Below are 55565 nucleotides of genomic sequence, written 5' to 3'. Positions count from 1 at the left end.
GATCGAGCCCTCGACGCCGGCATTGTCGGCGATCTGCCGGATCGGAGCTTCAAGCGCCCGCAACACGATCGAGATGCCGGCCGTCATGTCGGCATTTTCGCCCGTCAGACCTGTCAGAGCCGACTTTGCGCGCAGCAGTGCCACGCCGCCGCCGGGCACGATGCCTTCCTCGACCGCCGCACGGGTGGCGTTCAGAGCGTCATCGATGCGGTCCTTCTTCTCCTTGACTTCGATCTCGGTCACGCCGCCGACACGGATCACCGCGACGCCGCCGGCAAGTTTCGCCAGGCGTTCCTGCAGCTTTTCTTTGTCGTAGTCGCTGGTCGTATCCTCGATCTGCGCCTTGATCTGCTGGACGCGCGCCTGGATAGCTACCTTCTCGCCGGAACCATCGATGATGGTGGTCGTGTCCTTCTCGATCAGCACGCGCTTGGCGCGTCCCAGCATGTCGATGGTGATATTCTCGAGCTTGATGCCGAGATCCTCGGAGATCACCTGACCGGCGGTGAGGATGGCGATATCCTCTAACATCGCCTTGCGGCGGTCGCCGAAGCCTGGCGCCTTGACGGCCGCGACCTTCAGGCCGCCACGCAGCTTGTTGACGACCAGGGTCGCCAGCGCTTCGCCTTCCACATCTTCCGAGATGATCAACAGCGGCTGGCCGCTCTGCACCACGGCTTCAAGGATCGGCAACATCGCCTGCAGATTACCGAGCTTCTTCTCATGGAGGAGAATGTAGGGATCCTCAAGCTCGACGCGCATCTTCTCGGCATTGGTGACGAAATAGGGCGAGAGGTAGCCGCGATCGAACTGCATGCCCTCGACGACATCGAGTTCTGTTTCGGCGGTTCTCGCCTCCTCGACCGTGATGACGCCCTCGTTGCCGACCTTGTCCATTGCCTTGGCGATCATCTCGCCGACGCTTGCGTCACCATTGGCGGCGATGGTGCCGACCTGGGCGATCTCGCCGGAGGACTGGACCTTCTTGGCGCGCGCCTGGATTTCCTTGACGACGGCAGCAACGGCAATGTCGATGCCGCGCTTGAGGTCCATCGGGTTCATGCCGACGGCGACGAGCTTGATGCCTTCACGCAGAATGGAGGCGGCGAGCACCGTCGCAGTCGTCGTCCCGTCGCCTGCAAGGTCATTGGTCTTCGAGGCTACCTCGCGCACCATCTGCGCGCCCATGTTTTCGAACTTGTCTTCCAGCTCGATTTCCTTGGCGACGGTGACGCCGTCCTTGGTGATGCGCGGAGTGCCATAGGTGCTGGCGATCACGACATTGCGGCCCTTGGGGCCTAGCGTCACCTTGACGGCATTGTTGAGCAGCTCGACGCCGCGGAGCATGCGATCGCGTGCATCGGCGGAGAATCTGATTTGTTTGGCGGTCATGACGTTTATCCAGTTCAGTCTTCAAATTGTGGGGTCGGAGATCGTCCGTCAGGCGACTTTTTGGGCGGCCGCATCGGTCTTTCCGACGATGCCCATGATGTCGGCCTCCTTCATGATGAGGAGCTCTTCGCCATCGATCTTGATCTCGGTTCCGGACCATTTACCGAACAGGATCGTGTCGCCGGTCTTGACGTCGAGTGGGATCAACGCGCCGTCTTCATTGCGGATGCCCGGACCAACGGCGATCACTTCGCCTTCCTGCGGCTTTTCCTTGGCGGTGTCTGGAATGATGATCCCGCCCTTGGATTTGAGATCGCCTTCCGCGCGCCGAATGACGACGCGATCGTGGAGTGGACGGAATTTCATAGAGGATCTTTCTGCAGCCGGTGCATATGGCGGCTGATGTTTTTAAATAGCACTTGTGGCACTCGATAGATAGGAGTGCTAAGAAATATTACGCGTATATGCAGATTATTATAAAATATAGATCGGCTATTATTCTTCCGATTCTAACCTAAATTAGGTGTCTGACGCGAATTATATCGATATTAAATTAGTATTTTATTTTGAGATTTTTGAATTTTATTGACGAATATTCACAATGAAATCTGAATTATCCTTGATTGAATCCCAATGAAGTCGTATATATGAGGTTCAATTATTTGAGTTTTTCCGGCTTTCGCGGTGTCTCAGACCTACGACCCACCTGCGTCACCGAGTTCTCGATAGCGAACGCATAGCGCCGTTCCAGCGCGCGTCGCACTGTCCGAACCTTTGATGATCCCTCGCACGGACCTTGGATGTACCGGCAGAGTCCGGATCGTTCCGGCCTCGATGGGAAGAATGCAGGGAGACGCATCGGCGTCTTCCAGCGGAAAGACACGCCATGACCAGCCGTACCACGCAAACTGTCGTCCGCTTTTCGTTCCCGTTCCTGCTGCCAGGGTTCGACGCGCCGCAACCGGCCGGCGAATACTGTGTCGATCACGATGAGGAAGTCATCGAGGGGATCTCCCGGCTTGCCTGGCGGCGTGTCGGCGCCTTCATCCATTTGCCGGGGATCGCCATGCAGGGCGCAAGGCACCAAATGGTATCGATCAATCCAGCGGATCTCGAAATCGCACTCGAAAAGGACCATAAACAATCATGACCGATACAAGAAGCGGTACCCATCCGATCCGACGCGATCCCGCCATGCATCTTTTTGCCGTGGGACAGGCCGTCTGGATAAGAAAAGCCCCCGGCATGGCCGCGCCCAAATTCAGGAGCACCTACCGTGTCACGGGTACGCTGCCGCCGAGAGGTAATGTGCTGCAATACCGCATCCGCAACGAGGACGAGCCTCATGAACGGGTGATGATGGAGGACCAGCTGGAATCGGTGCGCGCCTCATCCGGTGGCGGAGAGACCCTCATGGAGAAGACCTTCGGTCATGCTCAGGGAGCGAAACCATGGCTCTCTTGAAACGAGAAAGCCAAACACGAAAAGTGCCGCCGAAATCTGAACGTCCATCTGGTTGTTAGCCTTGCTGCACAGGAGCCCTCTTTATGCTGATCCGCTACGGTTACGAAATGACCCTGACCTGCCAGCAGCCGACTGCCCTGGTCTGCCTCCTGTCGGTCCACGAGGATCGCGCGGCGGATATTCGATCTCCTGAAACAGTATTTACCATTCCCGACGTCCCGACCTCGACCTACCGCGATCTGTTTGGCAACCGATGCCGGCGGCTTGTCGCTCCGGCGGGCGACCTGACGATGTGGGGCGATGCCACGATCGAGGATGATGGCAAAACGGACAGGATAGTACCGGACGCAAGGGAGATCCCGGTTTCGGATTTGCCGGACGATTGCCTCGTCTATCTCATGGGCAGCCGCTATTGCGAAACCGACCGGCTGAGCCAGTTCGCTTGGGACATGTTCGGCACGACAATGCCTGGCTGGGCACGCGTGCAGGCGGTCTGCGATTTCGTTCACGGCCACATCCGCTTCGATTATATGCAGGCGCGTTCGACGCGGACGGCATTCGAGGCGTTCCACGAACGCGTCGGCGTCTGCCGCGATTATGCGCATCTCGCCGTCACGCTCTGCCGTTGCCTCAACATCCCCACCCGTTATGTCAACGGCCATCTCGGCGACATCGGCGTTCCCGTAGTCGATCCGATGGATTTCAGCGCCTGGATGGAAGTCTTCCTTGGTGGAACATGGCATACGTTTGATCCGCGCAACAACAAGCCGCGGATCGGCCGCATCGTCGTGGCGCGCGGTCGCGATGCCGCCGATATCCCGCTCGTCAACTCCTTCGGTCCGCATGTGCTGAAAGCGTTTCGAGTCTGGACCTACGAAGTGGAGAGCCTTAGCCAGGTATGAGCACGCGACTGCTAAAACGACAGGTCGAGCGCCCGTCCTTCGAAGAGGCGGTCTCTTGAGCCTTCGAGGTGGGCCTGCATCAGGTTGCGGGCATCTTCCGTCACCGACCGGTGGAAATTGAAATCCGCGTCCGTGCGGTGAAGCTGGTGGCTGGTCGCCTCGCGAAGATCAGCCAACGCGGCGGCAATTTTCCGGATAGCGGCATCATCGCGTCTTTTCGCCGCGAAATAGGCGGCGGCCGGCTCGATAGTCAGACGGAATTCGTAGCAGCGCTGGATATCGGCGATGGTCTTGACCGGTGCATAGGCGAGCTGGGCGATCGGCGAGCCATGGGCGCTGACGAAGGTGCCGGCGCCCTGGCGGGCATAGACCATGCCTTGATCGCGCAGCCGCGCCAAAGCATCGCGGATGACGGGGCGGGAAACGCCAAGCATCGCGGTAAGCTCATGCTCGCCCGGCAGGCGCGAATCCGGCGGATAGTTTCCGGAGCGGATGCGCTCCAGAAGCTGGTCGAAAACGCGATCGACAAGCTTCACCGCCTTGCCGCTCTCTGGCTTGGCTGCCCGAACCGCCTGCGCATTTGCCGATGCACCATTTGCTTCGTCGACGTTCATTCTCCGGCCGGCATTGTCTCAGGCCGCCTGATTCTTAGGGATCAGTCTTAGCAAACTATCAGAATTCCCGAAGCCTCCGGATTTCACCGCGCAGCGGAGCCGGGCGCCGTTAGCCATTGTCACGTCGAACCATGGAATGCCCGCCTCGATTTCGCCTTTTGGTGCCAGAAGGCGAATTCCGAGCGCGCGGAAAACAGCGACGGCCGTGTCGCCGCCGCCCATCATCAGCATATCCGGATGGGTATCCTCCATCACCGACGTCACACCTTTGGCAAAACGATCGGCGACAGCCGTCGCCTCCTCAGTGATGTCGCCGGTGCAACGGAGCAGAAGCGGAAGCGTCTGCCCCTTGCCGAACTGCACCAGGCCCATCGGTGCGTCGATTGTCGCGCGCAGGCGGCCCGATGCTTCGAGCGTGGCCATTTGCGCCGCAGTGATCGGATCGCGGGAGCCGAAGGCAAAAAGCGTCCTGCCGGTCGGCACGAATGCCCGGCCGGCCGTACCTCCTCGGCGGATATGGCGGGCAAGTGCGCTGCCGATGCCGCGCGCGCCAACGGCAAGGCTCGTCTTCCAGTCATGTCTCGCCATAAGCTGGTCCAGATCGTCGTCGCTCTCGGCATCGATGATGAGGACCGTCTCCGGCCGTGTGTCGAAGAGTTCAGCAATCGGTAGCGGATAGTCCACGCCCCGGCCGACGACCTTACCGTTGCGGGTGAAGCGTTCCTGATCGGGAATGGCCGGCGCAACGACGATTTCGCGGTGACCGAAGGCGGCGGCAAGAGCCGCACTTTCCGCCGCCACATGGCCCTTCAGGCGGGAGTCGATCTTCTTCAGGAGGATTTCCGGCGCAGCGACAAGAAGAGCGCCGGCTGCGAGCCCGACCCTTTCTACCGCTTCCACCTCCGGCAGTGCTCGTGAGTCCGTGTTGACCACGACGACTTCGGAGCCGCTTGCGAGCGCTTCTGATATGGCGTCGATATCGATCGCGACGGTTACGGAGAGGCCGGCCTCGACGAAGGGCGTACCGGTGTCGAGCGCGCCGGTCAGGTCGTCGGCTATGATCGCAACCTTCAGCGTCATGCATCCGCTCCTGTGTTGACCGCATGACAGGCGACGAGATGACCGGGCTTGGCTTCCTTCCATTGCGGAACGACTTTGCTGTACACATCCATCGCGATCGGGCAGCGCGTATGGAAACGGCAGCCGCTCGGTGGGTTGAGCGGGCTCGGCACGTCACCTTGCAGGATCTGGCGGGAGCGGGTCCGCTCCAGTGCCGGATCGGTTTCCGGAACCGCCGAGAGCAGCGCCTTGGTATAGGGATGCAGCGGATTGCCGAAGAGCGCGTCACGGGGCGCGAGCTCTGCCAGACGGCCCAGATACATGACGCCGACGCGGGTGCTGATGTGGCGGACGACGGCCAGATCATGGGCTATGAAGAGATAGGTCAGGCCGTATTTGTCTTGCAGATCGAGTAGGAGATTGATGATCTGCGCCTGGATCGACACATCGAGCGCCGAGATCGCTTCGTCGCAGACGATGAATTTCGGCTGGCAGGCAAGCGCTCGAGCGATGACGACGCGCTGGCGCTGGCCTCCGGAGAGTTCATGCGGATAACGTTGTGCAAAGCGCGTCGGCAGGCCGACGTCGGTGAGAAGCGTCGCTACCTTGTCCTTCAGCTCGACCTTGGTGCAGAGCTTGTGGAAGAGCATCGGCTCACCGGTTGCCTTGTAGAGGTTGAGGATGGTGAAACCAGTCGTCGACTTGCCGCAGCCGGATTCGCCGACGAGGCTCAGCGTCTCGCCTTCCATGATCTCCAGGTCGACAGTGTCGAGCGCATAGATGGTCGCTGCCCGTTCGCCGAAGGCGCCGAGCCGGACACGGAAATGCTTGACCAGGTTTTCGATCTTGAGCAGCGATTGGGCGCTCATCATGCAGCCTCCCGCATTTTCTGGACGACGAAACAGGCCGTACGATGGTTTCCGCTTCCGTTCAATGGTTCGAGCTTCGGCACACCCTCGTGACAGATGGATTCCACCAGTGGACAGCGCGGTACAAATGGGCATCCCTTGGGTCGGCGGCCGGGTTCCGGCGGCGTTCCGCCGATCGAACTCAGCCGGCTTGCCGGCGCATCCGAAAGCTTCGGGATCGAGGCCAGCAGACCGTGCGTATAGGGGTGGCTCGGATGGGCGTAGAGTTCGTCGACCGGCGCATCCTCGACGACGGTGCCGGCATAGAGTACGGCAACGCGATCGACGAGGCCGGCGATCAGCGCTAGGTCGTGGGTGATCCAGACCACGGACATGCGCTTGCCTATCCGCTCGGCACGCGTTGGCATATCGCCCATGGTGCGGCGAATGCACTGATCTTTCCGCATGTACTCGCCTTCAACACGCCGTCCGTTCCAGAGAAGACAAAGGCCGTCATGGATGCGCTCGGGCGCGGGGCATCGGATAGTATCCAGTCGGTCTTCGATGCTGCCTACGCCTTCTGTGCCGAGTTTGGCATCGAAATGACGCTCTCCGGCCTCGGCGTCCCGAAAGATGATCTCGACGCCATGGCGGACGATGCGTTTGCCATCCGTCGGCTGCTTGATAATAATCCGCGTGAGCTGTCGCGCGCCGATATTCGCTCGATCTACGAAGCCGCCTTCTGAGCGCGTGCCGCCGAAAGGGAATGGGACTGATGGACAGGAATGCGAAAGTCGCGGTGACGCTGGGCGATCCCGCAGGCGTCGGCCCGGAAGTGATTGTCAAGGCGCTGGCGGCGATGCCGGAGGAAGAACGCCGCGATTTCGTGATCGTCGGCAATATCGAAGCGCTTGAGCGCGCCGATCGGGTCGCCGCGACCGGGCTGGTGTTCGCGCTGGCGGATATTGCCGGCCCCGGCAGAATTGCGGTCGACGAAGTGGCGCTCGGCGCGCCTTTGCCTGAGATCGGCAAGGTTAGTCCGGTCGCGGGTGACGCCTCGGTGCGCTATATCAGCCGCGCCGTGGATCTTGCCATGTCGGGCGCGGCCGACGTCATCGTCACGGCCCCGATCAACAAGGAGGCGATGAACCTCGCCGGCCATCATTTCGACGGTCATACCGGCTTGCTGGCGCATCTGACGGGTTCGAAGAGCTCGTTCATGCTGCTCGCTTCGGAGCGGCTGAACACCATTCACGTCTCGACCCATGTCTCGTTAAGAGGCGCAATCGAACGGGCGAGGACGGAGCGGGTGCTGGCGACCATCGAGGCCGGACACAATCACTTCCTACGACTCGGCAAGACGGCGCGCATCGCCGTTGCCGGTCTCAATCCGCATTGCGGCGAAAACGGCCTGTTCGGCACCGAGGACATGGAGTTCTTGGTGCCGGCCGTCGAGCAGGCGCAAGCGAAGGGGATCGATGTCGTCGGTCCGATTTCGGCCGATACAGTATTCGCGCGCGCCTATAATGGCGCTTTCGACCTCGTTATCGCGCAGTATCACGATCAGGGTCATATCCCCATCAAGCTCGTCGCCTTCGAGACCGCCGTCAACGTGTCGCTGGGACTGCCGATCGATCGCGTATCCGTCGACCACGGCACGGCTTTTGACATTGCCGGAACCGGCAAGGCCAATCATGTGAATATGCTTTCGGCAATCGCCTATGCCCGGCTGATGGCCCGTTCACCGCGCGGCAAGGCTGTCTGATCGGGAGTTCTGTTCAACCAGTAAGCACTTCTGTAGCAGTGTTGGCCTGACTGATCAGCCAATCCTTGAAGGTATTCGCCACCCCGTTGCTCTGGCGTCCTTCGGGCAGCACGACATAATAGCTGAATTCGGTGGCCATCGGCAGATCGAAGACCGGGACTAGCGCGTCCGCGCGAATCTCCTCCTCGATCAGGTGTGAAGGCAGTAACGCGACCCCCATGTCGGCGAGGGCCGCGCCGATGATCATCGAAAACTGATCGAAGCGGTTGCCGCGAAAACCGTTATCCGTCGTCACCCCATTGGTTTCGAACCATTGCGACCAGAGGCGCGGGCGGGTGGTAAGATGGAGCAGCGGCGCGTCGGCAAGATCGGCTGGGGCTTGCGCCAGCAATTTCTCGACGACTTTTCGGCTTGCGACGGGCTGCACAAGTTCGCTGTAGAGAAAAGTCGATGTCGCCTTCGCCCAGCTAGGCTGGCCATAATGGATGGCGAGGTCGAAATCTTCCTGATCGAAATCGAAGGGTTCTGAACGCGAGCCCACCGTCAACGCCAGCGAGGGATGGCTGGCCAGAAAATCCGGCAGGCGCGGCATCAGCCAGCGCGCACCGAAGGTCGGAAGCGTCGCGATGGTGAGCGACTCATCCTTGTCGGCCGAAGCGACCGCCCGCATCATCAGCTGTTCTGACTGAGCAAGCAGGCGCTGCACCTCGGATAGCAGGCGTTTTCCCGGCTCGGAGAGGATGACCCGCCGGCGCACGCGCTCGAACAGCAGTAGCCCGGTTTGTTCTTCGAGCGCATGGATCTGCCGGCTCACGGCACTTTGGGTGAGGTTCAGCTCCTCAGCCGCCCGGGTGAAATTGCCATGCCGTGCGGCACACTCGAAAGCCTGAAGATTGGCGATATCAGGAACCAGGCTGCGGCGCATATTCATTCTCAAAACGCATCAACTCAGCCAAGAATGTCATGAGACAATGATTGCAACAAGCAATATTGTGCGGAAAAGGAATGAACTCGCTCGCAAGAAAGAATGCCCGTGACCAGGTTGCATGTTTCCCCCGATGAAATTCGCCACGCATTCTCCGCCGCCATGTCGGACATGTATCGCAAGGAAGTGCCGGCCTATGGCACGCTGATGGAGCTGGTGTCGGAGGTCAATGCGGAAACGCTGGCCGCGAACCCCGAGTTTCAGGAGCGCCTTGACGAGACAGATTCGCTTGCGCGGATCTCCGAGGAGCGGCATGGCGCCATCCGCCTCGGCACTGCCGCCGAACTTGCCATGATGCGGCGGATCTTTGCGGTGATGGGCATGTATCCGGTCGGCTACTACGATCTTTCGACGGCGGGTGTGCCGGTGCATTCGACCGCCTTTCGCCCCGTCGGCGAGGCCGCCCTCAAGCGCAATCCCTTCCGCGTCTTCACGTCGCTTCTCCGGCTCGATCTGATTGCGAACGAGATGTTGCGCGCCGAGGCGGAGGCCGTCCTTGCCGGCCGGCGGATCTTCACCGAAGGCGCGATCGCGCTCGCCGAAAAAGCCGAGAAGGACGGGGGACTCGGGCAGGGCGATGCCGACCGTTTCGTTTCCGAAGTCCTCGAAACTTTCCGTTGGCATGATCGCGCCAATGTCAGTGCCGAGCTCTATCATCGCCTGCACGATGCTCACCGTCTGATCGCCGACGTCGTCTCCTTCAAGGGGCCGCATATCAATCACCTGACGCCGCGCACGCTCGACATCGATCTCGTCCAGGCCCGCATGCCAGGGCATGGTATCGTGCCGAAAGCCGTGGTCGAGGGGCCGCCGACCCACCAATGCCCGATCCTGTTGCGCCAGACCTCCTTCAAGGCGCTCGAAGAGCCGGTGTCCTTTTGTGCGGAGGATGGTTCCTGGCAGGCCGGTTCGCACACCGCCCGCTTCGGCGAGATCGAACAGCGCGGCATCGCGCTGACCCCCAAGGGCCGCGCGCTCTATGACGCGCTCCTCACGGATTCCCGTGGGATCGTTCGGCCGGCTGGCGATGGTTCGAATGCCAGGGAATACGAGGCGGCACTCGCCAAGGCCTTCGAAAGATTCCCGGACAATTGGGAAGAGATCCGCGCCCAAGAGCTAGGCTATTTCAGCTACTCGCTGACGGAGAAGGGTCGCAAGGCAGGCAACCGGACCGACGACAATCTCGAACAATGGATCGCCGATGGTTTGGTGCAGTTCGATCCCATCGTTTACGAGGACTTCCTGCCGGTGAGTGCAGCGGGTATCTTCCAGTCGAATCTCGGCGACGATGCGCAGCATGAATTTGCTGCCAGCCCTAATCAGCTGCATTTCGAGGCGGAGCTCGGGACGAGCGTGCTCAACGAATTCGATCATTATGCCGGTATCGAACAGGCCTCGATCGAAGCGTGCCGCCGGGCGCTGAATTGGACGGAGGCCGCGGAATAGGGGAAAGCGGCGCTGCGAAGCTGTTAGAGCCGCGCGAAACCATTGATTTAACGGACTGCCCATAGGATCGTGCCGGAAATCTCAGTGTCTGACTCGGGAGAGGGCCGCGACGATGTTGACGCTCCGCCAGATCGAAGTGATCCGTGCGATCATGATTACCGGCACCATTGCCGGTGCGGCCAACCTGCTTGGTGTTTCTGCCCCTGGTATCAGCCGGTTGATGAAATACACAGAGGATTCGCTGAATGTGCGGCTCTTCAACCGCAGCCATGGACGCTATGTGCCGACGCCGGAGGCGCGGCATATTTTCGGCCTTCTCGATACTGTCTACCGCCAGGTCGAGGATCTCCAGTTCGCGGTCGATCGGCTCGGTAAAGGCGACAACCGGCTTCTCAGCGTCGGTTCGGTTCCGAGCATCGCCAACGTCATGGTGCCGAAATCGATTGCCGGGATCAGGGGCCGCTATCCGGAGCTCGATGTCGACATCAACATCCTGAAGATCGAGGAAGCTATCGACTACCTCCTTGTCGGGCGCGGCGAGGTGGTGGCGATCAGCTCGTTCATCGAGCATGCGATCGTCCATTTTGCGCCGCTGGCGACCGGACGGCTGCTCTGTGTCGTGCCGGAAAATAGCGAGCTGGCCAAGAAGGAGAGCATTTCTCCCGAGGAGATCGTCAAGCATACGTTGATCGGGATCGATCCGAACGATCCATACGGGCGCGTGATGACTGAAATCTTCCGGCGCCGTGACTTGAACTACAAGATGAAGATTAAGGCCCGGTTCGGAACGACTGTTTGCGCGCTCGTGGCGGAGGAACTGGGCATTGCCATCATCGATCAGTTCACGGTCGCTGGTGGTGGCGTGCGCGGAGTCAAATGCCTTGAGATCGAGGCGGATACCACCTTTCGCACCTATGCGGCATACCGCAACGATGTCGTGCTTTCCGTCTTCGCCGAAGAGTTTATCGAACTGCTGCGCACGGAGATGAAGGCGGCGGCGCAAAATTAACATCAAGTTATGTATGTCGTATATTTTGGTATTTGCAGTTATCATTGATATCGACCAATGATTGTCGACGACCGGCACGAGGCGTGCGGTATCCGCATCCAGCTCGACACGGAGGTTTGACCACAATGAAGACGTCGATTGCGACTGTATCGATCAGTGGGGAATTACCGGAGAAGCTTGAAGCGATCGCGCGGGCGGGTTTCGACGGAGTGGAAATCTTCGAAAATGATTTCCTGGCTTTCGACGGCAGTCCGGCCGATGTCGGGCGGATGGTGCGTGACCACGGGCTGGAGATCACGCTCTTCCAGCCCTTCCGCGATTTTGAGGGTATGCCGGAGCCGCTTCGGTCTCGGACCTTCGACCGGGCTGAACGCAAGTTCGATGTCATGCAGGAACTTGGCACCGATCTCGTGCTGGTCTGCTCGAATGTCTCGCCGGCCTCGCTCGGCGGTATCGACCGTGCGGCGGCCGATTTCCATGAGCTCGGCGAGCGCGCCGCGAAACGCGGCCTGAAGGTTGGCTATGAGGCGCTTGCCTGGGGCCGGCACATCAACGACCACCGCGACGCCTGGGAGATCGTGCGCCGCGCCGATCATCCGAACATTGGCCTGATCCTCGACAGCTTTCACACGCTGTCGCGCAAGATCGACATCAATTCGATCCGCTCTATTCCGAAGGACAAGATCTTCATCGTTCAGCTGGCGGATGCGCCGCTCATCGACATGGACCTGCTCTACTGGAGTCGGCATTTCCGCAACATGCCGGGCGAGGGTGACCTACCCGTAACGGCCTTTGCGACGGCTGTCGCCGAAACCGGCTATGACGGCTATTTCTCGCTGGAAATCTTCAACGACCAGTTTCGTGGCGGCTCGTCGCGGGCGATTTCCGCCGATGGTCATCGATCGCTGATCTATCTCGGCGACCAGGTGCGCCGCAACCCCAATGCCGGCGGTCTCACCGTTGCCTCCATGCCTGATCGGGTTTCCGTCAAAGGTGTTGGTTTCGTGGAATTTTCCGCCGACGAAGAGGACGCAGACGATCTCATCGGCATTCTGCGCACGCTCGGCTTCCGCAAAGTCGCCATGCACCGGACGAAGACGGTGAGCCTCTTTCAACAGGGTGATATCCGCATTCTCGTCAACACCGACGATGGGGGATTTGCCAATTCCTCCTTCGCCGTGCACGGCACTTTGGCCTATGCGGTGGCACTTGTTGTTGACGACGCGGAAGCAGCTTTGGCGCGCGCCAGGGCGCTCGATGCGGAACCGTTCAGCCAGCCAGTCGCAGAGGGCGAACTCGACGTACCGGCGATCCGTGGGGTTGGCGGTGGTCTCATCTATTTCCTCGACGACAAGACCGATCTCGGGCATTTTTCCGAGATCGACTTCATTCCTTTTGATGACAAAGCCGCAGTCCAGCCCGCTGGGCTACGCACCGTCGACCATATTGCCCAGACAGTCGCCTATGAGGAAATGCTGACCTGGTTGCTGTTCTATACGTCGATCTTTGAGACACGGAAGACGCCGATGGTCGATATCATCGATCCGGCCGGCGTGGTGCGCAGCCAGGTGGTGGAAAATGACGCGGGCACGCTGCGGATCACGCTGAACGGTGCGGAGAACCGCCGTACGCTGGCCGGTCACTTCATCGCGGAAAAGTTCGGCTCTGGTGTGCAGCACCTAGCCTTCCAGACCGACGACATCTTCAAGACGGCCGAAGTGCTGCGGAAGAACGGTTTTCAGCCCTTGCCCATCTCGCCTAATTACTACGATGACGTCGAAGCGCGCTTCGGTCTCGATCCGGAACTGACCGAGCGGCTGAAGGCGGAGAACATTCTCTATGACCGCGACGAACACGGTGAATTCTTTCAGCTCTATAGCGGCACCTTCGGTGAAGGCTTCTTCTTCGAGATCGTTCAGCGCAATGACTACCGGGGATATGGCGCTCCGAACGCCATCTTCCGCATCGCCGCACTCAAGAGGCATCTCCGGCCGGAGGGCCTTCCAAGGGAGTGAACTTAGTATCACTGCGCCGCAATCCCGGTTTCGCATGAAATCAAGCCCGAGATATCCGTAGCCGGATCATCATGTCTGCGCTGAACCGGCAGGCAGCGTCACCTATCGCGCTGCTTGGTCATGCAGGTCTCGGCTACTATTTCACAGCATTTCATAAAACGGATCGTGCAAACTGGACAGCTGTCAGAAAGTTTGATAGCGAACGTAATGTTATTACGTAACTATTAAAGTTTATCATGATATCCAGATCGATGACGGCGGGAGGCTTGGCCGCGAGGGCTATTTTCAAGTTGGCGTCCTCGCGGCTTGACGCAAGCGTCGTGCTTGGCATAACTGGACTTGACGGTTCCCCAACGATGACTCCGAGGGGATTAATAGGGAACACGGTGAGGACGACCCAAAAGGGACCAAGACCGTGGCTGCCCCCGCAACTGTAAGCGGATTGCCGTCCATCCTCGTGGTGCCGAAAGGCGCCATGCCACTGCGCCGATCAGGCGCGGGAAGGCAGATGGACGACTGATATCCGTAAGCCAGGAGACCTGCCGTCGAAGATTTATCCATTGTCACGGGCGGGGATGCCCGAAACAGGAGCAGGACATGACCATCCTTTACGCTTCGCAGCGCCTTGATACGCTGCCTTCCCCGAATTTTGACGATCATTCGACCGCTCGGAATGCCTGTTGGGCATTCTGACTTTCACCACCGCCCTTTTCGGGCGGCGTTCACATCACTTCGGGGAATTATGATGAAGACCATTTTCAAGCGGCCATTGCGCGCCGGCCTATTCGCGATGTCGTTGATCGTCGCCGGCTTGCCGGGGCAGGCGGGAGCTGCGGAAACCAGCTACCCTCTTAAGCTCCAGAACTGCGGCCGGCAGATCACCATCCAGAAGGCGCCGTCGCGCACGGTCTCTATCGGCCAGAGCACAACGGAAATCCTCTATAGCCTCGGTGTTGCCGACAAGGTGGTCGGCACCGCAGTCTGGGTCGGACCGGTTCTTAAGGGCTATGAGGGCGTCAACGCCAAGATCGAGCGCCTTGCCGACAACGATCCAAGCTTCGAAAGCGTCGTCGGAAAGAAGCCGGATATCGTGACTGTTCAGTTCCAGTGGCAGGTGGGACCGGAAGGCGTGGTCGCCAAGCCGGAACAGTTCGAGGAGCTGGGTATCCCGGTCTATACCTCGCCGTCCGATTGCGTCGGTAAGGAGAACTCCGGCTCCAGCGATGGCGTCCGCCATCAGGTCTTCACTATGGATCTCGTCTATCAGGAGATCCGCGATCTCGCGAAGATCTACAATGTGCAGGACAAAGGCGAGGAAGTGGTCGCTGATCTGAAGCGGCGCGAAGCGGCAGCCCGCGCCAAGGTTTCTTCCGCACAGGGCAAGCTTTCCGCCGTCTTCTGGTTCTCCAGCGCCAAGGATGCCGATCCCTATGTTGCCGGCCGCAATGGCGCGCCGGGCTACATCATGTCGGCGCTCGGCATCAAGAATATCATCGAGACCGATGATGAATGGCCGACGGTCGGCTGGGAGACGATTGCCAAGGCCAATCCAACCATGATCGTGGCGGCTGCGATGGAGCGTCGCCGCTATCCGCTGGACAGCGCGGAGGCCAAGCGCAAATTCCTGGAAAAGGACCCTGTCGCGAGCCTGATGCCCGCCGTCAAAAGTGGCCATGTCTTCGAGATGGATGCGCAGGCGATGAACCCGACAATCCGTACGATCGAAGGCATAGAGGCGCTTGCTGATGCCATCGCAGCGGCCGGCCTGACACAGTGAGCCGCGCTCTTTCATCGATCGGGCGAACGGGTACAATCGCCTTGGCGCTCGCCATTCTTGTTGCCGCGCTCTGGCTGGGTGCGGCGATCGGCGAGACCTCGATCCCGTTTGAGACCGTCGCCAAGACCGTGGCCAATCGGCTTTGGGGCGCCGGTTACCCGCTCGAGCCGATCGACGAGGGCATCGTCTGGAGCTATCGGCTGAGCCGCGCAGTCGTTGGAGCCTCTTGCGGGGCGGCACTTGCCCTGTCCGGTGTTGTGCTGCAGTCGCTGCTGCGCAACCCGCTGGCCGACCCCTACATTCTCGGCATTTCCGCCGGCGCCTCCACCGGCGCCGTCGGTGTCGCGATCCTCGGTCTGGGTGCGGGCGCCCTGACGATGCCGATGGGAGCTTTCCTCGGTGCGCTCGTCGCCTTCGCTCTCGTCGCGTTGCTGGCCGTCAGGGCGGGGCGTGGGACGGCCGCGATCATTCTGGCCGGGGTCGTGGGCTCGCAGCTCTTCAACGCGCTCACCTCCTTCATCGTCACCAAGGCGGCGACAGCCGAGCAAGCGCGCGGCATCATGTTCTGGCTGCTCGGCAATCTCTCCGGTGTGCGCTGGCCGGATGCCTGGCTGGCAATTCCCGCTGCGCTGTTGGGGCTCGTCATCTGCCTCTGGCATGCCCGGTCGCTGGATGCGTTTACCTTCGGCTTGGAATCGGCCGCCTCGCTCGGCATTTCGGTGCGACGCACCTATCTCGTGCTCGTCGGCACATCCGCGATGATGACCGCCGTCATGGTGTCGATCGTCGGCTCCATCGGCTTCGTCGGGCTGGTCATCCCGCACGCGGCGCGAATGCTGGTGGGTGTCCGCCATGGTGTGCTTCTGCCGGCAGCAGCCCTGATCGGCGCCATCTTCATGATCGCGGCCGACATCCTGTCGCGCACGCTGATCCACGGCCAGGTTCTGCCGATCGGCGTGATCACCGCGCTTGTCGGCGCGCCCGCCTTCGCCTTGATCTTGAGCCAGAAGAGGGCGCGCGCATGACCCTGTCCGCAAGGAATGTTTCGTGGAATGCCGGTGGGCAAGCTATCGTTCGGGACATATCGCTGGACGTCCGCACCGGCGAATTTCTTGGGATCATCGGGCCGAATGGCTCCGGCAAGACGAGCCTGATGATGATGCTCTCCGGCATCCGCAAGCCGAAGACCGGGGAGATTTTTGTGGACGGCACGCCGATCCGTGCTCTCGGACGGCGCGAACTCTCCCGGCGTCTGGCCCTGGTGGAGCAACAGGCAGACACTGGCGAGCGGATTACGGCCAGACAGGCCGTTGAACTCGGCCGTACGCCCTATCTTGGGGCGTTATCGCCCTGGTCGGCGACGGATGATGCGATCGTCGAGGCCGCCCTCGCCAATGTCGATATGCTCCATCTTTCTGGCCGGCTGTGGAGCACGCTTTCGGGTGGAGAACGCCAACGGCTGCACATTGGCCGCGCACTTGCGCAGCAGCCAAAGATCCTGCTCCTCGACGAGCCGACAAACCATCTCGACATCGGTCACCAGATCGGCCTTCTGGATCTCGTGCGCCGGCAGGATCTGACCGTGGTCGCGGCCCTGCATGATCTGAACCATGCCGCCATGTTCTGTGACCGCCTTGCCGTCATGAATAGCGGGCGACTGGTGGCGCTCGGTACGCCGCGTGAGGTGCTGACGGCCGAATGCATCCGCGATGTGTTTGGTGTGGATGTCGAGGTAGAGCACGATAGCGACGGCGGCTGCTTCATCCGCTACCGGGCGACGGCTGCCCCGCGCCGGCCATTGCGGGTCATCGATGACGCTCAGCCCGAAGGCGCCAAGGTCAAGGCGTCGTAAACATGCAGAGCCGCAATCATCATCTGAAGGAAGATATTCGCGAATACTGGTCGGAACGGTCGAAAACCTTCGACCTCGCTTTCGGCCATCGTATTCCCCCTGGGCCGGAACTGAATGCCTGGGCAGCTGCGGTTCAGCGCGGTCTCGACAGCGAGCCGCTGAAGGTGCTCGAGCTTGCCTGCGGCACCGGCGAGGTGACCAACGTATTGCTCTCCCTTGGACATCAGGTGACGGCGCTCGATTTTTCCGAGGCGATGCTTGCGGTTGCCCGCCGCAAACATGCCAAGCGGGAAAGCGTGCGTTTCATCCTCGCTGATGCGGAACGGACGATGGAACCGGATGCGCGTTATGATGCCGTCGTCTGCCGTCATCTTGTCTGGACGCTGACGGAGCCGGAGCAGGCATTTGCAGACTGGTATCGGGTTCTGAAGCCGGGCGGGAAACTGCTGATCTTTGACGGCGATTGGGCAAAACCGACATTTATCGGAAGGCTCGCCTCTTTCGCCATCGGCCTGATCGACCGCATCGCCGGGATCGATCCCCACTACGACGGCGCGATGAGCGACCGGCATCGGAGCATCATGGGACGGTTGCCGTTTGGTGCCGGCCTCACCGTGGAAAGACTTGCGCCACTGATCGAAGCCGCAGGTTTCGAGGGTATAGAAATCGGCTCTCATCAGCCGATTGCCGCTGCCCAGCGACAGACGGCTGATCTGAGAAACCGGTTGCGCACCCTGCTTTATCGGCGTTTCGTCCTTTGTTGCAGACGGCCTCAGTCATAAACAGCGGACAGCGCAATCGAGCTTGCAACCTCCTCGCAGCGGTCTGTGAGGGTGGCAGTTGCAACGCGCAGGTGGTTGCTCGGCAGGTTGGAGAATTTAGCGCCGGGATGAACGGCGATGCCGCGCGCAGCCAAGGTCACCATCGCGAAGGGTTCGGACGAAACGGGAATCCAGGCACAAAGGCCGTGGCCTTGTGCCGCGTCGACGCCTCTGTCTCGCAAGGCGCCGATAAGGTTGCCGCGTCGGGTCTGATAGATGGCGCGCGCGCGATGCAGCGTATCCTGCGTTGCCTCGTCACGCAGCAGCCAGGCGGTCGCGGCTTGCAGAATGCGGCTCGTCCAGCCGGCGCTGAAGCTCCGGTAGGACTGGATTTGTTCGACAATTGCCCGCGAGCTCGAGAGTACGGCGAGACGCAGATCCGGCCCATGCGTCTTCGAAAACGAGAAGATGTGGATCACCCGATCGGGAAACCGGTGCCCGAGCGAGTGGCGCGGTGCGGCGGAGATATCGCCCATGCCATCATCCTCGACGATTAAAGTATCGGTGTCTCTGAGGATGCGCTCCAGAGCGTCCATGCGTTGCCGGCTGACGGTCTGACCGGTGACTGAATGCAGGCGCGGCTGGAAGATGAAGGCCACGGGCCGCTGTTCCATCGCCGCCTGCAAGGATGAGGGCAGTGGCCCTTCTGAATCGCACTGTACGGGAATGATTCGCGCACCGCGATCTTCGAAAATATCCAGAAGACGCATGCCCGTCGGGTCTTCGATGGCGACGGTTTCTCCGGGCGCGATCAAGGCATGCGCCAGCGTATAGACGCCGTTATAGCCGCCATTTGTCGCGAGAAACGCTTCCGGCTCGTAAGGCCAGGTCTTGCGCATCGCCGCCTCCAGCTCCGGCAGGATGCGGTTGCGTTCATAGCTGTTGAGGTTTTCGGCCGATGCGCCGTAGGCCATTGCTTCCGCCAGTTTCGGGAGCAGGCTGACGTCCGGTACGGCAGCGGTGAGGTCGAGGACGTCCTCGCCATAATGTCCGTTGCTTGCAAGTCGCGCCGGCTTGGCGACGAAGCGATCGCCGCTGACCCAGGTGCCGTTGCGGCCACGCCCGCTGATGATCTTCTGGCGCCTGAGTTCGCTCCAGGCTTCCGAGATGGTGGCGGGGCTGATGCCGAGCTCGAAGGCGAGATCGCGGATAGGAGGCAGCTTCGTGCCGACCGGCAGGGCGCCGGCGCGGATCAACGCACTGGTTCCAATGGCGATTCCCCGAATGGTCCTGTCGCTCAATTTTTCGGCAAACCATCCCGCACTTTTGTCTTCGCTCATTTTCGCGCCATTTTTAATGTTCAATAACGTAATAACATTTGATCGGCTTTATTTGAACATTTATTCACTTCGAAAACAAGATTTCAGCGAGTGAATGTCCATGCCTCTGACTCTCCGCCTTGCCCTTCGTGACTGGGACTACATGACGCCGCTCGTCCTCGGCGACGTCTCTTCTCCAAAGCTCGACATCAAGGTGGACAGGATCGGTACCCTCGTTTCTCATGTCGGAAAGAGTGACGCCTATGATGCGGCGGAAATGTCGTTCAGCCGCTATACGCAGCTTCGCATCGATGGCGACGAAAGCGTCGTGGGTATTCCGAATTTCATCATGCGCGGCTTTCGCCACCGCTGCGTCATCACGACCAAGGATAGCCCGATTACCGAGCTAGGCCATCTGGCGGGCAGGCGCGTCGGCGTCACCGGCTGGCGCGATTCCGGCAATACCTGGACCCGGGCAGCGCTCCGCCGCGAGGGCGTGGGTGTCGAGGATGCCATGTGGTATGCGGGGCGGCTGACCGAGGCACATCCGATCGTCGATCGTCTCGACGGCTTCGGCCGTCCCGGCCGCATCGAGGCTGCGCCCGGCGAGCGGCCGATGGTCGACCTTCTGAGGGATGGCGGCCTGGATGCGATCTTCACGCCGTTCATGCCGGACGGCTATTTCGCGGAGGGTTCGCCCTTCCGGCAGGTTCTTTCCGATTTTCGTGGTGCCGAGCGCCGATATTTCGATGAGGTCGGCTATGTCCCCGGCATGCATCTCATCGGCCTGAAGGCCGATGTCGTTGCCGAACATCCCTGGGTGATTGCCGAACTCAGTGCGCTGATCGATGAATCCCAGCGCATGTGGCTGAGCAAACGGCGTAAATATGCCGAGACCACGCCCTGGATGTTCGATGAACTTCTAAAGTCATCGGTCGAGCTGCCGCAGGGCTGGGATGCGAGTGGCTTTGCGATCAATCGCACCATGATCCATGATTTCGCCAATGAGCTGCACGTGCAGGGTATCCTGCCCCGGCTGTTGACGCCGGAGGAGCTCTTTCAGTTCGACACCGATGGCAGCCGCATCGACGCCAAGGTTGCCGGCTGACGCTTAAGGAATACAAACCAAAAAGGGGAACGAGCATGTCGTTGAAGAAAGTAACCTACCTTGCCCTGGCAAGCCTGATGATCTCGGGTTCCGCGTTCGCGCAGGATGCCGGCCTTCCAAAGCTGTCGGTGAACGAGGAGCTGCGGGCCAAGCTGCCCGAGAGCATCCGCACGGCCGGCAAGATGATTTCCGTCAACAATGGTTCGTTTCCTCCCTATGAGATCGTCACCGGCACGGAACTGACCGGCGCAAGCGCCGATCTGACCGATGCCATCGGCGAGGTGCTCGGCGTGAAGATCACGCATGAGACGGTCGGCGGTCTTCCCGCGCTGCTCGCGGGTGTCAATTCCGGCCGCTATCAGTTTGCCTTCGGCCCGGTGGGCGATTTCAAGAGCCGCGAAGAGGCGAATGATTTCGTCGACTGGGTTCAGGAGTTTGTCGTTTTCTCCGTCCAGAAGGGCAATCCGAAAGGTATCACCTCGCTTGACACGGCCTGCGGCAAGCGCATCGCCGTCATGGCCGGCGGTTCCGCCGAGAAGGTGATTCAGGTCCAGGCCGAGAAGTGCAAGGCCGACGGCAAGGGCGCAATCGAGGTTCAGTCCTTTACCGATCAGCCGAGCTCCATCCTTGCCGTGCGTTCGAAGCGATCGGATGCCTTCTTCTCCTCTCAGGCGCCGCTCACCTATTTCGTTACGCAGGCAAACGGACAGCTTGAACTAACGGGCGTCGGCCAGAAGAACGGCTTCGAGGATCTCTACCAGGGTGCGGTGGTACCGAAGGGTTCGCCGCTCGGTCCGGTGCTGCGGGATGCCGTGAAGCTTTTGATGGACAATGGCACCTATGCCGCGATCATGAAGAAGTGGGGCCTTGAGAACAACATGATCAAGGAGCCGGGCATCAACCTCGGCGGGACGTTGCCGAAATGAGTACCGCGACCGACAAGATCGCATCGCCGGTCGGCGATGCGAATACCCGGGATGTGGCCAACGCCCACAGCCCTTTCCCGATGGGCCGCCTGGCGGCCTGGGTCGTCACGCTGGCGGTTGCGGCCTACTTCGCCTGGTCGGTCGCCGGCAACGAGAATTTCGGCTGGTCGGTCGTGGCGCATTATTTCTTCGATCCAACCGTCATCAGCGGCCTCTACGTATCGCTTGGGCTGACGGTCGTCGCCATGGCGTTCGGCATCGTGCTCGGCCTGCTGCTGGCAGTCGCCAGACTGTCGAAGGATCGGCTGGCGAATTCGCTGGCCTCCCTGTTCATCTGGTTCTTCCGCGGCACGCCGCTGCTGGTCCAGCTGATCTTCTGGTATAATCTTTCGACCCTGTTCCCAACGCTGTCGATCGGCATTCCCTTCGGCCCGACCTTCGTGAGCTGGGATACGAATTCGGTCATCAGCCCGATGACGGCGGCGATCGCCGGGCTGGCGCTAAACGAGGCGGCCTATATGGCGGAGATCATCCGTGGAGGCCTGCTGTCCGTTGACAAAGGGCAATTCGAGACCGCCGAGGCCTTCGGCATGACACGTGCCCGCGCGCTCAGCCGCATTATCATTCCGCAGGCCATGCGCTCGATCGTGCCACCCACCGGCAACCAGTTGATCAGCATGATCAAGGCGACCTCTCTCGTCAGCGTCATCGCCATGGCGGATCTGCTCTATTCGGTCCAGTCGATCTATAATCGCACCTTCGAAGTCGTGCCGATGCTGCTGGTCGCCGTCATCTGGTATCTGCTGATCACCTCGGTGCTGAATGTCGGCCAGAGTTATATCGAGCGCTATTACGGCCGTGGTGAGCGCCGTTCCGGCGGCGCCAAGCCTATGAAGGAAATTGCACTGGCTGCACCGACCCCGTCCCAGCTGGTAGCACAGGAGGAAGGCCAATGAGCGCGATCGCGACCGTGGCGCCGCTTGTCCGCGCCCGTAACGTCCACAAGTCTTTCGATCACCTCGAAGTTCTGAAAGGCATCGATCTCGATGTCGCGCCGGGCGAAGTGGTGGTTATTCTCGGACCGTCCGGATCCGGAAAATCGACCTTCCTGCGTTGCATCAACCACCTGGAAGCCATCGACCGCGGATCGATCGAGGTGGATGGGGAGCAGATCGGCTATCGCTTTCGCAAGGGCCGGCTGGAGCGCCTCTCCAGCCATGCGATTACCCTGCAGCGGCGCAAGATCGGCATGGTGTTTCAGCAGTTCAATCTCTATCCGCACATGACGGTGCTGCAGAACATCATCGAGGCACCGGTCGGCATCCATGGCGAAAGCCGAGCCAAGGCGATCGAGAATGCGCGCGTCCTCCTGGAGCGGGTCGGGCTTTCGGCCAAGGCCGATAACTATCCGCGCCAGCTCTCCGGCGGCCAGCAGCAGCGGGTGGCGATTGCCCGGGCACTGGCAATCAAGCCGACGCTGATGCTCTTCGATGAGCCGACATCCGCGCTCGATCCGGAACTCGTCGGCGAAGTGCTCGCCACCATGAAGGATCTGGCCAAGCAGGGCCTGACGATGATCGTCGTCACCCATGAGATCGGCTTTGCCCGCGAAGCGGCCGATCGCGTCGTCTTCATGGATGGCGGCAAGGTGGTCGAGCAGGGCAAGCCTGAAGATGTGCTCGGCAATCCCCAGCATCCACGAACCAGAAGCTTCCTGTCGCGCTTTATCTAGCGCGACGGCCCCCTATCAGATGCGAGATCGCCGGCCTCATACAGGCCGGATATGCCGCTCATGCAAACCACTGGAACAGCCATGACCCTCGACAACGACTTCGCCCGCCTCTCGGATTTCGAGCCGATGAAAGACGAACTCACCGGTATCCGGCAGCATCTTCACGCCAATCCCGAACTGTCCTTCGAGGAGGCCGAGACCGCCCGTTTCGTGGCTGAGAAGCTGGAGGCCTGGGGCTACGAAGTTCACCGAAATGTCGGTGGCCATGGTGTTGTCGCCCGCCTGAAGGCAGGTGCCGGGACAAAGAGCATCGCCATCCGTGCCGATATGGATGCGCTGCCGATCAACGAGCAGACCGGCAAGCCTTATGCCAGCCGGGTTCCGGGAAAGATGCATGCCTGCGGTCATGATGGCCACACCACGATGTTGCTTGGTGCGGCCGAATATCTGGCCCGCACCCGTCGCTTCAACGGCACCGTGAACCTGATCTTCCAGCCCGCCGAAGAGGCTGGTGCCAAGAGCGGCGCACAGGCGATGATCGATGATGGTCTTTTCGAGCGCTTTCCATGTGACGCGATCTTCGGCCTGCACAATCATCCCGGTGCACCCGAGGGCACATGGCTGATGCGCTCCGGTCCGCTGATGGCTGCAGCCGACACGGCCGAGATCACCATCACCGGCAAGGGAGGCCATGCCTCGCGTCCGCACCTGACCATCGATCCGGTCGTCGTCGCCTGTAATCTCGTGGTTGCCTTGCAGTCGGTCGTTTCCCGCAGCATCGACCCGACACAGACGGCGGTGATTACCGTGGGTTCGATCCATGCGGGCGAAGCGGCAAACGTTATTCCGGAAAGCGCGAAGATGCTGCTCAGCATCCGCTCCTTCGATCCGAAGGTGCGCCAGCTCCTCGAAGCGCGGATCAGGAAGTTGTCGGAAGCGGTGGCGGACGGATATGGAGCGCAGGTTGTCATCGATTACGCGCATGGCCATCCCGTCGTCGTGAACTCCGAAAAAGAAACGGAATTTGCCCGCGTTGTTGCTGAGGAGCTGGTCGGCATCGACAAGGTTGGCACCTGCGCGCTCATTCCCGGCAGTGAGGATTTCTCCCACTATCTCGAACACAGACCGGGCAGCTTTCTCCGCCTCGGCAATGGCGTCAATTCGGCAATCCTGCACAGCGCAAAATATGATTTCGCTGATGAAAGCCTGACGGTTGGGGCCGCCATGTGGGCTCGCCTGACAGAGCGCTATCTCGACCAATGAGACCCGCCGGCAGGCGAGCCTCAGTTCATGGCTGGCGTTAGCGCCAGCCGAGGGCCGGGGCGACGTGGGTCAGGATCGCCTCGATCACATGGGCGTTGTATTCCACGCCGAGCTGGTTCGGGACGGTGAGAAGCAGCGTATCGGCTTCCGCGATTGCTTTGTCCTGGGCCAGCTCCTTGATCAGAGCGTCGGGCTCGGCAGCATAACTACGGCCGAAGATCGCCCGGGTCTTATCGTCGATGAAGCCGATCTTGTCTTCACCCTGATTGCCGTTTCCGAAGTAGGCACGGTCTCGATCAGTCACCAGCGCAAAGATGCTGCGGCTGACCGACACGCGCGGCTCGCGTTTGTGGCCGGCCGCCTTCCATGCCTCACGATATACCCTGATCTGGTCGGCCTGCTGGACGTGGAAGGGAAGTCCGCTCTCATCGTCCTTGAGGGTGGAGCTTTGCAGGTTCATCCCGAGCTTGGCCGCCCAGAGCGCCGTGGCATTGGAGCTTGCGCCCCACCAGATCCGCTCGCGCAGGCCTTCGGAGTGTGGCTCGAGCCGCAGCAGGCCGGGAGGGTTGGGGAACATCGGTCGTGGGTTCGGCTGTGCAAAGCCTTCGCCTTGCAGCACATCGAGCAGGACTTCCGCATGGCGCCGGGCCATGTCGGCTTCGCTCTCGCCTTCGGGCGGTGCATAGCCGAAGTGACGCCATCCATCGATGACCTGTTCGGGTGAACCACGGCTGATGCCGAGCTGCAGACGCCCGCCGGCGATGAGATCGGCCGAGCCTGCATCTTCTGCCATGTAGAGCGGGTTTTCATAGCGCATGTCGATGACCGCCGTGCCGATCTCGATACGACTGGTCTTGGCGCCGACAGCCGCCAGCAGCGGGAAGGGCGAAGCGAGCTGTCGCGCGAAATGATGGACGCGAAAATAGGCCCCGTCCGCACCCAGCTCCTCAGCCGCGACGGCAAGGTCGATGGACTGCAGAAGCGCGTCGGAGGCCGAGCGTGTCTGCGATTGCGGCGAGGGCGTCCAGTGCCCGAACGATAGGAAACCGATTTTCTTCATGATCGCACCGCTCAAAAATGTTGTGTGTATAGTCCATGCTTCATGGCATAGTTCCTGCTTTGGATACAGCCGGCACCGTGTCGCTGCCAAAGAAGTGATGCGTTGGCCCTGAGAGACTATCGGCGCGACAAAGTCGATACGAGATCGCTGAAGCGCTCCCCTTGTATGCTGACATGCTGGCGCAGAAGCGTGCGCGCGCGTTCCGCGTCGCCGGCAAAAAGCGCCTCCACAACAGCGTCATGCTCGGAAAACGATGTCGCGACACGATTGCGGACGCGCAATTGAAGACGCCGATAGGGTTGCAGGCGGCGGTGCAGCGCCACGCATTGCTCCGAGAGGAAATCGTTGTGACTGGCGGCATAGATCGCCCTGTGAAAACGCTCATTGTCGTAATAGTAGGCGTCGCTGTCGCCGGCGGAGGACGAGCGCTTGCAGTCGGCGTGGGCGGCCAGGATGGCCGTGCGATCGGCGTCCGTCAGCCGTCGCGCCGCCAATGAGCCAGCCATGCCCTCGATCTCGGCCATCACCTCGAACATCTCGAAAATGCGATGTGGCCCCGGATCAATGACGATTGCGCCGCGGCGTGGACGGATTTCCACCAGTCCGATTGCATTCAGCTGCATCAGCGCCTCGCGTATCGGCGTTCGCGACACGCCAAAGCGCGTGGCCAACTGCACCTCGTCCAACCGCTCGCCGGGAGCGAAATCGTTTGAAATGATGCCGTTTTCGATCTCGTCACGCAGGCGTTGAACGACATTCTCGGACATGGTTGCCACGCTCTCCAATGCAAAAATTAAATTCTTGTATGCAAGATTGTTTACTTTGCGCACAAGATAACTTAAGAACGATACCACAACAGATATGTCGCACACAAATGAGCGCGGCCTATCGGCGCCATCATGACGGACTGGAAACGCTTGGGAGGGCTGTTTCCACCCCAATCCCGCTTCGCCAGGAGGATACTGACATGGCAGGCATCTCCTTCTTCAGCGACATGATGCAAAGCATCACGGATCGCGGCCGTAGGCTGCTCGCGGTGGGCACCCGCGCCGAGCCGGTTCAAGCAGAGACGACGCTCGAAACCCTGTGCAACATGCTTCTGTCGAGCCGGGGTGAAGCCTCGGGCATGGCCTTGGCCGCCGAAGTCCTTCAGCGCTGGGCTCAGCTTGACGCGGCCGGCCAGCGAGATTTCATGCTGATGCTGCATGAGCAGTTCGGTCCCGATGTCGCCAAACTGGACAAGGCGATCGACCGCTATCGCAGCGACAAGAATTCGAACACGCTCATCGAACTACACGAGGCCGCCGAGCCGCGCCGGCAGGAGCTGGTGCGCAGGCTCAACCTTGCGCCCAAGGGCACAGCCAAACTGGTGGAGATGCGAGAGCGCCTGCTGGGCATGAAGGACGCAACGGAGCAGTTTCGAGCTGTTGACGCCGATTTCGCCCATCTCTTCGGCTCCTGGTTCAATCGCGGCTTCCTGACACTGCGGCCGATCGACTGGTCCTCGCCGGCTGATATTCTGGAGAGGATCATCAGATACGAGGCCGTGCACGAGATTGCCGGCTGGGATGAATTGCGGCGAAGGCTGGTTCCGCCAGACCGCCGCTGCTTCGCCTTCTTCCACCCACGTCTCGCCGACGATCCGCTGATCTTCGTCGAGGTGGCGCTAACCACGGCGATCCCAGCCGCCATCACGGATGTTCTGGATGAAAGCCGGTCTCCGATCGCCGCCCAGAACGCGACGACGGCGGTCTTTTATTCCATTTCCAATTGCCAAGAGGGGCTGCGCGGCATCTCGTTCGGCAATTTCCTGATCAAGCAGGTCGTGGAAGATCTACGTCGAGATCTGCCGGGGCTGAAGACCTTTGTGACATTGTCGCCCGTTCCGGGCTTCGCCGGCTGGCTGGCACGGTTGCGCAAGGCTGAGAATGCTGGGCTCAGTGAGCAGGCGCTGGAAACCTTGGCCCTGCTCGATGAGCCGGACTGGGCGGATGACCCCGAGCAATCGCAAGCCGTCAAGGCTGTGCTCTTGCCACTGGCGGCACGCTATTTCGTCAAGGAACAAGGCAATGGCAAACGGCCGATCGATCCAGTTGCCCGTTTTCATCTCGGCAACGGAGCCCGCCTGGAGCGGCTGAATTTTCTCGCCGACCGGTCCCAGAAGGCGATGCGCCAGTCTCATGGACTGATGGTCAACTATCTTTACAAGCTGGATGATATCGAGAAAAACCACGAAGCCCTGGCGCAACACGGCGAGGTCGCGGCCTCTCCGGAGGTGAAGAAACTGGCCGAGACAGGTGCCTTTGAGGCTGGTCTCGGTAACCCGATCCGCCGACGCCATGGCGAAATGCAAAAGACCTGAGCAGCAGATTTAGGAGGGGAGTTATGGGCAATCATCTGTTCGACGCCATCAGGGCGTCCGCAACGTCCGACGATGCCATTTTCATCGAGACCGCCAGCGGCGAGCGCTGGACCTACGGGGATGCGCTGCGCATTTCGGGACAGCTTGCCAGCGCCATCGATGCACTCGGTGTCCGGCCCGGTGACCGTGTCGCGGTTCAGGTGGAAAAGAGCCCGACGGCCCTGATGCTCTATCTCGCCTGCGTGCGCTGCGGGGCAGTGTATCTGCCGCTGAACACAGCCTACACACTTGCCGAACTCGACTATTTCATTGGCGATGCCGAGCCACGACTCGTCGTCGTCTCGCCGAAGGCTCGCGCCGAGGTCGAGAAACTCGCGCAGCGCTATGGCGCGATCGTCGAGACGCTGGATGCGGATGGCGTGGGATCGCTGACGGATCTCGCCTGGGAGGAGCCCGCCGACTTCATCGATGCCGCCCGTGCTCCTGATGATCTCGCGGCGATCCTCTACACATCCGGCACCACCGGTCGCTCCAAGGGCGCCATGCTCACGCATGACAATCTGCTCTCCAATGCACTTGCGCTGCGCGAATACTGGCGCGTCACCGCAGCCGACCGGCTGATCCACGCATTGCCGATCTTCCACACGCACGGCCTCTTCGTCGCGACCAATGTCACGCTGGTTGCCGGCGCATCGATGTTCCTGCTGCCGAAGTTCGAGCCGGGCGAGATCCTGTCGCTGATGCCGAAGGCAACGCTGATGATGGGCGTGCCAACATTCTATGTCAGATTGCTTCAGCATGAAGGATTGGACCGGGATACTGTCGCCAACATGCGGCTGTTTATCTCTGGCTCGGCGCCGCTTTTGACGGAAACACATATCTCATTCCAGCAGCGTACCGGTCATGCCATTCTCGAACGCTACGGCATGACTGAGACCAATATGAACACCTCCAATCCCTATGATGGCGAACGCAGGGCCGGAACGGTCGGCTTCCCGCTGCCGGGTGTCACGGTGAGGATTACCGATCCGGCCACAGGCGCGACGCTGTCGCCTAGCGAGACCGGTATGATCGAGATCAAGGGGCCGAATGTCTTCAAGGCCTATTGGCGCATGCCGGAAAAGACGGCGGCCGAATTCACTGAGGACGGCTATTTCATCAGCGGCGACCTCGGCAAGATCGACGAGGACGGCTATGTCCATATCGTCGGTCGCGGCAAGGACCTCGTGATTTCCGGCGGCTACAACATCTATCCGAAAGAGGTCGAGAACGAGATCGACCAGCTCGACGGCGTTGTCGAAAGCGCGGTGATCGGTGTTGCCCATCCGGATTTCGGCGAGGGGGTGACGGCGGTCGTGGTGCTTCAGCGCGGTGTGATACTGGACGAAAAGGCGGTGCTTGCGGCGCTGCAGGATCGCCTTGCGCGCTACAAGCAGCCGAAGCGGGTCATCTTCACCGAGGAGTTGCCGCGCAACACGATGGGCAAGGTCCAGAAGAACCTGCTGCGCGACCAATTCAAGGATCTTTACGAGAAGGCCTCCTGAGAGGCGCTTGCCCCCGCCTCGGTGCTTGGGAGTAGCACCGGCGCGGAGTTGATCATGCATTCATCAAAATGGGGACCGGCACCTGAGGAGGTTGCCGAAGGGAGGAAGCTATGAATATCCAGATTCTGTCGATCTTGCTGCTTGCCGGCATGTTCGTCATTGCCACGATCCAGCCGATCAATATGGGTGCGCTCGCCTTTGCCTGCGCCTTCCTGATCGGGTCTCTCGTCATGAGCATGAAGGCCGCCGATATCTTCGCGGGTTTTCCGAGCGACCTATTCCTGACGCTGGTCGGCGTTACCTATCTGTTTGCCATCGCGCAGATCAACGGTACCATCGATTGGCTGATCGAGGGCGCGGTCAAGCTGGTGCGCGGACATGTTGCCTGGATTCCGTGGGTCATGTTCCTCGTCGCCGCGATCATCACCGGCTTTGGCGCGCTTGGCCCGGCAGCCGTTGCCATCCTGGCGCCGGTGGCGCTTGGGTTTGCATTCCAATATCGCATCAGCCCTGTGATGATGGGATTGATGGTGATCCATGGCGCGCAGGCGGGCGGCTTCTCGCCGATCAGCGTCTATGGCGGCATCACCAACCAGATCGTACAGAAGGCAGGGCTGCCTTTCGCGCCGACATCGCTGTTCCTGTCGAGCTTCTTCTTCAACCTGGCCATTGCGGTCCTGGTCTTCTTCATCTTCGGTGGCCCGACGGTGCTGCGCAAGCAGCCGGCGGCGCCCGGTCCCTTGCCGGACTTGCATCCTCAAGGTGTCACGCGAGCCATCGTCGGCCATGGTGGCACGCGCGCAGCGCCCATCAGCCATCACGTCTTTGAGGTGGAAACAAAAGAGGAGACGGCACTTGCCGGCTTGACGGCGGAGCGGCTGACGACGCTGGTCGGTCTTACCGCGCTCGCGCTCGGCGCGCTCGTCTTCAAATTCAATGTCGGCCTGGTGGCGATCACCGTCGCCGTTGTGCTTGCTCTCTTGTCGCCGAAGACCCAGAAGGCGGCGATCGACAAGGTCAGCTGGTCGACCGTGCTCCTCATCGCCGGCATCATTACCTATGTCGGCGTCATGGAGAAGATCGGTACGATCGACTATGTCGCGCATGGCATATCCAGCCTGGGGATGCCGCTGTTGGTGGCATTGCTTCTGTGCTTCACGGGCGCAATCGTCTCTGCTTTCGCCTCCTCGACCGCTCTCCTTGGCGCGATCATCCCGCTTGCTGTACCTTTCCTGTTGCAGGGGCATATCAGCGCTGTCGGCGTTGTCGCGGCCATTGCGATCTCGACCACCATCGTCGATACCAGCCCGTTCTCGACCAATGGTGCGCTGGTCGTCGCCAATGCGCAGGAGAGCGAGCGGGAGAGTGTGCTGAAAACCTTGCTGATCTACAGCGCCCTGATCGCCATTATCGGCCCGATCGTCGCCTGGCTTGTCCTGATTGTGCCGGGCCTCGTGTGAGGCGAGGGGCTTTCTGAGGTGCCTGCTGGTCGCGTGCGATGCGCGGCCAGCTAGAACTCCAGCAATGCATTGTCGACGACTTCCTTCATGACGAAGAAGGTGCGGGTCTGGCGGACGCCGGGCAGGGCGATCAATTGCGTGCCGTGAATGCGGTTGAAATCCGCCATGTCACCGACGCGGATCTTCAGGAAATAATCGAAATCGCCGGCAACGAGATTGCAGTCGAGTACGAAGCTCAGCTTGGCAACGGCCTTTTCGAATGCGCCGAAGCTCTCGGGCGTCGACCGGTCGAGCACCACGCCGACCATGACAAGCGCGCCGCGCCCGACCTTCTGCGGCTCTATCATCGCTCGCACGGTCTTGATGTAGCCTTCCTCGAACAGACGCTGGGTGCGGCGATGGCAGGTCGCCGGACTGACATCGACCAATTGCGCCAGTTCGGCATTGCTGAGCCTGCCATTTTTTTGGAGCAGACGGAGCATTTTCAGGTCGATACGGTCCAATTCACTGGCCATGAAAGAATCTTTCGAAAACTATGAATATTTTGGATGAAGTAATTTCATATTTCACATTTCACATCGAAAATAAGAAATATGAAGCCCATCTTTGAGAGCACCTTTCATTGAAGGGATGCTAGCGTCTTCCCCGTATCAAGACAAGCTGAAGGGGAATTCATGCTGGAGAAATTCGAGCGCTATCCGCTCACATTCGGTCCGACCCACATCGAGAAGCTGGAGCGGCTTTCCGAACATCTCGGCGGCAAGGTACAGCTCTATGCCAAGCGGGAAGACTGCAATTCCGGGCTGGCATTCGGGGGCAACAAGCTGCGCAAGCTGGAATATATCATTCCCGATGCGATAGCCTCGAACGCGGATACGCTGGTGTCGATTGGCGGAGTCCAGTCCAACCATACCCGCATGATTGCCGCTGTCGCCGCCAAGATCGGCTTCAAGTGCCGGCTCGTGCAGGAAAGCTGGGTGCCGCATGAAGATGCCGTCTATGACCGCGTCGGCAATATTCTCTTGAGCCGCATCATGGGCGCGGATGTGCAGATGGTCGATGAAGGCTTCGACATCGGTATTCGGCAGAGCTGGGAAGACGCGATCGAAGACGTCAAGGCCAAGGGCGGCAAGCCCTATCCTATCCCGGCCGGTGCCTCGGTGCACAAATATGGCGGGCTTGGCTATGTCGGCTTTGCCGAGGAGGTTCGTGCCCAGGAGGAGGAACTCGGTTTCAAGTTCGATTATATCGTCGTCTGCACGGTAACGGGCTCCACCCATGCCGGCATGACCGTCGGCTTTGCCAAGGACGGTCGCGAGCGCCAGGTCATTGGCATCGATGCCTCCTTCACGCCTGCGCAGACCAAGGCGCAGGTGCTGGAAATTGCGCGGCGCACCGCCGAGTTGGTCGAACTCGGCCGCGAACTCTCGTCGGACGATATCGTCTTGATCGAGGACTATGCCTATCCGGTCTATGGCGTGCCGTCGGACGAGACCAAGGAGGCCATCCGGCTTTGCGCGCGGCTGGAAGGGATGATCACCGACCCGGTTTACGAAGGCAAATCCATGCAGGGCATGATCGACCTCGTGAAGAAGGGTTATTTCCCGGAGGGATCGAAGGTTCTCTACGCCCATCTCGGTGGTGCCCCGGCGATCAACGGCTACGCCTACACGTTCCGCAACGGCTGAGTTTTAAGACATGTGATCTGGCCGGGAAGATGCCGGCCGGATCACGCAACCGGGCTAGGATGGTTCAGGACCCGTATGGGCATCATGGGATCAACAGAACGAGCATCGTCAGAACGACTCTTGGCCTCGCGAGAGGGCGGTGATCTCAGGGCTGCTGCTTTCCCGGCGTTGGTTCCCGTTTATTTACGAGGCGGAACGCTCGGTCATCGACAGGCGGTATTCCTCGTAGGTGCTGCTTTGCACCCGAATATGCTCGCGCATCACTGTTTCGGCGCACGAGACATTACCGGCCTCGAGGGCGGTCAGGATCTCACGGTGTTCGCTCATCGATTGGGAAAGCCGATCGCCAAAAGAAAGCTGGGCTCTGCGAAATGGCTTCAGGCGCCTTTGAAGGTTGCGCGCTTCTTCAGCCAGAAAACCATTTCCAGAGGCCTCGTAGATCATATTGTGAAACGCGGCATTCTCGGCGTAGTAGCGATGATAGTCCTGTACCTGCAAGGCAGCTTCGCAGGCGGATGCCGTCTGACGCAACAGCAATACCTGCGCCTTGGTGATGCGGCCGGCGGCAAGCCGCGCGCACCAGGCCTCGACTTCCGCCATCACTTCGAACATCTCGACAAGGCGCGTGAAACTCGGCTGCCGCACGAAGGCGCCACGGTTCGGGATGAGTTCTACCAGCCCGGTCGACGAGAGCAGGCGCAAGGCCTCGCGAAGCGGCGTGCGCGAAACGCCGAAATCGCCGGCGAGGCGCACCTCGTCCAGGCGTTCTCCATCCTTGAAAACCCCTTCGGCAATCAGGGTCTCGATGCGTTCGTAGAGCGCATCCGATGCGGGCGGTCTGTTTTGAGCCACGATGATCTCTCCTGCCGAAGTTGTGCTGCCTAAAGCCTACGATAACAACGCGTTGTACGCAAAATAGAAATTATGCGTTCAATCTTTAATTTTTGTATACAGAAAATGGGAACTGGGTATAGTATAGGCATCAAATAAAAATGCTCATATTATGGGCAATAAAGGGGACTTCAATGAGACTAGCTGCTATTGCCGCCGCCCTGCTTTTGCCGCTCCTGCTGGCGCCGGTTGCCAATGCCGGGAAAGCGGATGACACCATTTCGATTGCCTTTTCGAAGGAGCTCGAGCATATCGATCCTTATTTCAACACGGCGCGCGAGGGCGTCCTGCTTGGAAATGCTGTCTGGGACGGGCTTCTTTATCGCGATCCGAAATCGGGCCAATATGTCGGCAATCTCGCGACCAGCTGGTCGTGGGTGGATTCGACGACCCTGGAATTGACGCTGCGCCAAGGGGTCAAGTTCCACAATGGCGCGTCCTTCGATGCGGACGATGTGGTTTTCACGCTGAACTATATGGTCGATCCCAAGAATGGCGCCAAGAACACAGTGGCGACCAGCTGGATCAAGCGGGCTGAAAAGATCGATCAGTTCAAGGTCCGCATCATCACCAACGGGCCTTTTCCGGCAGCGCTCGAATATCTCGCCGGGCCGGTGATCATCCATCCGCATGAATATTACGCCGCAGTCGGGCCGGCCGGAGTGGCAACCAAGCCGATCGGAACCGGCCCATACAAGGTCGTGAGCGTCGAGCCCGGCAAGCATTATGTGCTGAAGCGCAACGACGACTATTTCGCTGCCGCCAAGCCGAAGGCCAAGGTCGAAACGATCGATATCCGCACCATCCCCGACATCAACACGCAGATGGCCGAGCTTTTCAACGGGACGATCGATCTCGTCTGGCAGGTGCCGTCTGATCAGGCCGACAAGATGGCCGGTCGCGGCAATTTCCAGGTCCTTAACGCGCCGACGATGCGCGTCGGTTATCTGTCGCTCGATGCGGCTGGCCGCAGCGGCGCAAAAAATCCGATGACGGACGTGCGGGTCCGCGAGGCGGTCTACCACGCGATCAACCGCGACGGCATCGTCAAGGCGCTGATGAAGGGTACGACGGAGGTGATCAACAGCGCCTGCTCGCCCAGCCAGTTCGGCTGCGCCACCGATGTTGCTTCCTATTCCTACGATCCGGACAAGGCCAAGGCGCTTTTGGCGGAGGCCGGCTATCCCAATGGCTTCGAGACTGATTTCTATGCATACCGGGATCGTCCGCTGGCGGAAGCCATGATCGGCATGCTGGCCGAGGTCGGTATCAAGGCAAATCTCAAATATCTGCAATATGCGGCGCTGCGCGAAAAGCGCATCAAGGAAGGCGTGCCCATGTCCTTTCTGACATGGGGCTCCAACTCGATCGCCGATGCCTCGGCCATCACCAGCGAGTTCTTCACCATGGGCGGCGAAGACGATGCGCGCGACAAGAGCCTGTCGGATCTTCTGGAGAAAGCCGATTCTTCCGTCGATCCGACTGAGCGCAAGACGCTCTACAAACAGGCGCTCTCGACGATTGCCGACAAGGCCTATTGGGTGCCGCTTTGGAACTATTCGACCAACTACATCATGAGCAAGGACGTCTCTTTCACGCCCACGCCCGATGAACTGGTCCGTTTCAACGAGATCGGCTGGAAATGACATGTGCATCCGTCGTTCGGCGCATCCAGGGGTGCGCCGAACGACGTGTTTCAGAGTGACAGGAGCGACTAGCCCGGTCGCGCCTCCCGTTTAAGGGTACACGATGCTGAAATTTGTCTTGACCAAACTCGGTATGGCGGCGCTGGTGGCGCTGACTGTGTCTTTCATCAGCTTCATTCTTCTGTTTATGGCTGGCGATCCGGCCATCGCGATTGCTGGCGAAGGTGCTCCGGCGGAGGTGATCGCCGCAATCCGCAGCCAATACGGCTTCGATCAGCCATTGATGCTTCAATATGTCGAGTGGCTGATGCGGGCGCTCTCCGGCGATTTCGGCATGAGCTACTATTTCAAGCAGCCGGTTTCGGGAATGATTGCCGATAGGCTGCCGGTGACCATGATTATCGGCTTTCTCGGCATGAGCTTCGCTTTGCTATTGGCGATCCCGATGGGTGTCCTCGCCGCCGCCTTTCCGAATACCATCATCGACCGGCTGGCACTCGGTATCGCCGTGGTTGGACAGGCAATCCCGAGCTTCTGGTTCGGCCTGATCCTCATCGTTATCTTCTCCGTCAATCTCGGCCTGGTGCCGGCGTCCGGAACCGGGAGCTGGACGGGCTATATTCTGCCCACGATCGTTCTTGGCTATTACGCGACGCCCGCCATCATGCGGCTCACCCGCGCCGGCATGCTGGAAGTCCTGTCGTCCGACTATATTCGCACCGCCCGTGCCAAGGGCCTGACGCCAAGGAAGGTGCTGTTCAAGCACGCTTTGCGCAATGCCATCATTCCGGTCGTCAGCCTTAGCGCTGTGCAACTGGGCTTTATGTTCAGTGGCTCTGTCGTGGTGGAAACGATCTTCGCGCTGCACGGCGCCGGCTTTCTTGCCTGGGAATCGATCTCGCGCAACGATCTGCCGACCATGCAGGCGCTGATCCTGATCTTTGCGATATTCTACATTGCCTTCACCTTTCTGGCCGACGTTTTGAACGCGTGGCTCGATCCCCGTTTGAGGGCCGCCTGAGATGAACGACATGTCCCAAACCGCAATCGTCATCCAGCCCGTAGCCACGCCGGCGCCATCCCGGGCCGTCATGCGCAGGGCGTTGAAGCATCGGGGTTTCATGGCGGGATTTTTCATCCTGCTGTTGATCGCCCTGATCGCGCTTTTTGCGCCGCTGATCGCGCCGCATAATCCCTACAAGCAGGATCTGCTGGCACGCCTCGTGCCGCCGGTCTTCCTCGGCGGCGACTGGAAGCATGTGCTCGGAACGGACGCGCTTGGCCGGGATTACCTCTCGCGACTGATCTACGGCGCCCGCGTCTCTCTGATGATCGGCTTTACCGCGGCGATGATCTCCGCTGTGATCGGCACCACGCTCGGCATTCTCGGCGGCTATTTCGGCGGCAAGGTGGATGCGGTCGTGATGTTCATCGTTTCGGTGCGGCTGGCCCTGCCGGCAACGCTGGTGTCTCTCGCTGTCGTTGCGCTTTTCGGCGGTTCGCTGACGGTCGTAGTCTCGATATTGGGCCTGCTACTTTGGGATCGGTTCGCGGTGGTGCTGCGAAGCGCCACCATGCAGGTGCGCCAGACGGATTATATTGCGGCGGCGGAAGTACTCGGCGCAAGCCTGCCGCGCATCCTCTTCAAGGATGTGTTGCCGAACGTCATGAACGCACTGATCGTCATCGTCACGCTGGAAATGGCGCATGCGATCATTCTGGAGGCTGCTCTGTCCTTCCTTGGCCTTGGCGTGCAGCCGCCGACCCCGTCCTGGGGCCTGATGATTTCCGAGGGCAAGGAGATGCTGCTGTTCGAGAGCTGGCTGATCACCATCCCAGGCATCGCTCTGTTCGTCCTGGTCTTTGCGATTAACATGCTGGGTGACGGCATTCGCGACATCACCGCGCCGGAGGGCAGAAACTGATGATGAACGTTGCCGAACCCGTCCTTTCGATCCGCAACCTGACCATCGATCTCCCAAGGGGAGGCGATCGTCCACACGCCGTCAGCAATCTGTCGCTCGAGATCCGCGAGAAGGAAATCCTCTGCATCGTCGGGGAGTCCGGCTCCGGCAAATCGATCACCTCCTTTGCCGCGATGGGTCTCCTGCCGAAGGTGCTGAAGCGTTCCGCCGGCGAGATCCTGTTCGAGGGGCGTGATGTGCTCAAGCTCTCCGAGGCCGAACATTCCGGCCTGCGCGGCAACCGCATGGGCATGATCTTCCAGGAGCCGATGAGCGCGCTCAATCCGTGCTACACGGTCGGCGATCAGATCGAGGAGGTCTTCAAGGCTCACACTGCCCTCTCGAAGGCCGAGCGGCGCTCACGCACGATGGCGCTCCTCAAGGAGGTGCGGCTTCCCGAACCGGAGCGGCTCTACCATGCCTATCCGCATCAATTGTCCGGCGGCCAGCGTCAGCGGATCGTTATCGCCATCGCGCTTGCCATGGAGCCACGCCTGCTGATCGCCGACGAGCCGACCACGGCACTCGACGTGACGACGCAGGCGCAGATCCTCGACATGTTCAAGGCGCTGAAGGAAAGCCGCAGGGCCGGCATCCTGTTCGTCACCCATGATTTTGATGTGGTGGCTGAGATCGCCGACCGCGTCGTGGTGATGCAGAAGGGCGTGGTGGTGGAGCAGGGACCAGTCGAACAGGTGCTCAACAACCCTCGCCATCCCTATACGCGCATGCTGATCGATGCCGTGCCGAAGCGGCATGGCGGCAAGGGAGAGCCAGAGATGTCCGCGCCGATCGCGTTGCGCGTCGCCGGCATCGAGAAGACCTTCTCGACCGCCCGCACACTCTTCAAGCCGGCCCGCAAGGTTCAAGCCGTTAAACCGACGGATTTCACCGTGCTCGAAGGTCAGACGCTCGGCATCGTAGGGGAATCGGGTTCCGGCAAGACGACGCTCGTGCGCTGTTTGATGGGCCTGGTCGAGCCGGATGAGGGTTCCATCTGGATCGGCAATGACCGGCTGGACACGAGAACCGCGGACGGACGGCGGAATTTCCGCAAGCATATCCAGATCGTCTTCCAGGATCCCTACGGCTCGCTCAATCCGCGCCGGACTATCGGCGATCTCCTGGTCGAGGGGCCGGTCAATTTCGGCGTGCCGCGCAAGCAGGCGATGGAAAAGGCGCGGGAATTGATGCGGATCGTCCGCCTTGAGGAGGATGTTCTTGACCGTTATCCGGTGCAGTTTTCCGGAGGGCAGCGCCAGCGCATCTCGATTGCTCGCGCGCTCATGGTCGAGCCGAAGATCCTGATCGCGGACGAGGCGGTCTCGGCCCTCGACGTTTCAGTGCAGAAGGATGTGCTGAAACTCCTCGACGACATCAGGAAAAGCGTCGGCCTGACGGTGATTTTCATCACCCATGATCTTAGGGTTGCCGCCGAGATTTCGGACCATATTCTTGTCATGTCGAAAGGGGAGGTGGTCGAGTATGGCGCCGTCGACGACATCTTCGGAAATCCCCAACATTCCTATACGCGCCAACTGCTCGCCGCCATGCCCGGCCGCGGCTGGGAAGCGCCCAATATGGCAGCGTTGCCCGCTGCCGACGCAACGAGGTAGGCAGTTATGGACAGAGTGCAAGTGATCGAGGCCGCCCGCGATTATGTCGACAGCGGCGGCCTCGAGGTGGACCTCGCGAGGCTTGTGGCACGACGCTCCGTCAGCCAGTCCGAGGGCCGGTGGGAGGAGCTTCAGGCCTATCTGGAGAAGGAGATGCAGCCGCTGCTGCTCTCCATGGGTTTTTCTGTCGAGATCTTCGATAATCCGCGAGAGGGAGGAGCGCCGCTCCTGATCGCCGACCGCATCGAGGGAGAGGACTTGCCGACCGTGCTGGTCTATGGCCATGGCGATGTCTGCAATGGCGAAGCGCACCGCTGGCGCGAGGGCCTTGAGCCGTTCAGGCTCACCCGCGAAGACGACAAGCTCTATGGCCGCGGCACGGCCGATAACAAGATCCAGCATCTCATCAACATCAAAGCGCTTGAACTGCTGATCCGCAAGAACGGTCGTCTCGGTTTCAACGCGAAGATCATTCTGGAGATGGCCGAGGAAACCGGCTCCTTCGGCCTTCGAGAATTCTTCAAAGCCAACCGAGAACGCCTTTCGGCGGATGTCCTGATCGCCTCCGACGGTCCGCGTCTGGCGGTGGACACGCCGACCATGTTCATGGGATCGCGTGGCGGCATGTCCATCAATCTCATCGTCAACCTGCGCGACGGAGATCATCATTCCGGCAATTTCGGCGGCCTGCTTGCCGATCCGGCTATTATTCTCGCCCAGGCAATCGCGACGATCACCGATGCGCGCGGCCAGATCAAGATTGCCGAATGGCGACCGACGAGCCTCACGCCCGATATCCGCGCCGTGCTGCGCGACCTGCCGCCGCGCCGGCATGATGCCGATTGGGGCGAGAGCGATCTGACGCCGAGCGAACGGGTCTTCGGCTGGAACTCCTTCGCCGTTCTCGCCCTGTCCTCCGGCAATATCGATGCGCCGCAGAACGCCATATCGGGTTCGGCGCGGGCCACCTGTCAGCTGCGCTTCGTGGTCGGCACGGACATCAACAATATCATCCCAGCTCTGCGTCGCCATCTCGACGCCAATGGCTTTCCGATGGTCGAGGTGCGCGCCGCGCGCGGTGAGGCATTCCAGGCGACGCGCTTTTCACCGGACCATCCGTGGGTGCGATTTATCGAAGAGTCCCTGACGCGCAGCGCCGGTCGTCGTCCGCATGTCCTGCCCAATCTCGCCGGGTCGCTGCCGAATGATGCCTTCACCGATATTCTCGGGCTGCCAACGATCTGGATTCCTCATTCGCATGCCGAGTGTGGCCAGCATGGACCGAACGAGCACGCTCTGATCCCGATCGCGCGTGAAGGCATGCAGGTGATGACGGCTCTGTTCCTCGATGTCGCCGAAAATGCAGCCAGCCTGAAGGCAAACGCCTGATAGCTTGCGGATACTCCATCCTATCCTTCAGAAAGGTGTCGCCATGAGCAAATCCAACCCCGCGGATCTCGGTGCGCTCGAGGCGCGCCGGTTGATCGGACGCAAGAGCCTGTCGCCAGTTGAACTGGCGGAGGCCTGTATCGAGCGGGTCGAGAGGCTCAACCCGGCGGTGAACGCTCTGGTGGCCTATAATTTCGACAGGGTTCTGGATGAGGCGAGACTGGCCGAAGAGAAGGTGTCGCGCAACGAGGCGCTCGGACCGCTGCATGGCCTGCCTTTCGGCGTCAAGGACATGATCGACGTTGCCGGCCTGCCGACCACCTTCGGTTCGGAAATCTATCGCGACAATATCGCAGTCAAGGACGATGCAATCGTGGCTGCCATGCGCGGGGCAGGGGCAATCCCGTTCGGCAAGACCAACAATCCGGAATGGAGCGCCGGCGGCAATACCCGCAACGCGGTCTATGGCGCCACCGCCAATCCGCATGACACGACGAAGAGTTCTGCCGGCTCTTCCGGCGGCTCGGCTGTGCTCCTCGCGTCGCGAATGGCGCCGCTGGCGACCGGATCGGATACGGGTGGCAGCCTTCGCAATCCCGCAGCTTTTTGCGGTGTCGTCGGCTTTCGCCCCTCGCCGGGCGTCGTGCCCGGCGACACGCGCGCCATGGCGCTGATGTCTCTGCCGACGAGCGGGCCGATGGGCCGCGATGTCGCCGACGTGGCGCTGATGCTGTCCGCATTGGCACGGCCGGACAGGCTCGATCCCTATACGGTCGTCATCGATGGAAAGACCGCCTGGCAGACGGACCGGTTTGGAGCCGGTCGTCGCCCGGACCTCGCTTCCTTGCGCATTGCCGTCACCGAGGATTTTGGCTTTGCGCCGACTGAACGGGTTATTCGCGATGGCTTCCGACGAGTGACCAAGCGGCTGTCGAGCCATCTCGGCATCATGGAGGAAACACATCCCGATTGCGCAGATGCGGACCGCATCTTTTCGGTCCTGCGCGGCGTGATGTTCTTGGGCACGCATCACAAGCTGATGCTGTCCCATCCGGATAAGGTCGGCGCTCTCGTCCGCGCCAATGTCGAAGAGGGCCTGAGCTATGGTCCGCTCGACATCGCCGATGCGCTCGTCAAGCAGGGTCGCTTCTATCACGATTGGCAGACGTTCTTCGAGACCCATGATTACGTGCTTTGCCCGGCGGTAACGATCAGCCCGCGCGACTGGCACGAACTCTATCCGGAAGAGATCGACGGCAAGCCGACCAAAAGCTACTACCACTGGCTCGCCATGGCCTATGCCTCGACCCTTGCCGGCCATCCGTCGATCACCATTCCGGTGGGCCGCGACACGTTCGGCATGCCCTTCGGCCTGCAGATCGTCGGCCGGCGCCATGATGACGCCGGCGTCTTGCAGGTGGCGGCCGCGATCGAGGAAATTCTCGCCGGGGACACCGAATTCGGTGTCCCGAAGGTTGATTTGACCGCGTTGGAAAAGGCCCCGGCGCTCGCCAAGCAACCGGGCTTCATGGGCTTCTAGATCGGCAACTTCCCCGTCAGCGTCAGGAAAGAATGATCGAGAAGCGGGCCAACGATAGTCAACCCCACTTCATCTCGCCCTTGGCGACCTTGGCGCCGAGCTGGAGTGAGCCGACATCCTTGAGGTCGGGATAGCGCTTGGTCATTGCAGCGATCAGTTCGGCGCTGTCCTTCGTTCGTCCCATTTCCTCCTCGAAGGCGAGAAGATAGTCGCGCGTGAAGGTGATTGCCGCGATCCCCTGTTCGGCTCCCTCTGCCTGATGGCCGGGAATGACGATCTTCGGTTTACGCGCAATGATCGTATCGAGCGCCTTGATCCATGTGGCACGCAGCTCCGGTGTTGCCGTGTCGGCGACCCAGACGTGGATGCCGGAGCTGATGAGAACGCCGCCGAAGACGGCTTTGAGCGATGGGACCCAGATGTAGCGCCGGTCGTGCATTCCAGGCACTTCGACAATCTCGATGCGAGCCCCTTCGAGATCGAGAGAGGTCACGTCGGACGGTTCGGGAATGACGACGTCGGCCAGTTTCTGCGGGCCGTTTTCCTTGAGTTGAGGCCCCCAGACATCCAGTTTGGCCTGAACGTTGGCCTTGATCGCCTCGACGGTGACCGGCTTGGCGATGACCTTCGCCTTGGGGAAGGCCTCTACGATGGGTCGGAGGCCGAAGTAGTAATCGGGATCGTTGCAGCTAACGAAAATGGTCGTCAACCGCTTGCCCGTAGCCTTGATGGCATCCGCAACGGCGTGTCCGTCGGAGAGCGTAAAGCCGCCGTCGAGCAGGATGGCGTTCTTTTTGCCCGTCAGGAGGACCGGCGTGCGGCGAAAGCCCGTTTCACCCGCCTGAAAATATGTCCATTCGAGCTTGCCGTTCGCGGCAAGCGCCAGGGTGAGCGGAGAGACAACCAGGCCGGCAGCGATTGCAAGCTTGAAGGTGTTGCGTCGTGTGATCATGTCAATTTTCCCGATCTGGTGGAGTGCGAGGCAGCCAAAGATTGAGGAAATTCTATCACAGTCATTGATTAGGAGATAAATATCGATCAATCATACAGACTGTATGATTTAATTTGACAAAGCACCGTGAGCGATCTTCTCAATCTGAACCGGCTGATCTTCTACACAACGGTTGTCGACACTGGTTCCTTTACGCTGGCGGCCGAACGGCTTGGTGTGGCAAAGGCTGTCGTCAGCCATCAGGTCGCGCGGCTGGAGCAGGAATTGGGCGTCACGCTGCTGACCCGCACTACGCGGCGACTTCACGCGACGGATGAAGGCCGTCTTTTCTATGGTCGCTGTGTCATCATTCTGCGCGAGGCGGAGGCGGCTTACGCCGAGATGTCGCAAAAGGCGAGCGAGCCTTCGGGCATGCTGACGCTGACCGCATCGCTCGATTATGGCGCAGCCGTCGTGGCGCCGACAATCGCGGCCTATCGCCGGCGTTTTCCCCAGATGCAGGTCAACGTCATCTTCGATGACGATGTCATGGACTTGGCTGCCGGTCAGGTAGACCTCGCCATTCGCGTTGGCTGGCTTGCGGATTCCAGCAATCAGGCGCGGCGTCTTGGCACTTTTGATCAATATCTCGTCGCCGCGCCCTCCCTGATCGGCGCGATGCCTTCCATGTCATCACCGGCCGATGCGACCAATCTGCCATGGGTCGCCAACGCGGCATTGCGAAACCCGCTTCGCTGGGTTTTTTCGCATGCCGAGCGGGAGACGGTCACAATCGACGTCAATTGCCCGGTGACCGCCGACAAGACACCGGCGGCCTATGCCTGCGTTCTTGCCGGGGTAGGGGTCTCGGTGTTCCCGGACTACATGGCGGCGAAGGACATCGAGGCGGGAAGGCTGGTTCGCATACTACCCGACTGGAGCCTGCCTGCCGGCGGCATCCACGCCGTCTTTCCGCCGGCGCGGTTTCGTCCCGCCAGAGTTCGTGCCTTCGTGGATATGCTAAAGGCCGCCGAACGCCGGAGAGCGGCCCAAACGATGGCCGGTTATGATTTGGCTGCAGACGCTGTTTGAATATCCCAAGCGAGTGAGCAGAAATCGCTGGCAGGATACAAGCTCCGTGCCGTCAGGTACTCCAACGTTCCTGGCTTGCCATGGCCTATGCCTCGACCCTTGCCGGCCGTCCCTCGATCACCATTCCGGTTGGCCGCGACACGTTCGGCATGCCCTTCGGCCTGCAGATCGTCGGCCGGCGCCATGATGACGCCGGCGTCTTGCAGGTCGCGGCCGCGATCGAGGAAATTCTTGCCGGGGACACCGAATTCGGTGTCCCGAAGGTTGATCTGTCGGCTTTGGAAAAGGCGCCGAAGCTTGCCGATCAACCGGGCTTCTGAGACAGCTATTTTGGGAGATCGGGTCGGCCGCTTGTGTGGGCAGTTGATACGGAGGTTACTAATCCGCAGTCCGACTTTCGAATGTGCGGACGTGCTCCACAAGCGCGCGCAGTTTGAGCGGCTGCCGATGCCTCTTTGGATAGTAAAGGTAGAAGCCTGCGAAGGCAGGGCAATAGTCTTCCAACAAGGGCACGAGTTCGTTACGTGCAAAATAGGGCTCGAACGTCTCGATCATGCCGAAGGTGAGGCCGGCGCCGGCGCGGGCCATGCGGATCATCATTCCCATGTCGTTGGTCGTGAGCGCTGGATTGACGGCGACATCGTAATCCCGTCCTCCTTCCGTGAACTCCCAGCGATAGGGGGCGGCATCCGGTCTCGGACGCCAGCTGATGCAGATATGTTCGACGAGTTCGCGCGGGTGTCGAGGCGCCCCACGGCGCTCAAGATAGGCTGGCGATGCCACGGCGCATTGTCGCTGTGGCGCTGAGACAGGCACGGCGATCATATCCTGCGCGATCACCTCCCCAAGTCGGACACCGGCGTCAAATCCGGCCGCAACAATGTCGAATTCGTCATCGGTGACGGTGATATCGAGTTTGACGTTCGGGTAGGCTTCGAGAAAGCCTGCGAGCAACGACCCCGATATGAAACGCTCGGCGATCGACGATGTGGCGATCCTCAGAAGGCCGCTCGGTCGCGCCTGCACTTCTCGGATTGCCTGGATGGCGTGAGACACCTGATCGGCTGACGGGCGGACGAGATCATGGAACAGCTCCCCGGCCTCGGTGAGGCGGACGCTACGGGTCGTCCTTTGAACAAGGGCTGCTCCAATTCTGTCCTCAAGTCGCTGCAGCGATTGGCTGATCGCCGATCGGGTCACGCCAAGGCGTTCGCCAGCCACGCGAAAATTGCGTGCTTCCGCGATCGCCAGGAATACAGAAATACCTTCAAAGTCGTCAGTCATTGGTTAGTAAATCTAACCAGCTTGTCTGCAATTGGCAACTCGATCACGCCAAAGCATTCTCTTATGTTCCAAGCATCGCTCAACGACGCACAGGATACGAAGGAGAAAGACATGGCAGACCATCCCTATGTCGGCATGTGGATTACCGATGACGGCCATATCCGACATGAACTTCTAGTTGGCGGCCGTTACGACGAGGCACGCGGAAATCGCCGGAGTGCCTATCGCGGGCGATATGAGATTGCCGGCACCCATATCGACTATTGGGACGACACCGGATTTACCGCCGACGGCGACTTCGTTGACGACAATACCCTCCATCATGCCGGCATGACCCTTCGTCGTCAGTGACGCCGGATCTTGCCACACTGAAAGAGATAGGCCGGTTTCCGGCCGAAAGGATGAGACATGACAACGACAAATCCAGCCTGGTTCATCACAGGCGCTTCTTCCGGACTCGGCCGCGCTTTGGCCGAAGCTGTTCTCGAACGCGGTTGGCGCGCGGCCATTACGGCGCGCAACACCGAGGCGTTGGCGGAACTTGCCTCGCGCCATGGCGACCGCGCGCTGGTGCTGCAGCTCGACGTGACCGACAAGGCCTCAATCGATGAAGCTGTTGCGGCCGCGCAAGGACATTTTGGAGCGATCGATGTCCTCGTCAACAATGCGGGCTACGGGTATCTCGCTGCGATTGAGGAAGGCGACGATCGGGAGGTCCGCGACCAGTTCGAGACGAATGTCTTTGGTCTGGTTGCCGTTACGAAGAGAATCTTGCCGGGCATGCGAGCTCGACGCCACGGTCATATCTTCAACATATCGTCGCTCGGTGGCCTCGTCGCCTTCGCAGCCACCGGCTACTACCACGCTACGAAGTTTGCGGTCGAAGCCTTGTCGGAATCGCTCTCCCATGAGGTTGCCCCGCTCGGGATCAAGCTGACCATCGTCGAGCCAGGCGCCTTCCGTACCGACTGGGCGGGCCGCTCGATGATCGAATCCCGGACTGTGATCGACGATTACGCGGAAACGGCCGGTAAACGTCGGCAAGCGACCCGCGCCGTCTCCGGTAACCAGCCGGGCGACCCCGCCCGCGCCGCAGCCGCGATCATTACCGCCTATGAGGCAAAAGAGCCGCCGCTGCGGCTGCTGCTCGGCGCGCCTGCGTTGAGGATCGCGCGCGAACGCCTCGACGCTCTCAGGGCCAATTTCGACGCCTGGGCGGACACCACGCTCAGCGCCGATTTCCCCGCCTGACGACTATTCATCTTCGAAATATGCACGGAGTAAACATGTCCAACATTAAAGGAAAAGTGGTCGCTGTAACGGGTGCGAGCAGTGGCATCGGCGCAGCAACCGCGCGGGTTTTGGCTACGGCAGGAGCCTGCGTCGTCATCGGTGCGCGCCGCGAGGATCGGCTCGAAGAACTGGCGGATGAGATCAGCGCGGCTGGCGGTTTGGTCCGGACGCGGCGGCTTGATGTGACATCTGTAGAAGACGTTAGGGCCTTCGCGAACCAAGCCATCGCTGAGTTCGGTCGGCTCGACGCCATCGTCAACAATGCGGGCGTCATGCCGCTATCGCCGATGGAGGCACTGAAGGTCGACGAATGGGACCGGATGGTGGATGTGAATATCAAAGGGGTGCTTTACGGAATTGCCGCTGCCCTGCCGATCATGAAGGCGCAAGGCACGGGCCACATCGTCAACGTCTCGTCGATCGGCGGACACAGCGTCTCGCCTACAGCCGCTGTCTATTGCGCCACGAAGTTTGCAGTTCGGGCAATCTCTGAAGGCCTTCGCCAGGAGGAGGATCGCATCCGCGTCACCATCATCTCGCCCGGTGTCACCACGTCGGAACTTGCCGACACCATCAGCGACGACAGTGCGCGAGAGGCGATGCGAATCTGGCGAGCAACCGCCATCAGCTCGGAAGCCGTGGCGAATTCAATCCTTTACGCACTCAGCCAGCCCGAAGATGTCGATGTCAGCGAGATCATCATTCGACCGACCGCCAGTCCACACTAGCAGTGGATGGAGCGTTCGCGGCTTGCGCCGACAACCAGTCTCGAAATATCGCGGCCTCATGGGAAAGGCTCTTCGCCTCGATGAGCCAATAGGCTTTGTCCGTATCCGAGGCCATGTTGGACAGCGTTACCAGCGATCCTTGCGCCAGTTCATCGGCAATCAGCGCAGTCGGACAAAGGCCGACACCCTGGCCGCCGATGACCGATCCGATCATCAGGTTGAAATCGGCGAAGAGCGGGCCGGCCCTGGGTGTGTCGCGAAGGCCGGCGATGGCGAACCAGCGCGCCCAGGCATCAGTGGTTTCGTCATGAAGGAGTTCGGCGCTGGCCAGATCGTGAGCTGTTTCAAGCTTGCCGTGACGGGCGCGAAGTTCCGCCGAACAGGTCGGGCGCGTTTCGGCGCTTAGAAGCTCGATCGCGCTTGGGCCGGGCCGGAGTCCATGGCGTATCAACAGATCGACGCCGGCTGCTTCCGGCGTCTTCGCTTCCAGCGCATAGACGATGTGGATGCGAAGGTCCGGATAGGCCGCCCTAAACCTCGGCAATTGCGGAATGAGCCATCGCGTTGCCATTGATGCGATGCAGGCAATGCTGATCGGGCGGCTGTGGATTTCGAGCCGCAATTGCCGGGCGGCGATTTCGATGTGTCCGAGCCCATGCGTCACCGCCGCCCCGAACTCGCGCCCGGCAGCGGTGAGCGCGACACCACGGGTCTGCCGCACGAAGAGCGGGACGTTCAACCAGTTTTCCACCGTTCGCACATGCTGGCTGACGCCGGCGGCCGTCAGATTGATTTCGGCGGCGGCCTTGACGAAACTCTCGTGACGCGCGGCTGCCTCGAAGGCGCGCAGGGATGAGAGGGGAAGATTTTTCATGGGTAATGACTAAGTCAGGCTTGGTCAAAGGACAAGAACAAACTGTGTTGTTTGGCGGTGCTATTTCGCTAGAGTGCCGCCGAATATGGTGCTTCTGACAGGCGTTCGGCAAGCGCTAGGCTATCATCACGCAAGCATATAAGGGATAGTGATCGTAATGCAAAGTTCATCCATGCCGCTGATCCCTTCCGACGCAAACGACCGTCGCAGCAAGCCGCCGGTCGTGGTCTATCCGGTCGAGACGCTTCCGGCTGCGGATCTTGGTCTTTTGAATAGAGCGCGGCAGAAGCTGACGAAGGTGAGCGAGACGATCGTCCCGCCGAGGGAGGCGCGCAGCTTTCACGTTCCCCGGGGACATTTTTTCCGCATCGTCAGTGTAGAAGGCTCGCAGGTCGGCGATCTCAATCTCTGGAATGCGAATGACCTCTCCGAACGATTCTTCAGCGGCAAGACACGCGCCTTGCATGCCACGCATGTCGGCGTCGGCGATCGATTGTGGAGCAGCCTGCCGTCTCTGCGGCCGATGGCGACGATCACGCATGATACGCTCGGCTGGTATGGCTGGGATGATGACGGCGCCGGCGTCCATGACGTCATCGGCACCCGCTGCGACCCCTATACCAACCGGCTGCTGAAGGGGAACGACTATCATCACTGCTGCCATTCGAACCTGACGCGGGCGCTTGCCGAGGAACGGAACATATCCGTTCAGGAGGCAGAAGCTCATGTGCATGATGTGCTGAATGTCTTCATGTGCACCGGCTTCACGCGCGATACCCACCAGTATTTCATGAAGGCCAGCCCCGTGCGGCCAGGCGATTTCATCGAGTTCTTCGCCGAGATCGATCTTCTGGGTGCTCTCTCCGCATGCCCCGGCGGTGATTGCGGCACCGGTCATTCGAGCGACGAGGCTGCATGCTATCCGCTGAAGGTGGACGTGTGGCAGGCCGACCCCGAGATCATCGCCGGCTGGAGCTTCCCGGAGCGCAATCCTTATCCGCGAACGCACCGGTAGGCCTCCGCAAATCTGGGCTCAAAAGGCAACTCTCGCGTGTCTGCGCTTGATGCCCGCCGAGATTCAGCTTAGCTGTTTGACAGATCCGAGTGTCTATCAAACGGGAGTATGAGCGAATTGGCTGACTGGTTATCCGAGACAAGGCCGATCAGTCGGAAGAACGCCGCCGAGGCGGTCTTTGACGATCTGCGTTCGGCCATCGGCTCGGGACAGCTGACCGTCGGCACTCGGCTGCCATCGGAGGCTCAACTGGCGGAGAGGTATGGCGTGAGCCGGCCCATCATCCGCGAGGCGCTGCGTTCCCTTCAAACGCTCGGGCTGACGCAAACCCGCACCGGCAGCGGTACCTATATCGTGACCGCGATCCCGAGTCCGGAACTCAACTATGGCGCCTACTCGGCGCGCGATCTGATCGAGGCCCGCCCGTTCATCGAGGTTCCTGCCGCCGGCTGGGCGGCGCTGCGCCGCACGGAGCATCAGCTGGCCGCTTTGCTGGAGCTGTGCGACAAGATGGAAAGGGAAGAGGAGCCGCATCCATGGGTGCTGCTTGACTCGCAGTTTCATGGCTTGATCGCCGAGGCATCGGGCAACGCACTGTTTGCGAAGATCGTGGCCGATGCCCGCGAGGCCCTATCCCTGCAATCAGAGATGGTAAACATGATGGCCGGCCGGCGTGCGGCATCTAACCTTGAGCACCGCCGGATCGTTGAAGCGATCGAGGCGGGCTCAGGGCAGGAGGCACGAGAGGCAATGGAGCTTCACCTCGGTCAGGTGAAGCAGGTGGTGACCACCATCATTGGAGAAGATCAGGCTCAGCGTTGACGATAGCGGGCATGTTGGCGAGGTGCTCGGGGCTGAGCGCCTTTTGCAGTTGTTCGACGGTCAGGTGTCCGCGTGCGAGGACGACCTCTGGCACCGTGCGGCCGCTGGCGAGCGCTTCCTGCGCGACTTCTGTGGCGGCGTAGTAGCCGATCAGCGGATTGAGCGCGGTGGCAAGACCGATCGACTCCTCCACCCGTGCGGCCATGATAGCAGGATTGGCCTGGATGCCATCGACGCAGCGTTCCGCCAGGATGCGGCAGGCAGCGCTCAGCTGGCTGATGCTCTGGGAGAGTGCGCGCACCATGATTGGTTCAAAGGCGTTGAGCTGGAGCTGGCCGGCTTCGGCGGCCATGGTGATGGTGATGTCGTTGCCGATCACGGCATAGGCCACTTGATTGACCATCTCGGGGATAACCGGGTTGATCTTCCCGGGCATGATGCTCGATCCCGCCTGCACGGCGGGCAGGGTGATCTCGCCAATGCCGGCGCGTGGACCGGAGGAGAGCAGGCGAAGGTCGTTGCAGGTCTTCGACAGTTTGACCGCTACACGCTTCAGCACCCCTGACAAATGCACGAAGGCGCCTGGATCCTGCGTCGCCTCGATCAGGTCCTCCGCCGTGACGAGCGGGCGTCCCGTCAGTCGCGACAGATGCTCGCATGCCAACGCCGCATATCCGCGAGGGGCATTCAGCCCCGTGCCGATGGCGGTGGCGCCGAGATTGATCTCGTGCAACAGCGCGGCGGACTCGAGAAGGCGAGCCTTGTCCTCGCCAAGCATCACGACGAAGGTCCGGAATTCCTGTCCGAGCGTCATCGGAACAGCATCCTGCAACTGCGTCCGCCCCATTTTGATGAGCCGGGCGAATTCCTGCGCCTTGCGGTCGAAAGCGGTCTTCAGCACGGTCATGGAAGCCGCGAGGTCCTCGATCGCCTCGATCAGCGCGATGTTGATTGCTGTGGGGTAAGCGTCGTTGGTCGACTGGCTAAGGTTGACGTGGTCGTTCGGGTGAAGATGGGCATAGTCGCCCTTGCTATGGCCGAGCAGTTCGAGGGCACGATTGGCGATGACCTCGTTCGCGTTCATGTTCGTCGAGGTGCCGGCCCCGCCCTGGATTTCGTCCACGACGAACTGGTCGTGAAGTGCACCGGCGCGGATCTCGCGGCAGGCCCGGACGATTGCGTCCATCCGCACCCGATCGAGTAGCCCGAGTTCGTGGTTCGCGATTGCCGCGGCCTCTTTCACGAAGGTCAGACCCCGGACGAGATAGGGATTGCGCCCGATCGTCATGCCGGTGACCTGGAAGTTCTCCACCGCCCTTGCGGTATGCACACCCCAATAGACATCTGCCGGAATTTCCTTGGTTCCCAGCAGATCGTGCTCCCTGCGAGTCATGACCACATTATCCTCCAATGGCTCGAGACGACGCTAATATCTGTCAAGCTGTCTGACAGATATTTAGACCGTAACCAATCGACGAACCGCGGTCAATAAGGTCAGATGCCACTTGACGGCAGACTTTCTATAAGATTATGAGGAAATAAAATCTGTCATGCAGCTTTACAGGGCTGTCTTGAAATTGTTGGTCTGTCTCCGCAGCCATTGGGCGGCGAACGGGTTAAGTCGGATGCGCTTGGGTTCCCGACGCAGGGTGAGGCAACCAACTGAAAACGAATTCATTGGGAGGAGAGATATCAATGGAATCAATGAAAACCACATCGGCAGACCGCGAGGTATTCGTCGAGGAAGAGCTCGGATACCACAAGGCGCTCAAGCCAAGGCAGATCCAGATGATCGCCATCGGCGGCGCGATCGGCACCGGACTGTTCCTGGGGGCAGGCGGGCGGCTCGCCCAAGCCGGTCCCGCGCTGGTCTTCGTCTATGCGCTCTGCGGCTTCTTCGCGTTCCTGGTGCTGCGCGCGCTCGGCGAGTTGATCATGCACCGCCCAAGCTCTGGCTCCTTCGTCTCTTATGCCCGCGAGTTCTACGGCGAGAAGATGGCGTTCGCCGCCGGTTGGATGTACTGGCTGAACTGGGCGATGACGTCGGTCGCCGACGTCACCGCCGTCGCCCTCTACATGAACTTCTTCAAGCATTACGTTCCCTGGCTGGCGGGGATAGACCAGTGGGTGTTCGCACTGACGGCGCTTCTGGTCGTCCTGGCGATGAACATGCTGTCGGTCAAGGTGTTCGGCGAGCTTGAATTCTGGTTCAGCCTGATCAAGGTTCTGGCGCTCGCGACCTTCTTGGTCGTCGGCATCTACTTTGTCGTGTTCGGTACCCCCTTGGAGGGGCATACCGTCGGTCTGAGCATCATTACCGACAATGGCGGCTTTTTCCCCAACGGCATCCTGCCTGCCTTCGTCATCATTCAGGGCGTCGTGTTTGCATACGCCTCGGTCGAACTGATCGGCACCACGGCAGGCGAAACCGCCGATCCGCGTAAGGTCATTCCCGGCGCGATCCGTACCGTTGTTGCCCGTCTCCTGATCTTCTATGTCGGCTCGGTGTTCCTGCTCTCGCTCCTCCTGCCTTACACGGCCTATAAGGCCGGCGAGAGCCCCTTCGTGACCTTCTTCGGCTCCATTGGCGTCGAAGGTGCCGATATCATCATGAACCTGGTGGTCCTGACTGCCGTGCTCTCCTCGCTCAATGCTGGTCTCTATTCGACTGGCCGCATTCTTCATTCGATGGCTGTGTCGGGCTCTGCCCCCGCGGCACTCGCAAAGATGAACAGGGCTGGCGTGCCCTATGGCGGCATTGCGGTGACTGCCGCCGTAACGGTTCTCGGCGTAGCGCTGAATGCGGTCGTGCCGGCCGCGGCCTTCGAAATCGCGCTCAGCCTGTCCGCTCTCGGAATCATCTGCGCATGGGGTGTCATCGTGCTTTGCCAACTCAAGCTGTGGCACCTGTCGCGCCGCGGCGAGCTGGTCCGGCCTGATTTCCGTATGTTCGGCGCGCCCTATACCGGCATCCTCACGCTTGTCTTCCTCTTCGGTGTGCTGGTGCTCATGGCTTTCGACTATCCGGTCGGCACCTGGACCATCGCGTCGCTGGTGATCATTATTCCGGCGCTGGTCGTCGGATGGTATCTGCTGCGCGAGCGTATCCATCGCCTGGCCGGAGAACGTGTCGTCAGTGCGGAAGCGCCGCATTGAACGCGCAGCAAATCAATCCGCTGGTGGCAGTCATCGCCACCGGCGGCACCATCGCGAGCAAGCGTGGCGCCGATGGCGCCAGCACGCCAAGCCTGACGGGCGAGGATCTTCTTGCGCTTGTTCCGCAGGTCAACGCGCGGCTACAACCCATTGATCTGATGTCGAAAGATTCCGCCAGCCTGACGCTGGCCGACATGCAGCGGATCAGCGATGCCGTAAGACAGCAGCTCGATGATCCGGCCATTGCCGGTGTCGTCGTCCTGCATGGCACCGATGCGATGGAGGAGACGGCGCTGCTCGTTCACCTGCAGCAGGCAACTTCAAAACCTGTGGTTTTCACCGGTGCGCAATTTACCGCCGATCATCCGCATGCCGATGGGCCGGCCAACCTTGCCCTGGCGATCGAAACCGCGATGAACCAGGATAACGTCGGTCGAGGCGTTCTCGTATCCTTCGGCGGCAGGCTTCTGCCCGCATGGGGCGTCTATAAGCGTAGCGCGGATAAGCCCGACGCATTCCGCTCGGCGCGGCCGATCGGGCATGTCGAGAGCCCGCGTCTGCCTACACCAGTCGCAGGCGTCCGTGTCGATATAGTTGCGATTTATCCCGGCTGCGACGCCACTCATATCCAGGCGAGCCTCGATGCAGGTGCGAACGGAATCGTGCTTGCCGCCCTCGGCTCCGGCAATGCCAATCCAGACATCATCGACACGGTAAGGCGCTGCACGGATAGTGGCGTTCCGGTCGTAGTCTCGAGCCGGGTTCCGGAAGGTCTCCTGATGTCGAGTTATGGCGGCGGCGGAGGCGGGCATGATCTCGCCGTTGTCGGCGCAATTCACTCGCGCACACTTCGGCCCGGCCAAGCTCGCATTCTGCTCGCAACACTCGTTGCCGCACGAAGCCCGGTCGAACGGATCTTCCAGGCTTTTAGCGACTGTCCCTAGCTTTTCCGGCTAGCTTTATTTGCCGTCGCGATACCAGCGCAGCGACATGCAGGAAAGGCCTGCGTCGATCATTTCGATCTGCGTCGTCGCAACCGGTACGACCTTGTAGCCATGCTTGTCGAGAAGCTCGAGGCTGCGTGGGTATGCGGAAGGCACCATCAGAATGTCGTTGATCCGCAGTGCATTTGCCGCCGGCTCTTCGCCTTCCGGGATAATGATCTGCTTGTAGTCCTTGAAGACGCCAGAGCGGGCGAGGCGGGCAGTCGAGAGCATGGTTTCGTCATCCAGCAGCGAGCAGGCGGTCTTGAAATGAAGCACGCCTTCCGGCGTGGCGACCAATTCCGCCTTGTGGCCAAGCCTCTCGAGGCAGCCGATAAGTGCTTCGGCGCCGGCTCTGTCGGTGCGGGCCGAAAGGCCGATCATGACGCCATTCGGCGTCGCCAGAATATCGCCGCCATCCGCAAAACCTGCTGGAAGATCGACTACGGTTTCGAACATGTTGCGCAAGGTCGGGGCGATTTCCGCCGCTTCAGCGGACCGGCTTGCCGCGCCGGGATGCAGCAGGATCGCGCCTTCGGTGAAGACGAGCGCCGGGTCTTCGACGAAGATCGAATCGGGGAAGGCTTCGAGCGCCGGCAGGACGGTCACCTCGACGCCGGCATCGCGCAGTACCGCAATATAGGCATCATGCTCGGCCTTCACGGCTTCATAGGTCGGGCTGCCACGATCCTCGGCGCGCAGGCCGTCCACCACCGAGCGTGATGGCTCGCGAACGATGGCGGAGTTGAAGCGATAGACTGATCTGGCTGGCGACATTTCTGGATACCTTCTTCTTCCGTTCCGGCGGTTGCATCCGACTCAACTGATGTCGTGCATCTAAGCGGAATCTGCACGCGGGGACAGGTGGCAGCTCGCGAACTTATCCGATTGCGATTCCCTTCTCCGCCAGCGCGGCCCTCATCCGATCAACCAGATCGTGACGGGTCTCCGTCCAATCGCTGGTCTTGACCCAGTATTCGATCTTTAATGTCGTCTTTTCGGCCGTCAGGTCGTCTGAATAGACACGGGCAGCAGGATTGCTCTGCACGCGGCGATCATTGGTGACGATATCAAGAAGGGTTTTCGTAGCGAGCTTCAGATCCGCGCCGTCACCGACGGCTACCGACAGTTGCTGCCGGCGATTGGGTTCGCGGCTGTGATTGATGATCGGCGTGTTCCATAGCGTCGAGTTCGGGGCGAGCAGATAAAGGCCGTCGGCGGTGCGCAGTTGAGTAGCGAACAGTCCGACTTCGACGATTTTGCCGGCAACCGTAGAGGCTTCTATATACTCGCCGACACGAAAGGGGCGCAGTGCGAGCAGCATGATTCCGGCGGCTATGTTTTGTAGCGTGCCTTGAAGGGCAAGTCCGATGGCGAGGCCGGCGGCACCCAACGTCGCAACGATCGAGGTCGTCTGGACCCCGAATTGCCCGAGTACAGTGACGAACACAAGAATCAGCAGCCCGTAGTGAAGCGCCTTCTCGAAGAATCGGGCCAGTGTTTCGTCTATGCCGTGAATTTTCGAGATGCCTTTGTAAGCCCACCGACTGATGACGCTGGCAAGAACCCAGCCGCCGGCCAGCAGGACGATCGCTCCTATAGTCGAAAAGCCGTAGTGAACGATCAGGGCGCTTGCCTGACTGAGTGCAGTCTGCGTGGCGACGATTGCGTTGGTGGCTTGATTTTCCATTCTGCACATACCCTTTCAGGCCATTGATGGTCACGGCCAAGGAACCCTCCGAAGCCGAACTGGTTCCGCTTTGGTGCCCTTCCATGATGGTAAATGCAATGGCGGAGGTCGCCGGATCACCCAAAATAAGGACTGTAGGCGAGACGCCATTTTGGGGTTTTGAGGCGGCGGCGATTTACGGTTTATGGGGTGAAATTAACCATTTGTTAACCATGGCGTTGGTACACAATATCAACGATTTATTTACATAGATGACCAAAGTGATAACAGACCCTCGCTCCATTCGCATCAAGGGCCGCT

The 55565-nt window shown here is 60.5% G+C and carries 54 protein-coding genes, 2 pseudogenes and 1 riboswitch (2 of these 57 only partly in view); of the genes and pseudogenes, 38 read left to right on the top strand and 18 right to left on the bottom strand.

Going from position 1 to position 55565, the window contains the following annotated elements:
* Positions 1 to 1392: the 5' portion of a chaperonin GroEL gene (gene groL / locus AB6803_RS04110; protein WP_371107666.1), read on the bottom strand. 243 nt of this gene lie to the left of the window's left edge; only the first 1392 of its 1635 coding nucleotides appear in the window; its start codon is at positions 1390 to 1392; its stop codon lies beyond the left edge, outside the window.
* Positions 1393 to 1440: 48 nt separating this feature from the next.
* Complete coding sequence (locus AB6803_RS04105) at positions 1441 to 1758, bottom strand: co-chaperone GroES (RefSeq protein ID WP_371107665.1); 318 nt, start codon at positions 1756 to 1758, stop codon at positions 1441 to 1443.
* 520 nt (positions 1759 to 2278) lie between these two features.
* Between AB6803_RS04105 and AB6803_RS04100 the strand changes: the two genes are divergently transcribed.
* The 3 genes from AB6803_RS04100 (at position 2279) to AB6803_RS04090 (ending at position 3758) form a co-directional block, all read left to right on the top strand.
* On the top strand, positions 2279 to 2542 hold the full coding sequence (locus AB6803_RS04100; protein ID WP_371107664.1) for a hypothetical protein: 264 nt from the start codon (positions 2279 to 2281) through the stop codon (positions 2540 to 2542).
* The gene (locus AB6803_RS04095; RefSeq protein ID WP_371107663.1) at positions 2539 to 2856 is read left to right on the top strand and encodes a hypothetical protein; all 318 of its coding nucleotides are present in this window, start codon (positions 2539 to 2541) and stop codon (positions 2854 to 2856) included. Before AB6803_RS04100 ends, AB6803_RS04095 begins: the two co-directional genes overlap by 4 nt.
* A gap of 83 nt (positions 2857 to 2939) precedes the next feature.
* Positions 2940 to 3758 (top strand): transglutaminase family protein, encoded by an 819-nt coding sequence (locus AB6803_RS04090; RefSeq protein ID WP_371107662.1) that lies wholly within the window; start codon positions 2940 to 2942, stop codon positions 3756 to 3758.
* Positions 3759 to 3769: 11 nt separating this feature from the next.
* On the opposite strand, the gene AB6803_RS04085 is transcribed toward AB6803_RS04090, so the two are convergent.
* From AB6803_RS04085 to AB6803_RS04070, 4 genes and pseudogenes are all read right to left on the bottom strand, one after another.
* A complete protein-coding gene (locus tag AB6803_RS04085; protein WP_371107661.1) occupies positions 3770 to 4372 on the bottom strand; it encodes a FadR/GntR family transcriptional regulator in 603 nt (200 codons plus the stop codon).
* 18 nt (positions 4373 to 4390) lie between these two features.
* Entirely contained in the window at positions 4391 to 5452 is a 1062-nt protein-coding gene (locus AB6803_RS04080; protein ID WP_371107660.1) for a four-carbon acid sugar kinase family protein, read from the bottom strand.
* Positions 5449 to 6300 carry an ABC transporter ATP-binding protein gene (locus AB6803_RS04075; protein WP_371107706.1) on the bottom strand — a complete coding sequence of 284 codons (852 nt, stop codon included), beginning with the start codon at positions 6298 to 6300 and terminating at the stop codon, positions 5449 to 5451. The genes AB6803_RS04080 and AB6803_RS04075 overlap by 4 nt, the downstream gene beginning before the upstream one ends.
* A pseudogene (locus tag AB6803_RS04070) lies at positions 6300 to 6674 on the bottom strand (oligopeptide/dipeptide ABC transporter ATP-binding protein); the annotation flags it as partial. The gene AB6803_RS04075 and the pseudogene AB6803_RS04070, both read right to left, overlap by 1 nt.
* On the opposite strand from AB6803_RS04070, the pseudogene AB6803_RS04065 reads away from it, so the two are divergent.
* Both AB6803_RS04065 and pdxA read left to right on the top strand, forming a co-directional pair.
* A pseudogene (locus tag AB6803_RS04065) lies at positions 6669 to 7025 on the top strand (iron-containing alcohol dehydrogenase); the annotation flags it as partial. The pseudogenes AB6803_RS04070 and AB6803_RS04065 sit on opposite strands and share 6 nt — an antisense overlap.
* A gap of 29 nt (positions 7026 to 7054) precedes the next feature.
* Positions 7055 to 8044, top strand: a complete 990-nt coding sequence (gene pdxA, locus AB6803_RS04060; RefSeq protein WP_371107659.1) for a 4-hydroxythreonine-4-phosphate dehydrogenase PdxA — start codon at positions 7055 to 7057, stop codon at positions 8042 to 8044.
* Between the two features lie 13 nt (positions 8045 to 8057).
* On the opposite strand, the gene AB6803_RS04055 is transcribed toward pdxA, so the two are convergent.
* Positions 8058 to 8975 (bottom strand): LysR family transcriptional regulator, encoded by a 918-nt coding sequence (locus tag AB6803_RS04055; RefSeq protein ID WP_371107658.1) that lies wholly within the window; start codon positions 8973 to 8975, stop codon positions 8058 to 8060.
* Between the two features lie 96 nt (positions 8976 to 9071).
* Between AB6803_RS04055 and AB6803_RS04050 the strand changes: the two genes are divergently transcribed.
* The 7 genes from AB6803_RS04050 (at position 9072) to AB6803_RS04020 (ending at position 17910) form a co-directional block, all read left to right on the top strand.
* The gene (locus AB6803_RS04050) at positions 9072 to 10475 is read left to right on the top strand and encodes a VOC family protein (protein ID WP_371107657.1); all 1404 of its coding nucleotides are present in this window, start codon (positions 9072 to 9074) and stop codon (positions 10473 to 10475) included.
* Between the two features lie 112 nt (positions 10476 to 10587).
* On the top strand, positions 10588 to 11484 hold the full coding sequence (locus AB6803_RS04045; RefSeq protein ID WP_371107656.1) for a LysR family transcriptional regulator: 897 nt from the start codon (positions 10588 to 10590) through the stop codon (positions 11482 to 11484).
* 125 nt (positions 11485 to 11609) lie between these two features.
* Positions 11610 to 13499, top strand: a complete 1890-nt coding sequence (locus AB6803_RS04040; RefSeq protein ID WP_371107655.1) for a bifunctional sugar phosphate isomerase/epimerase/4-hydroxyphenylpyruvate dioxygenase family protein — start codon at positions 11610 to 11612, stop codon at positions 13497 to 13499.
* Positions 13500 to 13825: 326 nt separating this feature from the next.
* Positions 13826 to 14061, top strand: a riboswitch (cobalamin riboswitch).
* Positions 14062 to 14244: 183 nt separating this feature from the next.
* On the top strand, positions 14245 to 15276 hold the full coding sequence (locus AB6803_RS04035; RefSeq protein WP_371107705.1) for an ABC transporter substrate-binding protein: 1032 nt from the start codon (positions 14245 to 14247) through the stop codon (positions 15274 to 15276).
* Complete coding sequence (locus tag AB6803_RS04030; RefSeq protein WP_371107654.1) at positions 15273 to 16301, top strand: FecCD family ABC transporter permease; 1029 nt, start codon at positions 15273 to 15275, stop codon at positions 16299 to 16301. Before AB6803_RS04035 ends, AB6803_RS04030 begins: the two co-directional genes overlap by 4 nt.
* Positions 16298 to 17128: an ABC transporter ATP-binding protein gene (locus tag AB6803_RS04025; protein WP_371107653.1), complete on the top strand. Its 831-nt coding sequence runs from the start codon at positions 16298 to 16300 to the stop codon at positions 17126 to 17128. The genes AB6803_RS04030 and AB6803_RS04025 overlap by 4 nt, the downstream gene beginning before the upstream one ends.
* 2 nt (positions 17129 to 17130) lie before the next feature.
* Positions 17131 to 17910, top strand: coding sequence for a class I SAM-dependent methyltransferase (locus AB6803_RS04020; protein ID WP_371107652.1), 780 nt, complete (start codon positions 17131 to 17133; stop codon positions 17908 to 17910).
* Here the strand turns inward: AB6803_RS04020 and AB6803_RS04015 are convergent.
* Entirely contained in the window at positions 17901 to 19229 is a 1329-nt protein-coding gene (locus tag AB6803_RS04015) for a PLP-dependent aminotransferase family protein (protein WP_371107651.1), read from the bottom strand. The genes AB6803_RS04020 and AB6803_RS04015 overlap by 10 nt on opposite strands.
* Positions 19230 to 19329: 100 nt before the next feature.
* On the opposite strand from AB6803_RS04015, the gene AB6803_RS04010 reads away from it, so the two are divergent.
* From AB6803_RS04010 to AB6803_RS03990, 5 genes are all read left to right on the top strand, one after another.
* On the top strand, positions 19330 to 20316 hold the full coding sequence (locus AB6803_RS04010) for a nitrate ABC transporter substrate-binding protein (RefSeq protein WP_371107650.1): 987 nt from the start codon (positions 19330 to 19332) through the stop codon (positions 20314 to 20316).
* A 35-nt stretch (positions 20317 to 20351) separates the two neighbouring features.
* Positions 20352 to 21242: an ABC transporter substrate-binding protein gene (locus AB6803_RS04005; RefSeq protein ID WP_371107649.1), complete on the top strand. Its 891-nt coding sequence runs from the start codon at positions 20352 to 20354 to the stop codon at positions 21240 to 21242.
* Entirely contained in the window at positions 21239 to 22198 is a 960-nt protein-coding gene (locus AB6803_RS04000) for an amino acid ABC transporter permease (protein ID WP_371107648.1), read from the top strand. The genes AB6803_RS04005 and AB6803_RS04000 overlap by 4 nt, the downstream gene beginning before the upstream one ends.
* The gene (locus AB6803_RS03995; RefSeq protein WP_371107647.1) at positions 22195 to 22974 is read left to right on the top strand and encodes an amino acid ABC transporter ATP-binding protein; all 780 of its coding nucleotides are present in this window, start codon (positions 22195 to 22197) and stop codon (positions 22972 to 22974) included. Before AB6803_RS04000 ends, AB6803_RS03995 begins: the two co-directional genes overlap by 4 nt.
* Before the next feature lie 81 nt (positions 22975 to 23055).
* A complete protein-coding gene (locus AB6803_RS03990; protein WP_371107646.1) occupies positions 23056 to 24237 on the top strand; it encodes a M20 aminoacylase family protein in 1182 nt (393 codons plus the stop codon).
* 37 nt (positions 24238 to 24274) lie between these two features.
* Here the strand turns inward: AB6803_RS03990 and AB6803_RS03985 are convergent, their stop codons facing one another.
* Both AB6803_RS03985 and AB6803_RS03980 read right to left on the bottom strand, forming a co-directional pair.
* On the bottom strand, positions 24275 to 25297 hold the full coding sequence (locus tag AB6803_RS03985) for an LLM class flavin-dependent oxidoreductase (protein ID WP_371107645.1): 1023 nt from the start codon (positions 25295 to 25297) through the stop codon (positions 24275 to 24277).
* Positions 25298 to 25413: 116 nt separating this feature from the next.
* Positions 25414 to 26064 (bottom strand): GntR family transcriptional regulator, encoded by a 651-nt coding sequence (locus AB6803_RS03980; RefSeq protein WP_371107644.1) that lies wholly within the window; start codon positions 26062 to 26064, stop codon positions 25414 to 25416.
* A 200-nt stretch (positions 26065 to 26264) separates the two neighbouring features.
* Between AB6803_RS03980 and AB6803_RS03975 the strand changes: the two genes are divergently transcribed.
* The 3 genes from AB6803_RS03975 (at position 26265) to AB6803_RS03965 (ending at position 30663) form a co-directional block, all read left to right on the top strand.
* Positions 26265 to 27659 carry a malonyl-CoA decarboxylase gene (locus AB6803_RS03975; protein ID WP_371107643.1) on the top strand — a complete coding sequence of 465 codons (1395 nt, stop codon included), beginning with the start codon at positions 26265 to 26267 and terminating at the stop codon, positions 27657 to 27659.
* 23 nt (positions 27660 to 27682) lie between these two features.
* Positions 27683 to 29203, top strand: a complete 1521-nt coding sequence (locus tag AB6803_RS03970) for a malonyl-CoA synthase (RefSeq protein WP_371107642.1) — start codon at positions 27683 to 27685, stop codon at positions 29201 to 29203.
* Between the two features lie 110 nt (positions 29204 to 29313).
* Positions 29314 to 30663: an SLC13 family permease gene (locus AB6803_RS03965; protein WP_371107641.1), complete on the top strand. Its 1350-nt coding sequence runs from the start codon at positions 29314 to 29316 to the stop codon at positions 30661 to 30663.
* A gap of 50 nt (positions 30664 to 30713) precedes the next feature.
* On the opposite strand, the gene AB6803_RS03960 is transcribed toward AB6803_RS03965, so the two are convergent.
* The gene (locus tag AB6803_RS03960) at positions 30714 to 31178 is read right to left on the bottom strand and encodes an Lrp/AsnC family transcriptional regulator (RefSeq protein ID WP_047458111.1); all 465 of its coding nucleotides are present in this window, start codon (positions 31176 to 31178) and stop codon (positions 30714 to 30716) included.
* A 159-nt stretch (positions 31179 to 31337) separates the two neighbouring features.
* Between AB6803_RS03960 and AB6803_RS03955 the strand changes: the two genes are divergently transcribed.
* Entirely contained in the window at positions 31338 to 32351 is a 1014-nt protein-coding gene (locus tag AB6803_RS03955) for a 1-aminocyclopropane-1-carboxylate deaminase (protein ID WP_368512038.1), read from the top strand.
* Positions 32352 to 32534: 183 nt separating this feature from the next.
* On the opposite strand, the gene AB6803_RS03950 is transcribed toward AB6803_RS03955, so the two are convergent.
* Positions 32535 to 33203, bottom strand: coding sequence for a GntR family transcriptional regulator (locus AB6803_RS03950; RefSeq protein WP_371107640.1), 669 nt, complete (start codon positions 33201 to 33203; stop codon positions 32535 to 32537).
* Between the two features lie 173 nt (positions 33204 to 33376).
* Here AB6803_RS03950 and AB6803_RS03945 point away from each other — a divergent pair, with 173 nt between their 5' ends.
* The 6 genes from AB6803_RS03945 to AB6803_RS03920 all read left to right on the top strand — a co-directional run bounded on the left by AB6803_RS03945 (position 33377) and on the right by AB6803_RS03920 (position 41397).
* Positions 33377 to 34888, top strand: a complete 1512-nt coding sequence (locus AB6803_RS03945; RefSeq protein ID WP_371107639.1) for an ABC transporter substrate-binding protein — start codon at positions 33377 to 33379, stop codon at positions 34886 to 34888.
* A gap of 103 nt (positions 34889 to 34991) precedes the next feature.
* On the top strand, positions 34992 to 35909 hold the full coding sequence (locus tag AB6803_RS03940) for an ABC transporter permease (protein WP_371107638.1): 918 nt from the start codon (positions 34992 to 34994) through the stop codon (positions 35907 to 35909).
* Between the two features lies 1 nt (position 35910).
* On the top strand, positions 35911 to 36813 hold the full coding sequence (locus AB6803_RS03935) for an ABC transporter permease (protein ID WP_371107637.1): 903 nt from the start codon (positions 35911 to 35913) through the stop codon (positions 36811 to 36813).
* Positions 36813 to 38468 carry a dipeptide ABC transporter ATP-binding protein gene (locus AB6803_RS03930; protein ID WP_371107636.1) on the top strand — a complete coding sequence of 552 codons (1656 nt, stop codon included), beginning with the start codon at positions 36813 to 36815 and terminating at the stop codon, positions 38466 to 38468. Before AB6803_RS03935 ends, AB6803_RS03930 begins: the two co-directional genes overlap by 1 nt.
* 6 nt (positions 38469 to 38474) lie before the next feature.
* Complete coding sequence (locus tag AB6803_RS03925; RefSeq protein WP_371107635.1) at positions 38475 to 39857, top strand: M20 family metallopeptidase; 1383 nt, start codon at positions 38475 to 38477, stop codon at positions 39855 to 39857.
* 43 nt (positions 39858 to 39900) lie between these two features.
* Positions 39901 to 41397, top strand: coding sequence for an amidase (locus AB6803_RS03920; RefSeq protein WP_371107634.1), 1497 nt, complete (start codon positions 39901 to 39903; stop codon positions 41395 to 41397).
* Positions 41398 to 41455: 58 nt separating this feature from the next.
* Here the strand turns inward: AB6803_RS03920 and AB6803_RS03915 are convergent, their stop codons facing one another.
* Entirely contained in the window at positions 41456 to 42349 is an 894-nt protein-coding gene (locus tag AB6803_RS03915; protein ID WP_371107633.1) for an MBL fold metallo-hydrolase, read from the bottom strand.
* A 126-nt stretch (positions 42350 to 42475) separates the two neighbouring features.
* On the opposite strand from AB6803_RS03915, the gene AB6803_RS03910 reads away from it, so the two are divergent.
* The gene (locus tag AB6803_RS03910; protein WP_371107632.1) at positions 42476 to 43420 is read left to right on the top strand and encodes a LysR substrate-binding domain-containing protein; all 945 of its coding nucleotides are present in this window, start codon (positions 42476 to 42478) and stop codon (positions 43418 to 43420) included.
* An 80-nt stretch (positions 43421 to 43500) separates the two neighbouring features.
* Positions 43501 to 43740: a hypothetical protein gene (locus tag AB6803_RS03905; protein ID WP_371107631.1), complete on the top strand. Its 240-nt coding sequence runs from the start codon at positions 43501 to 43503 to the stop codon at positions 43738 to 43740.
* A 58-nt stretch (positions 43741 to 43798) separates the two neighbouring features.
* Here the strand turns inward: AB6803_RS03905 and AB6803_RS03900 are convergent, their stop codons facing one another.
* Positions 43799 to 44704: a LysR substrate-binding domain-containing protein gene (locus AB6803_RS03900; protein ID WP_371107630.1), complete on the bottom strand. Its 906-nt coding sequence runs from the start codon at positions 44702 to 44704 to the stop codon at positions 43799 to 43801.
* A 21-nt stretch (positions 44705 to 44725) separates the two neighbouring features.
* Here AB6803_RS03900 and AB6803_RS03895 point away from each other — a divergent pair, with 21 nt between their 5' ends.
* From AB6803_RS03895 to AB6803_RS03885, 3 genes are read left to right on the top strand one after another with little or no spacing between them, the layout of a single operon-like run.
* Positions 44726 to 45055: an Atu4866 domain-containing protein gene (locus tag AB6803_RS03895; protein WP_371107629.1), complete on the top strand. Its 330-nt coding sequence runs from the start codon at positions 44726 to 44728 to the stop codon at positions 45053 to 45055.
* 57 nt (positions 45056 to 45112) lie between these two features.
* Entirely contained in the window at positions 45113 to 45955 is an 843-nt protein-coding gene (locus AB6803_RS03890; RefSeq protein WP_371107628.1) for an oxidoreductase, read from the top strand.
* Between the two features lie 35 nt (positions 45956 to 45990).
* Positions 45991 to 46725 carry an SDR family oxidoreductase gene (locus AB6803_RS03885; protein WP_371107627.1) on the top strand — a complete coding sequence of 245 codons (735 nt, stop codon included), beginning with the start codon at positions 45991 to 45993 and terminating at the stop codon, positions 46723 to 46725.
* On the opposite strand, the gene AB6803_RS03880 is transcribed toward AB6803_RS03885, so the two are convergent.
* The gene (locus tag AB6803_RS03880) at positions 46697 to 47599 is read right to left on the bottom strand and encodes a LysR substrate-binding domain-containing protein (RefSeq protein ID WP_371107626.1); all 903 of its coding nucleotides are present in this window, start codon (positions 47597 to 47599) and stop codon (positions 46697 to 46699) included. The genes AB6803_RS03885 and AB6803_RS03880 overlap by 29 nt on opposite strands.
* Before the next feature lie 157 nt (positions 47600 to 47756).
* On the opposite strand from AB6803_RS03880, the gene AB6803_RS03875 reads away from it, so the two are divergent.
* Both AB6803_RS03875 and AB6803_RS03870 read left to right on the top strand, forming a co-directional pair.
* Entirely contained in the window at positions 47757 to 48614 is an 858-nt protein-coding gene (locus tag AB6803_RS03875) for an urea carboxylase-associated family protein (protein ID WP_371107625.1), read from the top strand.
* A gap of 108 nt (positions 48615 to 48722) precedes the next feature.
* Positions 48723 to 49436: a FadR/GntR family transcriptional regulator gene (locus tag AB6803_RS03870; protein WP_371107624.1), complete on the top strand. Its 714-nt coding sequence runs from the start codon at positions 48723 to 48725 to the stop codon at positions 49434 to 49436.
* On the opposite strand, the gene AB6803_RS03865 is transcribed toward AB6803_RS03870, so the two are convergent.
* Entirely contained in the window at positions 49408 to 50829 is a 1422-nt protein-coding gene (locus tag AB6803_RS03865) for an aspartate ammonia-lyase (protein ID WP_371107623.1), read from the bottom strand. The genes AB6803_RS03870 and AB6803_RS03865 overlap by 29 nt on opposite strands.
* Positions 50830 to 51131: 302 nt before the next feature.
* On the opposite strand from AB6803_RS03865, the gene AB6803_RS03860 reads away from it, so the two are divergent.
* On the top strand, positions 51132 to 52592 hold the full coding sequence (locus tag AB6803_RS03860; protein WP_371107622.1) for an amino acid permease: 1461 nt from the start codon (positions 51132 to 51134) through the stop codon (positions 52590 to 52592).
* On the top strand, positions 52589 to 53536 hold the full coding sequence (locus AB6803_RS03855) for an asparaginase (protein ID WP_371107621.1): 948 nt from the start codon (positions 52589 to 52591) through the stop codon (positions 53534 to 53536). Before AB6803_RS03860 ends, AB6803_RS03855 begins: the two co-directional genes overlap by 4 nt.
* A 15-nt stretch (positions 53537 to 53551) precedes the next feature.
* Here the strand turns inward: AB6803_RS03855 and AB6803_RS03850 are convergent, their stop codons facing one another.
* A complete protein-coding gene (locus tag AB6803_RS03850) occupies positions 53552 to 54352 on the bottom strand; it encodes an arginine deiminase family protein (protein WP_371107620.1) in 801 nt (266 codons plus the stop codon).
* Positions 54353 to 54455: 103 nt separating this feature from the next.
* Positions 54456 to 55265: a mechanosensitive ion channel family protein gene (locus AB6803_RS03845; protein ID WP_371107619.1), complete on the bottom strand. Its 810-nt coding sequence runs from the start codon at positions 55263 to 55265 to the stop codon at positions 54456 to 54458.
* Between the two features lie 26 nt (positions 55266 to 55291).
* Here AB6803_RS03845 and AB6803_RS03840 point away from each other — a divergent pair, with 26 nt between their 5' ends.
* The gene (locus tag AB6803_RS03840; protein WP_371107618.1) at positions 55292 to 55516 is read left to right on the top strand and encodes a hypothetical protein; all 225 of its coding nucleotides are present in this window, start codon (positions 55292 to 55294) and stop codon (positions 55514 to 55516) included.
* Positions 55517 to 55565, top strand: partial view of a septum site-determining protein MinC gene (gene minC / locus AB6803_RS03835; protein ID WP_371107617.1) — the 5' end (the start) only. 677 nt of this gene lie beyond the right edge of the window; the window shows 49 of its 726 coding nt (coding positions 1-49); it begins with the start codon at positions 55517 to 55519; its stop codon lies beyond the right edge, outside the window.

This window comes from Rhizobium sp. RCC_161_2, assembly GCF_041355235.1.
Classification (GTDB): Bacteria; Pseudomonadota; Alphaproteobacteria; order Rhizobiales; family Rhizobiaceae; genus Rhizobium.
The sequence above is the reverse complement of the archived record's forward strand: the minus strand, read 5'-3'. Positions and strand labels throughout refer to the sequence as shown.

Bases quoted from the DNA above. Each gene is read 5' to 3' on its own strand.
- AB6803_RS04105 (WP_371107665.1), bottom strand. From the start codon at position 1,758: ATGAAATTCCGTCCACTCCACGATCGCGTCGTCATTCGGCGCGCGGAA.
- AB6803_RS04100 (WP_371107664.1), top strand. From the start codon at position 2,279: ATGACCAGCCGTACCACGCAAACTGTCGTCCGCTTTTCGTTCCCGTTC.
- AB6803_RS04095 (WP_371107663.1), top strand. From the start codon at position 2,539: ATGACCGATACAAGAAGCGGTACCCATCCGATCCGACGCGATCCCGCC.
- AB6803_RS04090 (WP_371107662.1), top strand. From the start codon at position 2,940: ATGCTGATCCGCTACGGTTACGAAATGACCCTGACCTGCCAGCAGCCG.
- AB6803_RS04085 (WP_371107661.1), bottom strand. From the start codon at position 4,372: ATGAACGTCGACGAAGCAAATGGTGCATCGGCAAATGCGCAGGCGGTT.
- AB6803_RS04080 (WP_371107660.1), bottom strand. From the start codon at position 5,452: ATGACGCTGAAGGTTGCGATCATAGCCGACGACCTGACCGGCGCGCTC.
- AB6803_RS04075 (WP_371107706.1), bottom strand. From the start codon at position 6,300: ATGAGCGCCCAATCGCTGCTCAAGATCGAAAACCTGGTCAAGCATTTC.
- pdxA (WP_371107659.1), top strand. From the start codon at position 7,055: ATGGACAGGAATGCGAAAGTCGCGGTGACGCTGGGCGATCCCGCAGGC.
- AB6803_RS04055 (WP_371107658.1), bottom strand. From the start codon at position 8,975: ATGAATATGCGCCGCAGCCTGGTTCCTGATATCGCCAATCTTCAGGCT.
- AB6803_RS04050 (WP_371107657.1), top strand. From the start codon at position 9,072: ATGCCCGTGACCAGGTTGCATGTTTCCCCCGATGAAATTCGCCACGCA.
- AB6803_RS04045 (WP_371107656.1), top strand. From the start codon at position 10,588: ATGTTGACGCTCCGCCAGATCGAAGTGATCCGTGCGATCATGATTACC.
- AB6803_RS04040 (WP_371107655.1), top strand. From the start codon at position 11,610: ATGAAGACGTCGATTGCGACTGTATCGATCAGTGGGGAATTACCGGAG.
- AB6803_RS04035 (WP_371107705.1), top strand. From the start codon at position 14,245: ATGAAGACCATTTTCAAGCGGCCATTGCGCGCCGGCCTATTCGCGATG.
- AB6803_RS04025 (WP_371107653.1), top strand. From the start codon at position 16,298: ATGACCCTGTCCGCAAGGAATGTTTCGTGGAATGCCGGTGGGCAAGCT.
- AB6803_RS04020 (WP_371107652.1), top strand. From the start codon at position 17,131: ATGCAGAGCCGCAATCATCATCTGAAGGAAGATATTCGCGAATACTGG.
- AB6803_RS04015 (WP_371107651.1), bottom strand. From the start codon at position 19,229: ATGAGCGAAGACAAAAGTGCGGGATGGTTTGCCGAAAAATTGAGCGAC.
- AB6803_RS04010 (WP_371107650.1), top strand. From the start codon at position 19,330: ATGCCTCTGACTCTCCGCCTTGCCCTTCGTGACTGGGACTACATGACG.
- AB6803_RS04005 (WP_371107649.1), top strand. From the start codon at position 20,352: ATGTCGTTGAAGAAAGTAACCTACCTTGCCCTGGCAAGCCTGATGATC.
- AB6803_RS04000 (WP_371107648.1), top strand. From the start codon at position 21,239: ATGAGTACCGCGACCGACAAGATCGCATCGCCGGTCGGCGATGCGAAT.
- AB6803_RS03995 (WP_371107647.1), top strand. From the start codon at position 22,195: ATGAGCGCGATCGCGACCGTGGCGCCGCTTGTCCGCGCCCGTAACGTC.
- AB6803_RS03990 (WP_371107646.1), top strand. From the start codon at position 23,056: ATGACCCTCGACAACGACTTCGCCCGCCTCTCGGATTTCGAGCCGATG.
- AB6803_RS03985 (WP_371107645.1), bottom strand. From the start codon at position 25,297: ATGAAGAAAATCGGTTTCCTATCGTTCGGGCACTGGACGCCCTCGCCG.
- AB6803_RS03980 (WP_371107644.1), bottom strand. From the start codon at position 26,064: ATGTCCGAGAATGTCGTTCAACGCCTGCGTGACGAGATCGAAAACGGC.
- AB6803_RS03975 (WP_371107643.1), top strand. From the start codon at position 26,265: ATGGCAGGCATCTCCTTCTTCAGCGACATGATGCAAAGCATCACGGAT.
- AB6803_RS03970 (WP_371107642.1), top strand. From the start codon at position 27,683: ATGGGCAATCATCTGTTCGACGCCATCAGGGCGTCCGCAACGTCCGAC.
- AB6803_RS03965 (WP_371107641.1), top strand. From the start codon at position 29,314: ATGAATATCCAGATTCTGTCGATCTTGCTGCTTGCCGGCATGTTCGTC.
- AB6803_RS03960 (WP_047458111.1), bottom strand. From the start codon at position 31,178: ATGGCCAGTGAATTGGACCGTATCGACCTGAAAATGCTCCGTCTGCTC.
- AB6803_RS03955 (WP_368512038.1), top strand. From the start codon at position 31,338: ATGCTGGAGAAATTCGAGCGCTATCCGCTCACATTCGGTCCGACCCAC.
- AB6803_RS03945 (WP_371107639.1), top strand. From the start codon at position 33,377: ATGAGACTAGCTGCTATTGCCGCCGCCCTGCTTTTGCCGCTCCTGCTG.
- AB6803_RS03940 (WP_371107638.1), top strand. From the start codon at position 34,992: ATGCTGAAATTTGTCTTGACCAAACTCGGTATGGCGGCGCTGGTGGCG.
- AB6803_RS03935 (WP_371107637.1), top strand. From the start codon at position 35,911: ATGAACGACATGTCCCAAACCGCAATCGTCATCCAGCCCGTAGCCACG.
- AB6803_RS03930 (WP_371107636.1), top strand. From the start codon at position 36,813: ATGATGAACGTTGCCGAACCCGTCCTTTCGATCCGCAACCTGACCATC.
- AB6803_RS03925 (WP_371107635.1), top strand. From the start codon at position 38,475: ATGGACAGAGTGCAAGTGATCGAGGCCGCCCGCGATTATGTCGACAGC.
- AB6803_RS03920 (WP_371107634.1), top strand. From the start codon at position 39,901: ATGAGCAAATCCAACCCCGCGGATCTCGGTGCGCTCGAGGCGCGCCGG.
- AB6803_RS03915 (WP_371107633.1), bottom strand. From the start codon at position 42,349: ATGATCACACGACGCAACACCTTCAAGCTTGCAATCGCTGCCGGCCTG.
- AB6803_RS03905 (WP_371107631.1), top strand. From the start codon at position 43,501: ATGGCCTATGCCTCGACCCTTGCCGGCCGTCCCTCGATCACCATTCCG.
- AB6803_RS03900 (WP_371107630.1), bottom strand. From the start codon at position 44,704: ATGACTGACGACTTTGAAGGTATTTCTGTATTCCTGGCGATCGCGGAA.
- AB6803_RS03890 (WP_371107628.1), top strand. From the start codon at position 45,113: ATGACAACGACAAATCCAGCCTGGTTCATCACAGGCGCTTCTTCCGGA.
- AB6803_RS03885 (WP_371107627.1), top strand. From the start codon at position 45,991: ATGTCCAACATTAAAGGAAAAGTGGTCGCTGTAACGGGTGCGAGCAGT.
- AB6803_RS03880 (WP_371107626.1), bottom strand. From the start codon at position 47,599: ATGAAAAATCTTCCCCTCTCATCCCTGCGCGCCTTCGAGGCAGCCGCG.
- AB6803_RS03875 (WP_371107625.1), top strand. From the start codon at position 47,757: ATGCAAAGTTCATCCATGCCGCTGATCCCTTCCGACGCAAACGACCGT.
- AB6803_RS03870 (WP_371107624.1), top strand. From the start codon at position 48,723: ATGAGCGAATTGGCTGACTGGTTATCCGAGACAAGGCCGATCAGTCGG.
- AB6803_RS03865 (WP_371107623.1), bottom strand. From the start codon at position 50,829: ATGACTCGCAGGGAGCACGATCTGCTGGGAACCAAGGAAATTCCGGCA.
- AB6803_RS03860 (WP_371107622.1), top strand. From the start codon at position 51,132: ATGGAATCAATGAAAACCACATCGGCAGACCGCGAGGTATTCGTCGAG.
- AB6803_RS03850 (WP_371107620.1), bottom strand. From the start codon at position 54,352: ATGTCGCCAGCCAGATCAGTCTATCGCTTCAACTCCGCCATCGTTCGC.
- AB6803_RS03845 (WP_371107619.1), bottom strand. From the start codon at position 55,265: ATGGAAAATCAAGCCACCAACGCAATCGTCGCCACGCAGACTGCACTC.
- AB6803_RS03840 (WP_371107618.1), top strand. From the start codon at position 55,292: ATGGTCACGGCCAAGGAACCCTCCGAAGCCGAACTGGTTCCGCTTTGG.